This is a genomic window from Neoroseomonas rubea (assembly GCF_016106015.1).
GTDB lineage: Bacteria > Pseudomonadota > Alphaproteobacteria > Acetobacterales > Acetobacteraceae > Neoroseomonas > Neoroseomonas rubea.
On the sequence record NZ_JACADQ010000011.1, the window covers coordinates 1 to 44998 of the forward strand.

The 44998-nt window shown below is 69.6% G+C and carries 45 protein-coding genes; 20 read left to right on the forward strand and 25 right to left on the reverse strand.

Annotation, left to right across the window (positions count from 1 at the left end; genetic code table 11):
• Nucleotides 1-351 precede the first annotated feature (351 nt).
• The 6 genes from HW577_RS02695 to HW577_RS02720 all read left to right on the forward strand — a co-directional run bounded on the left by HW577_RS02695 (nt 352) and on the right by HW577_RS02720 (nt 4418).
• Nucleotides 352-501: a hypothetical protein gene (locus tag HW577_RS02695; RefSeq protein ID WP_198374517.1), complete on the forward strand. Its 150-nt coding sequence runs from the start codon at nt 352-354 to the stop codon at nt 499-501.
• Nucleotides 502-627: 126 nt separating this feature from the next.
• On the forward strand, nt 628-1653 hold the full coding sequence (locus HW577_RS02700) for an amino acid ABC transporter substrate-binding protein (RefSeq protein WP_198374518.1): 1026 nt from the start codon (nt 628-630) through the stop codon (nt 1651-1653).
• A gap of 62 nt (nt 1654-1715) precedes the next feature.
• Nucleotides 1716-1904 (forward strand): hypothetical protein, encoded by a 189-nt coding sequence (locus HW577_RS02705; RefSeq protein ID WP_232474638.1) that lies wholly within the window; start codon nt 1716-1718, stop codon nt 1902-1904.
• Nucleotides 1905-2237: 333 nt separating this feature from the next.
• Nucleotides 2238-2600 (forward strand): hypothetical protein, encoded by a 363-nt coding sequence (locus HW577_RS02710; protein WP_198374519.1) that lies wholly within the window; start codon nt 2238-2240, stop codon nt 2598-2600.
• A 1418-nt stretch (nt 2601-4018) separates the two neighbouring features.
• On the forward strand, nt 4019-4285 hold the full coding sequence (locus HW577_RS02715; protein WP_198374520.1) for a Clp protease/crotonase-like domain-containing protein: 267 nt from the start codon (nt 4019-4021) through the stop codon (nt 4283-4285).
• Nucleotides 4275-4418, forward strand: coding sequence for a hypothetical protein (locus HW577_RS02720; RefSeq protein ID WP_198374521.1), 144 nt, complete (start codon nt 4275-4277; stop codon nt 4416-4418). The genes HW577_RS02715 and HW577_RS02720 overlap by 11 nt, the downstream gene beginning before the upstream one ends.
• A 259-nt stretch (nt 4419-4677) precedes the next feature.
• On the opposite strand, the gene HW577_RS02725 is transcribed toward HW577_RS02720, so the two are convergent.
• The 6 genes from HW577_RS02725 to HW577_RS02750 form a co-directional block, all read right to left on the reverse strand.
• Nucleotides 4678-4962 (reverse strand): hypothetical protein, encoded by a 285-nt coding sequence (locus HW577_RS02725; RefSeq protein ID WP_198374522.1) that lies wholly within the window; start codon nt 4960-4962, stop codon nt 4678-4680.
• 1437 nt (nt 4963-6399) lie between these two features.
• Nucleotides 6400-6843, reverse strand: coding sequence for a CBS domain-containing protein (locus tag HW577_RS02730; RefSeq protein WP_198374523.1), 444 nt, complete (start codon nt 6841-6843; stop codon nt 6400-6402).
• Nucleotides 6844-6862: 19 nt separating this feature from the next.
• Nucleotides 6863-7021 (reverse strand): hypothetical protein, encoded by a 159-nt coding sequence (locus tag HW577_RS02735; RefSeq protein ID WP_198374524.1) that lies wholly within the window; start codon nt 7019-7021, stop codon nt 6863-6865.
• 147 nt (nt 7022-7168) lie between these two features.
• Entirely contained in the window at nt 7169-8149 is a 981-nt protein-coding gene (locus HW577_RS02740; protein ID WP_198374525.1) for a Bug family tripartite tricarboxylate transporter substrate binding protein, read from the reverse strand.
• Nucleotides 8149-9099 (reverse strand): tripartite tricarboxylate transporter substrate binding protein, encoded by a 951-nt coding sequence (locus HW577_RS02745; protein WP_198374526.1) that lies wholly within the window; start codon nt 9097-9099, stop codon nt 8149-8151. The genes HW577_RS02740 and HW577_RS02745 overlap by 1 nt, the downstream gene beginning before the upstream one ends.
• Nucleotides 9100-9157: 58 nt before the next feature.
• Entirely contained in the window at nt 9158-9856 is a 699-nt protein-coding gene (locus tag HW577_RS02750; RefSeq protein ID WP_198374527.1) for a GntR family transcriptional regulator, read from the reverse strand.
• 90 nt (nt 9857-9946) lie between these two features.
• Between HW577_RS02750 and HW577_RS02755 the strand changes: the two genes are divergently transcribed.
• Together HW577_RS02755 and HW577_RS02760 are read left to right on the forward strand one after the other, a co-directional pair.
• The gene (locus HW577_RS02755; RefSeq protein ID WP_198374528.1) at nt 9947-11119 is read left to right on the forward strand and encodes a mandelate racemase/muconate lactonizing enzyme family protein; all 1173 of its coding nucleotides are present in this window, start codon (nt 9947-9949) and stop codon (nt 11117-11119) included.
• Nucleotides 11120-11609: 490 nt separating this feature from the next.
• Complete coding sequence (locus HW577_RS02760) at nt 11610-13412, forward strand: amidohydrolase (protein WP_198374529.1); 1803 nt, start codon at nt 11610-11612, stop codon at nt 13410-13412.
• On the opposite strand, the gene HW577_RS27125 is transcribed toward HW577_RS02760, so the two are convergent.
• Entirely contained in the window at nt 13307-13642 is a 336-nt protein-coding gene (locus tag HW577_RS27125) for an IS3 family transposase (protein WP_408639517.1), read from the reverse strand. The two genes, HW577_RS02760 and HW577_RS27125, sit on opposite strands and share 106 nt — an antisense overlap.
• Nucleotides 13643-13792: 150 nt before the next feature.
• The gene (locus tag HW577_RS02770) at nt 13793-15394 is read right to left on the reverse strand and encodes a hypothetical protein (RefSeq protein WP_198374531.1); all 1602 of its coding nucleotides are present in this window, start codon (nt 15392-15394) and stop codon (nt 13793-13795) included.
• 289 nt (nt 15395-15683) lie between these two features.
• Here HW577_RS02770 and mgtA point away from each other — a divergent pair, with 289 nt between their 5' ends.
• From mgtA to HW577_RS02785, 3 genes are all read left to right on the forward strand, one after another.
• The gene (mgtA, locus tag HW577_RS02775) at nt 15684-18248 is read left to right on the forward strand and encodes a magnesium-translocating P-type ATPase (RefSeq protein ID WP_198374532.1); all 2565 of its coding nucleotides are present in this window, start codon (nt 15684-15686) and stop codon (nt 18246-18248) included.
• A gap of 718 nt (nt 18249-18966) precedes the next feature.
• Nucleotides 18967-19584, forward strand: coding sequence for a hypothetical protein (locus tag HW577_RS02780; RefSeq protein ID WP_198374533.1), 618 nt, complete (start codon nt 18967-18969; stop codon nt 19582-19584).
• Nucleotides 19585-19800: 216 nt separating this feature from the next.
• Nucleotides 19801-20766, forward strand: a complete 966-nt coding sequence (locus HW577_RS02785; RefSeq protein ID WP_198374534.1) for a Bug family tripartite tricarboxylate transporter substrate binding protein — start codon at nt 19801-19803, stop codon at nt 20764-20766.
• A gap of 9 nt (nt 20767-20775) precedes the next feature.
• Here HW577_RS02785 and HW577_RS02790 read toward each other — a convergent pair whose 3' ends face one another.
• The 13 genes from HW577_RS02790 to HW577_RS02850 form a co-directional block, all read right to left on the reverse strand.
• On the reverse strand, nt 20776-21660 hold the full coding sequence (locus HW577_RS02790) for a TauD/TfdA dioxygenase family protein (RefSeq protein WP_198374535.1): 885 nt from the start codon (nt 21658-21660) through the stop codon (nt 20776-20778).
• Between the two features lie 82 nt (nt 21661-21742).
• Nucleotides 21743-23134: an amidase gene (locus tag HW577_RS02795; RefSeq protein WP_198374536.1), complete on the reverse strand. Its 1392-nt coding sequence runs from the start codon at nt 23132-23134 to the stop codon at nt 21743-21745.
• Nucleotides 23131-23325, reverse strand: a complete 195-nt coding sequence (locus HW577_RS02800; protein WP_198374537.1) for a hypothetical protein — start codon at nt 23323-23325, stop codon at nt 23131-23133. The genes HW577_RS02795 and HW577_RS02800 overlap by 4 nt, the downstream gene beginning before the upstream one ends.
• 232 nt (nt 23326-23557) lie before the next feature.
• Nucleotides 23558-24334 (reverse strand): ABC transporter ATP-binding protein, encoded by a 777-nt coding sequence (locus HW577_RS02805; protein WP_198374538.1) that lies wholly within the window; start codon nt 24332-24334, stop codon nt 23558-23560.
• Nucleotides 24331-25116, reverse strand: coding sequence for an MlaE family ABC transporter permease (locus HW577_RS02810; protein ID WP_198374539.1), 786 nt, complete (start codon nt 25114-25116; stop codon nt 24331-24333). Before HW577_RS02810 ends, HW577_RS02805 begins: the two co-directional genes overlap by 4 nt.
• 4 nt (nt 25117-25120) lie before the next feature.
• Entirely contained in the window at nt 25121-26230 is a 1110-nt protein-coding gene (gene alr / locus HW577_RS02815; RefSeq protein WP_198374540.1) for an alanine racemase, read from the reverse strand.
• Nucleotides 26208-27719, reverse strand: a complete 1512-nt coding sequence (locus tag HW577_RS02820) for a replicative DNA helicase (RefSeq protein WP_198374541.1) — start codon at nt 27717-27719, stop codon at nt 26208-26210. The genes alr and HW577_RS02820 overlap by 23 nt, the downstream gene beginning before the upstream one ends.
• Nucleotides 27720-27811: 92 nt before the next feature.
• A complete protein-coding gene (locus tag HW577_RS02825) occupies nt 27812-29017 on the reverse strand; it encodes an SAM-dependent methyltransferase (RefSeq protein ID WP_198374542.1) in 1206 nt (401 codons plus the stop codon).
• A gap of 95 nt (nt 29018-29112) precedes the next feature.
• Complete coding sequence (gene rplI / locus HW577_RS02830; protein ID WP_198374543.1) at nt 29113-29682, reverse strand: 50S ribosomal protein L9; 570 nt, start codon at nt 29680-29682, stop codon at nt 29113-29115.
• The gene (locus HW577_RS02835; protein WP_198374544.1) at nt 29679-30584 is read right to left on the reverse strand and encodes a DUF2232 domain-containing protein; all 906 of its coding nucleotides are present in this window, start codon (nt 30582-30584) and stop codon (nt 29679-29681) included. Before HW577_RS02835 ends, rplI begins: the two co-directional genes overlap by 4 nt.
• Nucleotides 30585-30603: 19 nt before the next feature.
• Complete coding sequence (rpsR, locus tag HW577_RS02840) at nt 30604-30882, reverse strand: 30S ribosomal protein S18 (protein WP_198374545.1); 279 nt, start codon at nt 30880-30882, stop codon at nt 30604-30606.
• A 6-nt stretch (nt 30883-30888) separates the two neighbouring features.
• The gene (rpsF, locus tag HW577_RS02845; RefSeq protein ID WP_198374546.1) at nt 30889-31362 is read right to left on the reverse strand and encodes a 30S ribosomal protein S6; all 474 of its coding nucleotides are present in this window, start codon (nt 31360-31362) and stop codon (nt 30889-30891) included.
• A 249-nt stretch (nt 31363-31611) separates the two neighbouring features.
• The gene (locus HW577_RS02850; RefSeq protein WP_232474639.1) at nt 31612-32067 is read right to left on the reverse strand and encodes a hypothetical protein; all 456 of its coding nucleotides are present in this window, start codon (nt 32065-32067) and stop codon (nt 31612-31614) included.
• A gap of 130 nt (nt 32068-32197) precedes the next feature.
• Here HW577_RS02850 and HW577_RS02855 point away from each other — a divergent pair, with 130 nt between their 5' ends.
• Complete coding sequence (locus HW577_RS02855; RefSeq protein WP_198374548.1) at nt 32198-33172, forward strand: Bug family tripartite tricarboxylate transporter substrate binding protein; 975 nt, start codon at nt 32198-32200, stop codon at nt 33170-33172.
• Here the strand turns inward: HW577_RS02855 and HW577_RS02860 are convergent.
• Nucleotides 33165-33437, reverse strand: coding sequence for a hypothetical protein (locus HW577_RS02860; RefSeq protein WP_198374549.1), 273 nt, complete (start codon nt 33435-33437; stop codon nt 33165-33167). The two genes, HW577_RS02855 and HW577_RS02860, sit on opposite strands and share 8 nt — an antisense overlap.
• A gap of 141 nt (nt 33438-33578) precedes the next feature.
• Here HW577_RS02860 and HW577_RS02865 point away from each other — a divergent pair, with 141 nt between their 5' ends.
• The 6 genes from HW577_RS02865 to HW577_RS02885 all read left to right on the forward strand — a co-directional run bounded on the left by HW577_RS02865 (nt 33579) and on the right by HW577_RS02885 (nt 39340).
• Nucleotides 33579-34217 (forward strand): TetR/AcrR family transcriptional regulator, encoded by a 639-nt coding sequence (locus HW577_RS02865; protein ID WP_198374550.1) that lies wholly within the window; start codon nt 33579-33581, stop codon nt 34215-34217.
• Between the two features lie 68 nt (nt 34218-34285).
• Entirely contained in the window at nt 34286-35245 is a 960-nt protein-coding gene (fabD, locus tag HW577_RS26405) for an ACP S-malonyltransferase (RefSeq protein WP_232474640.1), read from the forward strand.
• Nucleotides 35242-35670: a GNAT family N-acetyltransferase gene (locus tag HW577_RS26410; protein ID WP_332837371.1), complete on the forward strand. Its 429-nt coding sequence runs from the start codon at nt 35242-35244 to the stop codon at nt 35668-35670. The genes fabD and HW577_RS26410 overlap by 4 nt, the downstream gene beginning before the upstream one ends.
• Before the next feature lie 14 nt (nt 35671-35684).
• Nucleotides 35685-36425: a 3-oxoacyl-[acyl-carrier-protein] reductase gene (fabG, locus tag HW577_RS02875; RefSeq protein WP_198374552.1), complete on the forward strand. Its 741-nt coding sequence runs from the start codon at nt 35685-35687 to the stop codon at nt 36423-36425.
• A gap of 434 nt (nt 36426-36859) precedes the next feature.
• Nucleotides 36860-38203, forward strand: coding sequence for an RtcB family protein (locus HW577_RS02880; protein WP_198374553.1), 1344 nt, complete (start codon nt 36860-36862; stop codon nt 38201-38203).
• 84 nt (nt 38204-38287) lie between these two features.
• Complete coding sequence (locus HW577_RS02885) at nt 38288-39340, forward strand: alpha/beta fold hydrolase (protein WP_198374554.1); 1053 nt, start codon at nt 38288-38290, stop codon at nt 39338-39340.
• A gap of 6 nt (nt 39341-39346) precedes the next feature.
• On the opposite strand, the gene HW577_RS02890 is transcribed toward HW577_RS02885, so the two are convergent.
• Complete coding sequence (locus HW577_RS02890; protein ID WP_198374555.1) at nt 39347-40336, reverse strand: Bug family tripartite tricarboxylate transporter substrate binding protein; 990 nt, start codon at nt 40334-40336, stop codon at nt 39347-39349.
• Nucleotides 40337-40443: 107 nt separating this feature from the next.
• On the opposite strand from HW577_RS02890, the gene HW577_RS02895 reads away from it, so the two are divergent.
• Complete coding sequence (locus HW577_RS02895; protein WP_198374556.1) at nt 40444-41406, forward strand: alpha/beta hydrolase; 963 nt, start codon at nt 40444-40446, stop codon at nt 41404-41406.
• Between the two features lie 127 nt (nt 41407-41533).
• Here HW577_RS02895 and HW577_RS02900 read toward each other — a convergent pair whose 3' ends face one another.
• Together HW577_RS02900 and cysQ are read right to left on the reverse strand one after the other, a co-directional pair.
• On the reverse strand, nt 41534-42505 hold the full coding sequence (locus tag HW577_RS02900; protein ID WP_198374557.1) for an L-threonylcarbamoyladenylate synthase: 972 nt from the start codon (nt 42503-42505) through the stop codon (nt 41534-41536).
• Complete coding sequence (cysQ, locus tag HW577_RS02905; protein ID WP_198374558.1) at nt 42502-43269, reverse strand: 3'(2'),5'-bisphosphate nucleotidase CysQ; 768 nt, start codon at nt 43267-43269, stop codon at nt 42502-42504. Before cysQ ends, HW577_RS02900 begins: the two co-directional genes overlap by 4 nt.
• A gap of 115 nt (nt 43270-43384) precedes the next feature.
• Here cysQ and HW577_RS02910 point away from each other — a divergent pair, with 115 nt between their 5' ends.
• Nucleotides 43385-44863 carry a leucyl aminopeptidase gene (locus HW577_RS02910; RefSeq protein WP_198374559.1) on the forward strand — a complete coding sequence of 493 codons (1479 nt, stop codon included), beginning with the start codon at nt 43385-43387 and terminating at the stop codon, nt 44861-44863.
• The last annotated feature ends 135 nt before the right edge of the window (nt 44864-44998 follow it).

The following is a 44998-nucleotide window of genomic DNA, read 5'->3' on the forward strand; positions in this document are numbered from 1 at the left end:
CCGTCTGCTACATGTTCGAGGGCAGCTTCGTCGGCGGCATGCGCTACGTGCTGGAAATGGCGGGACGTGCGGGTGAGCCCGTCTGCCACGAAGTCGCATGCGCCGCGGCCGGGCATCCCGAATGTCGGTTTGAACTGCGATGCGATCCCGTCGCTTGAAGCAGCAACGCCGCTGACCGCGGCGGGGTGACTTCGCCGAAGCCTCGCTCGACACCAGCAGCATCGCCTTCGCGCTCGGCTGCGATGTGTGGTCGAGCAACGAGGCGCGCGTAACGGCGCGCAACGTCAGCGCCCCTGCGTTGGACCTCGCCGCGGCGCCGCTGGCGGTGCAGGTGGTGAAGCAACGCGTGGCTTGAGACGGCGTCGAGGTGGCGCCGAGCGCGGGAAGCAGGCCAACGACGGGTTGGGCAGGATCGCGATGGTGCTGGTGGCCATCGTGCTGCTGCTGCTCGTGGGCGAGGGCAGCGTCGTCGTCGTGCCGCCCAGGATGCCCGGTGGGTGAGTGGTTTTGGTGATTGATCTAGATCAGACCCCGCACGCGGAAACGGTAGCAGACTCTAAGCGATCGCACGCGAGTGGGTGCATCGCCTTCCACTCCGCCGGCGAGAGCAGGTAGGGGAGGAATCGGATGTTGATGCGGACGGCCGTTGCTACGGCAGCCCTTCTGCTTTCCGTGACAGCCGCCTCGGCTCAGTCGGCTCCGCCCGGTCCGACGCTCAGTCAGGTGCGCGAGCGTGGCACGCTCGCCTGTGGCGTTCCGCCCGGCGTGCCCGGCTTCGGGGCTCAGGCGGCCGGCGGCGCCTGGCAGGGCCTCGAGGTCGATATCTGCCGCGCCATCGCCGCCGCGGTGCTGGGCGACGCACAGCGCGCCAGCTTCACCCCTCTCAGCAGCCAGGCCCGCTTCCCCGCCCTCCAACAACGCCAAGTCGATGTGCTGACGCGCGCTGTGACCTGGACGCAGTCGCGGGATACGCAACTCGGCTTCAACTTCGGCCCCGTCACCTTTTACGATGGGCAGGGCTTCCTGACCCGCCGCGCTGACATTCGCCGTGCCCAGGACCTGCAGGGCAGTGCCATCTGCACCTTCGCGGGCTCAACAAGCGAAGCGAACCTCGCCGACTGGGCCCGCGCGAACCGCCTGACCTATACCGTCGTCCTGGTGGACCAGCCGGATGCCATGCGCGCTGCGTACGAGGAAGGCCGCTGCGCCGCCATGTCCACCGACGCCTCGCAGTTGGTCGGCATCTTGACCACGCTGCGTAACCCGGCCGAGCATCAGGTCCTGCCCGATCGCATCAGCAAGGAGCCGCTTGCTCCCGTGGTGCGTCACGGCGACGAGCAGTGGACCGAGATCGTCCGCTGGACAGTCTTCGCCTTGATCGAGGCCGAGGAACTCGGCGTCACGTCGGCCAATGCGGAAGCCATGCTGACCAGCGACAACCCGGCCATCCGCCGTCTGCTTGGCGCCATTGGTGACCATGGTCCGATGATGGGCCTTGACGCTCGCTGGGCCTTCAATGCCCTCCGCCAGGTCGGCAACTACGGCGAGATCTTCGAGCGGAACCTGGGCGCGGGATCACCCATCGGCTTGGCGCGCGGCGTCAACGACCTGTGGACACGCGCCGGTCTCATGTACGCGCCACCGATCCGCTGACACCGACAACGAGCTGCCCGACGCTGCCGGCCGGGGTGCGGACGCTGGCAGTGGAGACCAGCTTGGATGTGCCGAGCCTCGGGCCGGGCGCGACGGCGAACATCGACGTCACGGTGCCGGGCGCGCGGCTTGGAGACTTCGCCGAAGTCTCGCTCGACACCAGCAGCATCGCCTTCGTGCTCGACCGTCATGTTTGGTCGAACCACCGCGTGCGCGTGACGGCGCGGGTCGTGAAGCGCCTGGTGCCTTGATATGCGCAATGACCTGCACTCGGCGTCTTTCGAGGCCGCCAGCCGTGCCCGCGTGCTGCCCTGCCCAGCTGGATCCGCACCCGACGCACGCCCGGAGCCCGCGACTGATCACAAAACAGGCAAATCGAGCAGCGGGCGGAATCGCAGCCCAACACGACGGCAGGCCTGATCAGATTCAGCTAAAGGTGCGTCAGATTCGCTCCATTTCGGTCGGCCGGGCGATGACGCGTGAGGTGCCATCGCTTTGCATCCTTATTGCTGCTCTCGGAATTGCGCCGGGCCCCTTGCCGGGGCGTGGGGCATGTTTGCGCCATTCGAGCTGAAAGATTGCCGATGACGGTCCGGATGCACCTCGCGCTCGACCTCTGCATGACCCATCTCGACGGTCGCCGGCGCAGCCCCGGCTCCTGGGTGAACAGCGTCTATCCCGACCCCGCGGTGTTCGAGGACATCGCCCGCATCGCCGAGCGCGGTTGCATCGACATGCTGTTCTTCGGCGACGGTACCGGCATCCCGAGCACCTGGAAGGGCTCGGAGGATGATGCGGTGCGCTGGGGCATCGGCTGGAGGAGCGACTGTCCAACGATGTTGGATGAATTGTCGCTCGCCAGGCTGCTTCCGGGCACGCGCAGGCATGGCGCTCGACGGGACGGGCGCGTGGAAGCGGCGCAGGCTGCAAGGCCTTCGATACACTGAGGCCGGGCCCGACCTCCGCAAGCGTCGCGACACATGACCCTCGCGCGAGTCATCCCTGACGAGGGATGAAGCAAGCGAACGGCGGTTGCTCGGCAGCCAAGCGGCGGCGCTGTCGCGCGCGATCCCGGCCATGTCGGTGCGCCTGCAGTCCGAGCGGATCGCAGGGCTGGAGGATTGGGGTTCCGCGGCCTGATCGAGGTGTTCGCGCCTGGCGACGGTTCGAATCCGGTCGCACCGGCTCCGCCGGAATTCCCTTTCAATCAAGGCGTTCCTGCCAACGCTGCGCCTGATCCACAGTTGGGTCCACAAGTATCGACGCGGTGGGGTGCTGACTTCCTTAGGCAGGTCGCGCCTGATGCCGGGTCATGCGAGGCGGTTCTCGCACGCCCGCCGCATTGCGTTCCAGGCGGTGGAGCCGGGCGCGCAGCCCACCCCTTGCGTCCTGCTGGCCTGAGGCTGGAAGCGCGTCGCAGAGCCGACGACCGGCTGGAGTGGCAGCGCGCCCCGTCCCGTCACTGTGTCGTGTGGCCTTACCAGTATCGACGCGCGGCGCCGTTCATCCATTCGGGAAACATCCGGTGTAGCGCCGCAATGATCTCGTAGGGCGTCCGCGAAGCGGTCCGCAGATCACCGCCGGCCGCGAGATATGCGGCCTCGATCCGATGCGATGCGGCAGGCTCGGGCGTGCTCTCCGCGCAGATTTGTCGGTACGCCTCCCCGAGACTGACGGCGAACGCCGGGGTCCATTGGGTAGATGTGTAGAAGTTGCATCCGATCATAAAGATATTTTCGGCTGAACCAGGGGCGTGCGCCTTTGATTAAGCGCAAATTACGTGAAATTTTCTTGCGTGCTTATATCGGTCGTAACTCCTTTCTTATGTACAAAATCCTGACCTATCGAATGGATGAGGACCGTATCCCTTTCGCCTATGGCGCCAGACAGGCATATGTTCGGCGCGCCCAGTGGCCGACGCGCTGGTGTCTTCGAGACTTTCGCCCCGATCTTGAGCGGGCGAACGGGGACTGGTTCGACGCGACCGAGGGGGACAACGCCGATGAGATGCGCCTCGATGACGTGATTGCGCGACTTGTGCGCATGTAGGGCGCATCTCAACTCGGTGCTTCCTGTCCGCCTCCTCTTGCCTGGTCGAACGGTCGGGTGGGTTCGCAACTCTTCACTTGAGGCTGCGCCAGCCAGGACGATTCCCGCCTGCAAGGATTGGAGCGTGGCGGTAGAGGCCGTGTGTTTGTGATTGGGCATCCGGGCGCCCAATGCGCGCGATATAGAAGAATAAACTCCGAAATGACCAAAATTCGAAGAATTTTTTTACCAAACTGGATAAACAAGAATTAATCGACTGATTTCGGATGGTCTGATATAGTGCGATCCAACGAAAATAGAGTCGTGGGGATGGCGAATGGATCAGCACGCTCTTTTGGGGGTTATGTCGGCGATACGTCGGGCTCTCAACGAATTCGCCCAGAATTCGGATGATCCAATTCAGTCTTTGCAGCAATTATCCGTCGAGATTGACCGGCTCTTTTCCGTCGTGCTTGTTCGCTTGAGCGATGAAGATCAAGAAATCGCGACCGAATTGCAGGCGATCCTAATGGATCAAATTGCACTTATGCGGCGAGCGCGTTTGGCGAGTAACGGCTCGGTCAGTTTGCCGGGTGGCGTGTGAGTGGTTCGCCTATGCCTCCCGCTATGCCCGCCACGCTGACGCATGTCTCAAGAACCAAGGCGTGAAGGTCGAGCAATTCCAGTTCAGCGTGCAGCACAGCGGCCACTTCCTCGCCAATCTCGGCCAGAATTGACGGAAGTTCCTCCCGCACGAACGCTACGCGCGCCTTTGAGCGCGGAAGCACATCGCACCGCACCTTGGCTGCCGCCGGGCTCTATTGGTTCTCGATCATCCTGCTAGACGTCCGATCTCGGGCCGAACCTGCATGAAATGATCGTCGAAGCCTGTCGAATTCGCTACCTCGTTCTGCGCTCGCGCGTATGTGAAGCGTCAAGCTGGCCGAAGAGGCGGGGCGCTATCCGCGCGTGCGGGTCGGCTACAGCAATATCCGATCAGCCGGGAACGGCTGATCGAATTACGTGCTGTAGCACCACCGCAATTGCTGGGTCGCGCAGCCCGTCCCGCGCATCGACCGGCAGCATGACGCCATCCGGCCCCCGTCGCGGCCTGACTTCAAGCCGCACGCCGCGCAGCCGTGCCACCGTCAGGATCAGCTCCAACCCGCCCGGCCCTTCGGCCTTGGCATGGAACAGCGGGACGTGGCGCGGTTCCTCACGTAGCCAAATTCCGACGATCGACCAGCCGCAGCCTTCGCGCGCGTGCGGCTGCGTGCGCATCGCTTTTCGTGCCCCGGCGCACTCCCGCGTGGGTGCCTGTGCGCGCGTCGTTTCGCCCGCCTCCGTCATGGCGCTCCACCGCCGTTCTCCCGGTGCCATAGGCCATTCAGCCATTCGATTTCGTCCGCCGAGAGTGTCAGCCGACTTGCCTTGAGCAAGCGCGGAGCAGTTCGAGGCGCGCACGCTCGGCGACCGCGACGCCAGGGCGCCAGGCGAGGAACCCCATTTGTTTGTGCGCCGTCCTCGGCGCGAGCGTCGCGAAGGTGAAGGCGGGCGCTCGACGCCTGCGCGCCTCGGCTTCCATGAGCGCCGCGAGGAGAGGCCAGCCGATGCCGGCAGCGTCGAGCGTCCGGCCGATGGCGCGAGCAGCGGCGACAACCTCACCCACAACGGGGAGCCGAGCAGCGCAACCGCCTCGCCGATCCTCCGCGCCTGTGCGGGCGTCATCGGGCCGCCCCGTGATGCCCGCGGACCCCTTCAAGCGGCCCGTCCCGCGGGGGATCAGGGTCGCTTGGCCGGTAGGGCCGCGGCGCTGCCGGCGTCGCATCGTGCGCCGCCATCGCCTCGCGTTCGCCGGCGTCGTGTTCCATCGCGCCGCCCGATGCAGGGGCGAGCCTCGCCAGCGATGCCGCGCGCTCAGCGGCCGTCAGCCCCATGCATCCGCTTCACGGTCGCCGGGTTTGCGCTTTTCGCCGGCAACACTGGCAACAGTCCGTGCCGTCGCGTCCTGACGCGCGCGCCACGCCATAAGCCCCGCGAGCAGGTCCGGCGCGCGGGCGCTCACTCCTCGCCTTCGCGTCCTCACCTTCTGCGCCGCTCAGGATCGCATCGCGGACCGCATAGACGCGGAAGGGATTGAAGGCGCCCGGAACCCGCTCCGACCTCTGCAGGCGCCCATCGATCTTGTCCGCCTTTTGCGGCATGAGAAACCCAGCGCGATCAAGCGTCCGCGCGCCGGCCTTCGCTCTGAAGCAGCGCGAAGCCAAGCGAAGGGCGCGATCATCTTGTTGCTTTCTGCGGGCCACGAGATCGATCGAGAAGCGCGGCCGGGGACTGGTTCGACACGCTACGGCTGGCGCACGAGGTGGATCTCGACGATCCGCAGGCCATCGCAGGGATGAATGCGATGGTCGGGGCGGGGTCGTTCAGTGCGGAGAGGGTGGGGGAGGTGCTGGGGTGAGTGGCGCCTGCCAAGATCGGAGGCATGCCCGCCGCGTCTCGACGCCGGGCACGCTCTCACCTCTCGGCCGGACCTGCGGCGGCCGGCCTGGTGGGCTCCAGACGGTTTCGCCGATCCCAACCGTCGCCATCGAGCTGCCCCTCGTACGGCGTCTCCGGCGGTCCCCGCGCTTTTGGCGCCGTGTCAGCACGTCCATCGGCACCACGATGGCAGCAATATCGAAAGATGACGCCGGCGGCGGCGCTGCCGTTCGTATGTCAGCCCCCGGGGCCGTCCCTCATGACGTATCCCATCAGGTCGCCCACGTTGCGCTCCAAATCCCGAATGATTTCCTTGACGACGTCTCCGATCGAAATGACGCCCACGACCTTGCCCGCATCCAGGACAGGCAGATGGCGAAAGCCGCGCGCCGCCATCATTGCCATGCAGCTTTCCAGTCGGTCGTCCGGCTTGATCGTCACGGGGTTGCCCGTCATCACCTGGCTCACTGGCGTCTGCTTTGCATCAAGCCCGGGCAGCAGCACTTTGATGGCGCAGTCACCCTGGGTCACGATACCGACCAGCACGTCGTCGTCGATGACCAGCACCGACCGGACGCGGTTGTCGCGCATCTGACGCAGGGCTTCGACGACCATGTCGCCGGAACGCAGATGGATTAGGGCCCCACTCTTCTGGGCCAGGGCGCTTTTGACCGTGTTCATCGATTTCCTCTCCTGGGCCCTATTCTTCCCGGCCTTGGTAGTCTGCATGGAAGGAAAGGGCATCGGCAACGTCGACGTCACGGTACCGGGCGGTGACGACATTCCTGCTGGTGCTCCCGCTCTGCAGGCCGCGCTCTTCCTCGTCGCCGGCATCCTCGACCATGACGCGCATCGTCATGGGCGACCCGGTCGTCGCGAATCTCAAGGCGCCCTTCGCCGGTCGGTCGCTGCCGACACCGGTTCGTTGATCCCCACCACGGTAACCCGCCCCGCTGTCGAACACGGCCGAGGCAGCCGCGGTGCCGCGCGAGATTCGGCGGGGCCCTCAGTCCAGCGTCAGGCCGAGATCCGCGATGATCGGCCGCCAGCGCACCAGTTCCTCCCGGATCAGCCGCGCCATTGTGCGGCGATCCTGGAAGGCGCCGATGGTGCCGCCGGCGTTGAAGACCTGCTGCACCTCAGGTGTCTCCACCGCGTGCTTCAGCGACGCCTCCAGCCTGTCGAGCACGGCGGGCGGCGTGCGCGCCGGTGCGACGAAGCCCTGCCAGCCGCCGACCAGCACGGCGGGCAGGCCCTGCTCCACCGCGGTTGGCAGGTCGGGCATGAGCGGATGGCGCTGCGGTCCGAGGAAGGCCAGCGCACGCACGCGCCCCGCATCCATCATTGCCTTACTGACATTCACGCCATCCACCATCAGTTGGATGGAACCGCCCAGCATGTCCTGCAATGCCGGCGCGCTGCCGCGATAGGGCACGTGGACGATATTCAGCCCGGCGCTGCGGACGAAGAGTTCGAAACCGAGATGCGTGATGCTGCCCTGTCCGCCAGAGCCGAAGTTCAACTGCCCGGGTCGCGCCTTCGCATAGGCGACGAATTCCTGGAGGGTGCGCACGGGCAGCGTCGCGGGAACCGTGATGATCAGCCCTCCAAGCGTCACCGTGCCGAGCGGCTCGAAATCCTCCAGCACGTTGAAGGGCAGGTTGCGGTAGAGTAGCGGATTGATCGCGATCACCGAGTTGTTGACGTGGCAGATCGTGTAGCCGTCAGCCGCGCTACGCGCCGTGTGTTCCAGCGCCAGGTTGCCGTTCGCGCCGCCGCGGTTCTCCACCACGATCTGCTGGCCGAGCACATCGGACATCCGGGCCGCCAGCGGCCGGCCGACCTGGTCGGAGCCGCCGCCGGGCGGAAAGCCGATCACCATCCGCACGGGACGGGTGGGGAAGGACTGCGCGCGCACCGCCGAGGGGATGATCGCGGGCGCGAAGGGCAGCGCCGCAGCGGCGGCGAGAATCGAACGACGGTTCATCACGCCGTCACTTTCTGCTGGGCGGTCCGGATGGCATCGCCGGTCTCGGCGATGGCGGCTTCGAGCGCGGCGCCGGCGAGCGCATCCGCGATATAGCCGTCGTCATGCGATTTGGCCTGGTAGTCGGGCGAGAGCACGGCCTCGCGCAGCAGCACGATCAGCGCGTCGCGCAGATCGGGCGGCAGGCCGGCGGGAGCGTTGACGAATGTCATCTGCGTAAGCCGCCCGAAGGGATGCGCGCGCAGGCCGAGTTCGACCACCGTCGGCGCCTGCGGCAGCTGGCGCACCCGCTCCTCCTCGACCACCGCCAGCACGCGCAGCGCGCCGCCGCGGATCTGGCCGAATACGTCGTTGGGCTTGACGATGGCGAGGTCGAGATGGCCGCCGACCAGTTCCGTCGCGACGCGCGACGCGCCTGGATAGCCGACATAGGTGAATTGCCCGCCGATCTGATCCGCGATGCCGGCAAGCCGAAGGTGGCCGATCGTGCCGCGCGGCCCCGCCGCCCCCATCGAGGGGCCCGGCCCTGCGCGCATCGCCTCCAGTACCTGCTCGAAGCGCACGAAGCGGGAGCCGCTGCCGGTGACGATGACCAGCGGGTCCACCGCGACCCGGACCAGTGGCGTGAACTGCTCGAAGCGCAGCGGGATCTCATTCGCGACGATCTGGCCGATCAAGCCGGATGAGCCCATCCCGACCGTGCGGCCATCGGGGCGCGACTGCGCCAGGCGATTCATACCCACCATGGATCCGCCGCCGACCAAGTTCTCCACCACGAGCCTGTGGCCGCGCGGCTCCAGCACCGGCTGCAGGCGACGCGCCAACAAATCGGTCGCCCCGCCCGCGGCAAAGGGCACGATCATCCTGATCTCGGCTGGCAGGCCCTGGGCGAGGCCTGGGCACCCGAAGGCACTGGCCGCCAGAGCGGCCATCAGCGCACGTCGTTGCATGCGTCGTCTCCTTCCTCCCGTTCCGCGCGGCAGGCGGCCGCGCAACTCTCACGTCACGTCACGTCACGGCGTCGGCTTCCGCCATCGCCTGGAGCATGTCATCGCGTGCTCCACGGATGTGCCGGTCGTGCAGGGCGCCGGCTGCCTCGGCATCGCCTTGGGCCAGCGCCTCGATGAGCGCGTCATGCTCGCGCAGCACGACCTGAAGGCGGCCGCGGCGGTAGCCGAAGCGAACGCGCAGCGCGCCGATAAGGTCGCTGTGCAGGTCGAGCAGCCGGATCGCCTCGTCATTGCCGGTCGCGACCTCGACGGTCCGGTGGAATGCGCGGTTGAGGCGCGCCACCAGAGCCGGGTCGCGCCCCGCCGGCGCCCGGCGCATCTCGCCCTGGATGCGCTTGAGCGTCGCGATCCCTGCCGCATCAATCAGCCCGGCGGCCTGGCGCGTCAGGTAGCCCTCCAGCGCCTCGCGGATGGCGAAGATGTTCCGCACGAATCGCTCATTCATGCGCCGCACCGTGGCGCCGCGGTTGGGCGCCATCACCACCAGACCCTCGCCCTGCAATTGCTGCAGCGCCTCGCGCACGGGCATGTGGGACAGGCCGTAGCGGGTCGCGAGGTCCTGGATCTTCAGTCGCGCGCCCGGCGCGATGCGGCCGGCCAGGATGTCGGCGCGCAGCCTTTCATGCACGCGCTGGTAGACGGTGCTGCCGAAGGGCAGGGCGACTTCATCGGCATCGGCGGGACGGATGAGCGACAAAGCGTGATCTCCTGCGGCGGGAGAGTTGCCAACCCCCTCTAAGGAAGTCAACACTCGTTTGTCGATTTGATCATAAATGGGAAGATCGCCATGAAGGTCACAGCCGTCCGCGTCTGGCGGACGCGGTTCCAGGCGATGAAGGAAGGCGCCGCCCACAAGGTGCTGCCCATCGAGGTGATGACGGATGAGGCCATCGCCGGCGCCGGAGAAATCGGCCTCGCCTACGGCCATGGCGGGCGCGGCGCGGCGGAGATCCTCCTGGAACTGGCGACGGCGAAGCTGCTCGGCCGCGACCCGTTCCGCACCGAGCAGATCCAGGACGAGATGCGCCGCGACAGCTTCTGGGGCCATGTCCCGGGCCCCATCCTCGGCGCCGCGATCAGCGCACTGGACGAGGCGCTGTGGGACATCAAGGGCAAGGCGCTCGGCCAGCCCGTGCATGCGCTGCTCGGCGGCGCCTGCCGCGAGAAGCTGCGCGTGTACTGCAATGGCTGGTACCGCGGCCTCGGCGCGCCCGACGCCTATGCCGCGGCCGCGCGCGCCGTGCAGGCGCGCGGCTTCACCGCCCTGAAGTTCGACCCCATGAAGCTCGACGCGCAGGGCCGCGCTTTCCATGTCTCCCGCCAGATCGAGCGCTGGCTGGAAGACCTCGCCGTCGCACGCGTGGAGGCGGTGCGCGACGCGGTCGGTCCCGGCATGGACATCATCATCGAACTGCACGGCAACATGTGGCCGATGGATTCCATCCGCTTCGGCCGCCGCATCGCTCATGCCCGGCCGTTCTGCATGGAGGAGGTCGCCGATGCGGAGGATGCGAGCGCGGCGCGCGAGGTTGGGCTGCAGACCGGCATCGCCATCGCCGGCGGCGAGAGGCTGTCCACGCTCGGCGATTTCCGGCGGCATTTCGAGGTGAAGGCCTTCGCCCTCGCCCAGCCGGACATGGGCATCGCCGGCGGCTTCACCGGCGTGCGGCAGATCGCGGCGTTGGCCGCGGCGCATGGCGTCTATATCCAGCCGCATAATTGTGGCGGTCCGGTCTCGACAGCCGCATGCGTGAACCTCTCCTTCGCGACGCCCAACTGCCTGATCCAGGAAGTCTTCCCGACCTGGCCGGAGGACGACCGGCTCGACATGGTGGAGGAGCCCTTCGAGCGGACCATCGTGGACGGCCATCTCCCGCTTTCGAGCCGGCCCGGCCTGGGTGTCGAGCTGCGCGCCGACTACCTGTCCCGTTGCGAGCTGCTTGGCGAGGCGCGCGCTTGAGGGGGGCGCGCGTGTGTGGCGACTGTTCGAGGCCGAGGGCACTCCCTCCGCCAGTTCCCTGACGAGCCGCGCTCTCCGCCAAGCCGACCGCCGCGCCGAGTGGCAGGTCCCCGGGCTTTTCGCGACCGACCTTCTGAGCGACCGGACGCAGAGTAGGCTGAATATAGTTGTCTGGAATGCAATTCTCTATGGATATCCTGAATTGGCCAATTTGGTAGAACGCGAATAGGACAGTTTAAAGCGCCGATTATACTGCGATCTGCACTTGTCCGGCTTTCAATCTGGCTTGCCTGAAATCCTTGTTTTGAGAGTGAACACTCTGGTGCGGGTCGGGCGCCCCTTTCAGAAACTGTCGCCAGACAGCACATGATAAAGTCTGACATGAGGATGGGCGGGTGGGCGGAACACCAAATGCGAACCCGGCGGCGGAGCTTGAGGGGTTAGTCCGGCGGCGCTTCGTCGTCGGCCGCCGCAGCATGTCGGCTCTGCGATGAGGGTGGCGCTCGCGTTGCTGCAGCACCAGGGGAACAAGCGCCCGGCCTTCACGCGCATGCTTGAAGCTGCGGAACGCGAGGCCCACGAGACGTGCTGGTCCGAGACTAAGCAGGACGCGGACGCGCTGCACGCCATCATCGCCCAGGCGGACGCGAAGCGGGCATGGAAGCAGAACAGGCGAGCGCGACAGTCGTCACGCGCGGCACGGGCGCGCGACACAGGAAGGAAAGCCATGACAGAGACATCAGGCGTGACGCGGCGCGGGGTGATGGGCGGAACGGCCGGGCTGGCTGCGGGGGCAGGACTCGTGCTGCCGGCTGAAGAAGTCCTGGCGCAGGCCGCCGGCGGATCGGCGCGGACGGTGACCTCGGGACCGGCCTCCGTCGCGGCGGCGGAGGCCGCCGTGGCGCGCCACGCAGAAGCCATCCTGCGGATCCGCCGCGAAGTCTGGGAACTCGCTGAGCTCTCCCTAGTCGAAGCGTACTCATTCCGCGTGCACCTGCGGGAACTCGAGGCGGCGGGCTTCCGCACCCTCTCGGTCGGCACGTCGGGCTTTCCCACCGCCTTCGTCAGTGAGTGGACGCAGGGCAGCGGCGGCCCGGTGATCGCCTTCCTGCCCGAATACGATGCGCTGCCGGGGCTCGGCAACGCGGCCGAGGCACTGCAGACGCCGGCCGCGTCAGGCAATACCAACGGCCACGGGTGCGGGCACGACATGCTGGGCGCGGGCTGCACCGGTGCAGCCGTCGCGCTGAAGACGATGATGCAGGCTACCGGCACGCCCGGGACCGTGCGCGTCTTTGGCTGCGCTGCCGAAGAGGTCGAGGGCGCGAAGGTCTATTTCGTTCGCGACGGGCTGTTCCGTGATGTGGACGCCTCGATCGCCTTTCACCCCGCACCCTATGCCATCACCGGCGAGATAAGCACCGCGGCCTTGGCGGCGATCAACGTCCGCTTCAGCGGGCGCACCGCGCATGCCGGCAACACGCCATGGGACGGGCGCTCGGCGCTGAAGGGGGCGGAACTCTTCGGCGCCGGCATGCAGTTCATGCGCGAGCACGTGCGGCCGACCACGCGCATCCACTACATCTACGAGCAAACGGGTGTCGCACCCAACATCGTGCCGGACTTCGCGCAGGTCTGGCTGACCATCCGCGCGGCCGATGCACCGGCCGTGTCGGAGCTCGTAGCCTGGGCGCGCGACGTTGCCGCCGGCGCCGGGTTGATGACGCAGACCCAGGCGGAGTTCCAGGTCTACTACGGCATGACCGAGCTTGTTCCGAACCTGCCGATGATCGGCTTGGCGCAGGCGCATATGCAGGCGCGCCCGCCGGCATGGACCGAGGCGGAGCAGACCTTCGCCCGCGGCTGTCAGCGCGAGATGAGGTTGCCCGAGACCGGCCTTGCCACCGAGGTCCTGCCCCCCCTGCCGCTGACGCGGGTCGGCGGTTCGTCCGATCTGGGCGATGTGTCGAAGGTCACGCCGCTGGGCGTGTTCGGCTGGCCGACTGTGGGGATGGGGACGTCGCTGCATACCTGGGCGGTCACCGCCTGCGGCGGTACGTCAATCGGCGACCGCGCATCGCTTGACACCGCGCGGATCATGGCTGGCATGGGATACGACCTCATGACGAACCCGGCGCTCCGAGAGGCCGCAAAGGCTGATCTCGCCCGTCGGGTTGCGGCAGCGCCCTACGTGCCGCTACTGCCGCCCGAGATGAGGGAGCCGCGCGGCGTTCCTGCTTGGCTACGCAAGACAGGCCTCGACGACTTCGTCGCGACAGAGAACAGGCTTTGAGCCGGACGTGCTCCAGGAGCTCGAGCGCGAATGAGCATCACCACGGCTGCGAGGTCCCGGTACAGCCGGTAGATCCTCTTCGCGTTCACATGCCAGCCCTCCCGCCGCACCAGCACCTGGATCCGGCGATAGCCGTACCGCACGCGCGTCGCCGCGATCTCCTTGATCCGACCGATCAGCGCAGCCTGCGAGCGACGCCTGCCACAGCAGTGGTACGTCGACGGCTCCATCCGGATCACCGCGCAGGCCCGACGGATCGAGACCTTCCACGCACCCCGGACGTCGTCCACCAATTGGCGTCGCCGCGCAGGCCTCAGAGCTTTCTTGCCAGGACGTCCTGCTGACCCGCCCCTGTTGTTGGGCGCGCATGTGCCCTGGCGTCACTCATGTCGTCGGAACAGGCGATGTCCCTCGATCTCGCCGGCCGGTCGGTATCCTTCAAGCGTCTCGGCGAAGAGCGGGTGGCGGGCGAAATAGGCAAGAACGTCGAAATGGCCGCCGCAGGCGGGGATGTTGGCATGGCGCGCCGCCACCAAGACCGGGGGCGGAGCGGCGGCGAAGGCCTCCGCGACGCGTTGGAACAGGTCGAACTCGGCCGCACCCATCTCGTGCGGCTCGCGATAGGGCGCCGAGCCGGCGGGGCAGCGGCGATAGAAGCCCTGCAGCGGCCAGATGCTCATCACCGGCAGGATCTGATGCGCATCGGCATATGTCAGCGCAGGGTAGATGGGGAAAATGTCAGGGCTTAGTACCAGCACCGGCCGGCCGCGCGCGTGCTCGTCGAACCATTCGGCGAGCTGGCCTGGTGGTTCGCCGTGGAAGGCGAGCTGCCGCCAGGGCGTCTCCCCGCCGCGCACCATGTAGAGCAGCACGCCGAAGGCCGCCATGGCTGCGAGCACGGGGGCGGCGCTTGCGGCGCGCGCATTCGCCAGGGCGCCGTCCGCCCATCGCGCACCTGCCGCGAGGAGCGCCGCGCAGCTGAAGATGGTGATCGGCAGCACGTGGTAGGTCCACCCCTTGTGCTGCAGCCAGGCTGAGGCGAAGGCCCCGCCCGCTGCAAGGCCGAGTGCCTGCGCCAGCGCCCCCGCACGAGGCCGCAGCGCGATGGGCAGCGCCAGCAGCAGCAGCGCTTCCGCCGCCCCCATGACGTCCGCCACCAGCACACGCCAGAGGCCCGCGCCGTGGATCTCGCCGTAGAAGCTCCAAGCCATCGGCACGACTTGCGTGAGGTAGGCCGGAAAGACGACGGGCACTGCCGCGACATAGGCCACCCAGACCGCCGCTATGGTCCAGGGCACGGGATCGCGGCGCTGGGCTGCCATGCCGCGCCGCAGGAGCACCAGCGCCTCGACCAGCAGAGGGATCAACAGGAAATGCGGCTTCAGCGCGAAGCCAAGTCCCGCCGCCAGCGCCACGCCGGTCGCCAGGGGCAGCGGCGGGGCGGGCCCCTCGATGCGTCGCGCCGCCAGCAGGCAATAGGGGATGGCAACCATCGCCATCAGCACTTCGCGTTGGCCGAAATCCGACCCGGCCATGACCAGAAGCAGCGGCACGCAGGCGGTGAGCACCGCGGATTCCACGTGTCCTTCCGCACGTCCCCGGCGGAGCGCCTCGGACAGGCGCCACAGCAGTGCGGCGAGCCCGAGCAGGCAGAGCATCACCGCCTGGCCCTGCGAGAGCGGCGTCCACCGGGCGAGTGCTGCCGGCAGCAGGTTCAGCACGAAGATGAGCGGCGGGTTCACGTCGATCAGGTCGACATAAAGTCGCTCCCCGCCGAGCCAGCGGCGCGCGAAGTCGAGCACCGCCGCCACATCGTGGTTGATCGGCGGCAGCAGTATCGTGACGAGGAAGAAAAAGCAGGGCGCCAGCGCCACGGCCCGCCAAACCATGCCGTGCCTCGGTCGCAGAGCCGCGGGCCGGTGCACGTCCGGCAAGGTGGCGGTGGCGGTTCCGAATTCGGCCTGGCGGCGAAAACGCATCATTTGCAAGTTCATCCGTGGTCACGATGGCGCTCGCCTGAGCGCAACCGATGAAAGCGCCCCGGAGCAAGTGCTGGACCGCATTACCGGCGGACCCCCTCCGGGAATCGGGTCAGGAACGCAGCGCGGATTGCAAATACTTCTTGATCGATCGTATCGGCGAGGCAATCGCCGGCGCGTTACAAGTGCTCCACGTAAGAGGATGCTGGCGATACGCACCGTCGCGGGGCGCTAACCTCAATACCAAGGCGTTTGCTGGGCGAGGGACGAAGCAGAACGATCGGGACGACGAATGGATCAGTCTGACCAAGACGCTCCCTACTGGAGCCGGGACCCCGTCGCTCTGAGCCGCGCCCTGGGGTCTGGACCTGGTGGCCTATCGTCGGACCAGGCAGCCGCGAAGCTTCGTCTTGTCGGGCCCAACAGCGTTCAGGACGTATCGCGGTTGAGTGCGCTCAGCCTGCTGCTGCGTCAGTTCGAAAGCCCCCTTGTCCTGATCCTGGGCCTTGCCTCGGCGATCTCGCTCGTTCTGCAGCAATGGGTCGATGCAGGAATCGTCCTGGCAATTGTCTTCGGCAGCACTCTGCTGGGTTTCCTTCAGGAGTACCGCGCATCGGCCGCGGTCGAGGAACTCAAGCGCCAACTGGCGCTGACGTGCCGCGTCATGCGGGACGGTACTGTCCAGACCGTTTCGGTCAGCACCATTGTTCCAGGCGACCATATCCTGCTTTCGGCCGGAAACCTGATCCCGGCGGACGGCGTGGTAATCGACGCAGAGGACTTCCTGGTCAGCGAAGCAAGCATGACGGGCGAGTCCTTTCCTGTCGAGAAGCGCCCCGGTACGGTTGCGCCTGACGCTCCCCCCACCGCTCGCATGAACGCCGTGTTTCTGGGTTCCTCGGTGCGAAGCGGAACGGCACGGGTGCTTGCCGTTGAAACGGGCCGAAGGACGGCCTTCGCTGCGATCGCCGAGCATCTCCGCGCGCGGCCGCCGGAGACAGACTTCGCCCGCGGCGTCCGCCAGTTCGGCTATCTCCTGATACGCGCGATGATCGTCATCGTCCTGTTCGTGCTGACGGCGAACATCCTGCTCGAGCGACCGGTGATAGAGTCCCTTCTCTTCGCCGCGGCGCTGGCAGTCGGCCTGTCGCCTGAACTGCTGCCTGCCATCGTCAGCGTGACACTGTCCGCCGGCGCCCGCGCCATGGGGCGGCGCGGTGTCATCGTCAGGCGTCTGGAAGCGATAGAAAACCTCGGCAGCATGGATGTTCTGTGCACCGACAAGACCGGCACGCTCACCGAAGGAGCAATCGTACTCAAGGATGCCGTCGATGCCGGGAATGAATCTTCAGCAGATGTTCGTCAACTGGCCTACCTGAACGCGGCGCTGGAGACAGGCATCGAGAACCCGCTCGATGCCGCGATCGTCGCCGCCGGCGAGGAGGCGGGATTGGCGATCGGCAGCGTGACCAAGGTCGGGGAAATTCCCTATGACTTCCTGCGTCGCCGCCTCACCATCGTCGTCTCGGAAGGTGATGGGAAAGCCCATCACCTGATGATCACCAAGGGCGCGTTCACGAACGTGCTGGGTTCGTGTTCGTCGCTCGCACGCGGCACGACCGACATTCCGCTCGATGCACAACTTCGCGCGGATCTTGATGCGATCTTTCAGGCCAGGAGCGCCGAGGGCTTCCGGGTCCTTGCCGTGGCCACGCGCAGGATCGAAGCGAAGCCACACTACGGCCGTGACGATGAGGAGGCCATGACGTTCAGGGGATTCCTGATATTCGTCGATCCGCCCAAGGCGGATGCACAGCGTACGCTGCACGAACTCGCCAGGCTGGGCATCCGCGTCAAGGTGATCAGCGGCGACAATCGCTACGTGACCGCCCATCTGGCAGAAGCCGTCGGCCTGCGTTCGAAGTCCATGCTCACCGGGGAGGAACTGGGAAAGTTGAAGGATGAGGCGCTATGGCACCTGGCGCCACGCACCGACCTGTTTGTCGAGATCGATCCCCAGCAGAAGGAGCGGATCGTCCGTGCACTTCAGCGTACCGGCCACTCGGTCGGCTATCTCGGGGACGGCATCAACGACGCCCCCGCGTTGCATGCGGCTGACGTAGGGATTTCGGTCGAGGAGGCTGTTGATGTCGCCCGGGAGAGCGCTGACATCATTCTGCTGAAGCGGGACCTGGACGTCCTGCGCAGCGGCGTCGTGGATGGCAGGCGAACCTTTGCGAACACGCTCAAATACATCTCGATCACCACCAGCGCCAATTTCGGCAACATGATCAGCATGGCGCTGGCGGCGCCGCTTTTGCCCTTCCTTCCCTTGGCGGCCAAGCAGATCCTCCTCAACAACTTCCTGTCTGATCTGCCGTCGATCGCGATTTCCAGCGACAATGTGGATCCGGATCGGGTCGCTCGTCCGCAGCGCTGGAACATCCGGGAAATCCAACGCTTCATGATCATCTTCGGCCTGATCAGTTCGGTATTCGACGTGCTGACATTCAGCCTCCTGATCTGGGTGTTTCACGCCGGCGAAGCGACATTTCAGACAGCATGGTTCGTCATCTCGCTCCTGACGGAACTCGCGGTGGTTCTCGTGCTGCGGACCCACAAACCCGCCCACAGAAGCACCCCGAGTCGCCTGCTGCTGTGGAGTACGCTTTCCGTCGCCTTTGCGACGCTGACGATCCCGTTCCTTGGGTTCGTAAGCGCGGTGTTCGGTTTTGTGCCGCTCTCGGTCACTGAGATCGCAATCATCATCGCGATTGTCGTTGGCTACATTGCGGCGACCGAAGCGACGAAGGTCTGGTTCTATCGCGCGCATCGGCGAGGAAGCGTTGTCCAGTGAGGGTGGCCGTTAGCGCCGGGCCGCCAGAGACGAAAGGCGCCGATCGACTTGCGGACTGTGGCGACGAAGCCACCGGGCGGATCGCGCCATCAGGCCGGAGAGCACCCTTTCGGCCTTACGTCCGCGCATCCCGGGCGGCGCCTGGGCGCTCTGCTTCGTCTCGCTCCACGAGCGTCTCCTCGTTGATCCTCGACGTAATGCTGCCTACCTATCTTGTCGTCGGCCACGGCACCTCGACCCTCGCGGTCGGATCTGTCGAGGGCAAGATTGGCGGCAATGCTGCGGCTGACATCGCCATCCGCGTCACCGCCGCGAGCGGGCCCGAAGCGGGGGCATCATGTATGGCGCGAGCGGCGTATTCTGGCCGGAGCTGCGATGGTTCAAATCCGGGCGCACTCCCTCCGCCACCCAGCGCCGCGAACAACGCCTCACGCCGGATCGCTTGATCCCGACGCGCACCTGCCGACCCGCGGTCGCGCCCATCCGGGCCCATACCCGCCCCGCGAGATCGCGGAACCGCAGCCCCGGCACACGGCCGCCCCCCCTGAAGGGCATGGCTTGACGCCCTGCCGCGACGGTCTCAGGACTTCGTGAGTGACGTCGATCCCGTCACGTTCCCCGCACGCGGGCAGGCGCGGTGGTGGCGCCGTGCCCTGACGGGCGGCGGTAGCACGCGGCGGCGGTCCGCGACGCCCCGATCGCCGGAGCCGACCCTCGCATGCCGACCCTCGATCCCCGAACCCTGCAACTCGCCGACATCGTCATCACCGATGCATCGAACTTCGTCTCGCATTGCGGGATCGTCGCGGGGACGAGCCGCGTGAACACCGCGAACGGCGTCGTCAATCGCCCCGACATGATCTACCACGCGACGACGAAGAAGGGCGTTTCCGCCGACCCGGCCTCGACCTGGGCCTCGGAGCGCGGAAAGTCCTCGGTCTTCCGCTGCAAGGCGCTGCGCTTCCTCAGCCAGGGCGGCAAATCCTCCGGCGCCTGCATCGCCGAAGCGGCGGTCGCGCTGTCCACCCGCTGCACCTACGGCAAGGGCCGCGCCTGGGTGAAAAGCTGGACCGGCAGCAGCGACTACGGCGCCAGCGCCAAGGGCCGGGTCGCCAAGTACCTGCAGCGTCTCGGCGCAGGCGGCCCCTTCGTGACCGAGCTCTATTGCTCGGAATTCGTGGTGCTGGCCTACCAGCTCGCGGCACGGGGGGACGAGACGGCGGGCTACTTCATCGACCTCGACGGCAAGCACACCCTGCCCAAGGACCTGCGCAACTGGATCCTGTCCCGCACCCAGCCGGGGGGCAGCTGGAGCTATCTCGGCGAGCTGGAGTAGCGGCGCGCGGCCGCGGCGCGCGACGGGCCCGACGCGGCGCCCGATCCGCAGGGCCGCCCGATTGCGCTCAGTCCGTGTGATCGGATTTCGTGCCGTGGAATCAAGGCTTTCTGGAACGGCACATCCGATCGGCCGTTTCCGGCTGGTTGGGTATTGCTCTAGCCTTCCTATCCAGAAGCGCGGCGCCAGGACCGTGCGGACAAGGGAGGACCAATCATGACGACGCGCCGGACCCTCATGCTCGCTTCGGGTGGCCTCGCCTTCGCCGCCGCCGCCCGCGCCCAGGGCACATGGCCCGAGAAGCCCGTCCGCCTCATCATCGGCTATCCCGCCGGCGGCCCGACCGACTTCGGCGGGCGGCTGCTGCAGGACCCGCTCGGGCGTCTCTGGGGCCAGCCGCTCGTCATCGAGAACCGCGCGGGCGCGAGCCAGATCATCGCCTCCGAGGCCGTCGCGCGCAGCGCGCCCGACGGCTACACACTGTTCCTCGCCGCCAGCACCCATGCGAGCAACGCCGCGGTCTATGCGCGCCTGCCCTACGACACGCTCGGCGACTTCACGCCCATCGTGAACCTCTACGCCTCGCCGACCGTGCTGTTTGTCGGGCGCAACAGCCCGATCCGCAGCGCGCAGGACCTGGTCGCCGCGGCGAAGCGGGAACCGGGCATGACCTTCGGCACCTCCGGCAACGGCTCCTCCGGCCACTTCGCCACCGAGATGTTCCGCCGCAAGGTCGGCATCGAGGCCACCATCGTCGCCTTCCGCGGCGCAGCGCCGGCGCTGCAGGAAGTGGTCGCGGGGCGCGTCGCGGCGACCTTCAGCACGCTCTCGGGCGCGATCGGGCTGGCGCGGGACGGCAATCTCCGCGCGCTCGCCATCGGCGGTCCGCAGCGGGCGGAGGTGCTGCCCGGCGTGCCGACGCTCGACGAACTCGGCATGGGCATCCCGGACACCAGCCCGTGGTATGGCTTCCTTGGCCCGAAGGGACTGCCGCAGCCGATCGTGGATCGCGTGTCCAACGACGTGCTCGGCCTGCTGCGGGACGTGGCCATCGCGCGCCGCATCGTCGATGCGGGCGGGGTGATCCTCGCCGAGGGCCCGCAGGCCTTCGACGCGCGCATCCGCCGCGAACTCGCCGAGAACGCGGTGATCGCGCGCGAAGCCGGGATCAGGGTGGAGTAGCCGCCACCCTCACGCGGCTGCCTGCTCCAGCGTCGGCGCCGCGTCCTGCAGCGTCACGCGGCGCAGGTCGCGGGGGTAGGTGTTGTCCTCGAAGGGCCGCGCGCGGTGCAGCGTGCAGCGATTGTCCCACATCACCAGGTCATGCTGCTTCCAGGGATGGCGATAGACGAACTCCCGTTGCGTCGCGTGCTCGACCAGGTCGCGGATCATGCACATCCCCTCCGGCACCGGCATGCCTTCCACGCGCCCGATATGGGACGACAGATACAGCGACACGCGCCCCGAGCCCGGATGCCGGCGCACCAGCCGCTGCGGCACGGGGGCGAAGGCCTTCTTCTCCTCCTCCGTATACGCATCGAAACCGAGCTGGGCGCGCGAATAGATCAGCGAATGCCAGCACACCAGGTCCTTCACCTTCGCCTTGGTGCGGTCCGGCAGCGCGTCCCAGGCCGCACGCATGTCGGCGAATTCCGTCTCCCCCCCTTCCGGCGGCACGACGCGCGCATGCAGCATGGAATAGAGCGCCGGCGTCGCCTTGAACGACGAATCGCTGTGCCACAGCCGGTTGCCGAGGTTGAACATCCGCCGCCGGTCATCCGCGGCGAGCAGTTTCCCATCGGTGTCGAGGTTGGAGATGTCGTTCATCTCCTGGTGCTTCAGGCGATGCCTGTGCGCGTCGACCACCGCGCGCGTGGGCTCCAGCGTGCCGAGCGCGCGGCCGAACGCCATCTGCTGGTCGTCGTCGATCGCCTGGCCAGGGAAGACGAGCACCGCGTAGCGGTCCATGGCGCGGTGGATCTCGGCGGCGGTCTCCGCTGCGATCGGCGCGCGGAGGTCGACGCCCGTCGCCTCGGCGACGAAGAGGGGATGCAGAGGCCGGAGCGTGAGCGGCATGGGGACGTCCTTCCTGTCGGCCCGGTCCGCCGCGGCGGCCGGGCTTCGCGGACGAAAGCGTCGCGCCGGCCGGCCGGGCGGGTCAAGCCTCCAGCGGCGGCCGGATGTCCCGCCAGCCCGCCGCCATCTCATAGGCGTGGGAGATGCGCAGCAGCATCGCCTCCTCGAACGACCCGCCGACGAAGGAGAGCGAGAGCGGCATGCCGTTCGCCGCGAGCCCGCAGGGCAGGACGATCGCCGGATGGCCGGTCGCGTTGAAGGGCGATGTGATGGGGTGGGATTTCCGGAAGGGGCCCTCATCCACCTCGCTCAGCAGCGGCGCGGCCGAGGTCGTGCCGGCGCACAGGATGGCGTCGCAGCCGGCAAGCACCGCATCGACCTCCGCCGTCAGCACGCGGCGCAGGCGCTGCGCCTGGACATATTCCGCGCCGGAGACGAACGCGCCCATCATCAGGCGTTCGCGCGTCACGCGGCCATACAGGTCCGGCTTCTCCCGCAGCCAGGGGGCGTGGATGGCGAAGCCCTCCGCCAGCAGGATCGCCTGCGTCACCGCGTCCGTGCGCATCCGCGCGGGCAACGTCACGTCCACCACCGTCGCGCCGAGGCGGCGCAGCACCTCCACCGCGGCGTCGAGGGCGGCCATCGTCTCCGCATCCACGCCGGATTCGATGTCGAAGTCCCGCGCGCGGCCGATGGTCAGGCCGGCGATGCCCTCGCCGAGCGCGGCGACATAGTCCGGCACCGGCGTATCGGCCGAGCCCGGGTCGAGCGGGTCATGCCCCGCCAGCACCTGCATCGCCATGGCGCAATCCTCGACCGTGCGCGTCAGCGGCCCGGCATGGTCGAGGGTGAAGGAGAGCGGAAACACCCCGCGCCGGCTGATCCGCCCATAGGTCGCCTTCAGCCCCACGATGCCGCAATAGGAGGCCGGAAGCCGGATCGACCCGCCCGTGTCGCTGCCCATCGCCATCGCGACCATGCCCGCGGCGACCGCCGCGCCGGACCCGGAGGAGGAGCCGCCCGCGAAGCGCGCCACGTCCCAGGGATTCTTCGCGTTGGGGAAGGGCAGGGCATCGGTCGGCCCGCCGCGGGCGAATTCATGCGTGGAGAGTTTCCCCAGGAGCACCATCCCCGCCGCTTCCAGCCGCGCGGTCGTCTCGGCGTCCTCGCTCGCCATGTTCTGCAGCATCTGGCGGGAATGGCAGGTCGTGCGCAGCCCCGCCGCGTCGTAGATGTCCTTCAGCGCATAGGGGATGCCGTGCAGCGGGCCGCGGCGCTTCCCGGCCTTGATCTCCGCCTCGGCCTGCGCCGCCGCGGCGCGCGCGCGCGGGGCCGTCACCTCGATGAAGGCGTTCAGCCGCGGCTCGAGTGCCGCGATGCGCGCGAGCGCCTGTTCCGTCAGCGCGACGGGCGAGAGCGTGCCGTCCGCGATGCCGCGTGAGGCCTCGGCCAGCGAAGGGACATGCGCGCTCATCGCCGCGCCCCCGGCTGGATCAGGCCGAAGGCGGGTTCCGTGGTGGGTGGGATGGGCTCGTCGAGTGCGGCGCGCAGCGTGCGCCAGGCGAGGAAGGCCTCGAACATCGGCGCGCGCCGGTCGGGCGGCAGCGTCAGGCCCGCGCGGGCGAGGGCGATGTCGAATTCGGTCTCGGGGTCGGGGACGGGCATGCGGCGGCTCCGGCTGGCGGTGGCCGCGTGGCGTCGTTCTCCCGGGGGCAGGATGCGCGTGTCGGCGCGTGGGTCAAGCCGTGAACCGGGAGGGGCGCCGCCCCTCCCGGACCCTCCCCGCCAGAGGCCGAAAGGCCTCTGGACACCAATACCGCGCCACCGGCCGAAGTATTGGTTCCCAAAGGCCTTTCGGCCTTTGGCGGGGGAGCGCGAGGGGGCGGCGCCCCCTCGTCTACCGCCGCAACTCCATCTGGATGGGTCCCTCGCGGTCCCCGCGCGCGAACTGGTCCACCATGGCGTTGCCCGTCTCGCCTAGCGTTGCCGCGGGCCCGGTCCAGACGATGCGTCCCTTGTGCAGCATGGCCGCGTCGTCGCCGATGCGCCGCGCGCTCGCCATGTCATGCGTGATGCTGACCGCCGTCGCGCCCAGCCGCTTCACCACATCCACGATCAGCCCATCGATCACCGCGCCCATGATGGGGTCGAGTCCCGTGGTGGGCTCGTCGAAGAAGATGATGTCGGGCTCCGCCGCGATGGCGCGCGCCAGGCCAACGCGCTTCTGCATCCCGCCCGAGAGTTCCGCCGGCGAGAGATCGCCCACCGAAGCAGCGAGCCCTACCTGTGCGAGCACCTCCGCCGCCTTGTCGCGCGCCTTGGCGCGCGTGATGCGCTTCTGCGCCAGCAGCTTGAAGCATACGTTCTCCCAGACCGGCAGGCTGTCGAACAGCGCGCCGTTCTGGAACAGCATGCCGATGCGGTCGGCCAGCGCCTCCCTCTCCCGCCGCGACATGGCGAGCACGTCCTGGCCATCGACCTCGATGCTGCCGGCGTCCGGCGTGATCAGGCCGAGGATGCACTTGATCGTCACCGACTTGCCGGAGCCCGACCCGCCCAGGATGACCATGCCGTGCCCGGCGCGGATGTCGAGGTCGACGCCGTCCAGCACCTTCTTCTCGCCAAAGGCCTTCGACAGGCCGCGCAGGCGGATCTTCGGGCGCTGCGCGGTCATCGGGCGAAGAACATCTCGGTCAGCACGTAGTCGAGGGCGAGGATGAGGATGGAGGCCGAGACCACCGCGGTGGTCGTCGCCGCACCCACGCCCTGCGCGCCGCCCTTGGACTGGTAGCCGCACCAGCAGCCCATCAGCGTGATGACGAAGCCGAACACCGCGGCCTTCACGAGCCCCGAGACCACGTCCATCACTTCCAGGAAATCGAACGTCGCCTTCAGGTAGCCGGCTGAGCCGAAGCCGAGCTTCGTCGTGCCGATGAGCCACCCGCCCATCACGCCGAGGATGTCTGCGACCACCACGAGGAAGGGCAGGGCGACGACGCCGGCGAGCAGCCGGGGTGCCACCAGGTACTTCATCGGGTTGGTGGACAGCGTCGTCAGCGCATCGATCTGGTCGGTCACGCGCATGGTGCCGATCTCGGCCGCGAAGGCCGCGCCGATGCGCCCCGCCACCATCAGCCCCGCCAGGACGGGGCCGAGTTCACGCGTGATGGACAGCACCACCACGTTCGCGACCGCCCCTTCCGCGTTGAAGCGCGCGAAGCCGGTATAGGATTGCAGCGCGAGCACCATGCCGGTGAAGACCGCGGTCAGCGCGACGACGGGCAGCGAGAAATACGCGATCTCGGCCAGGTGCCGCAGGAAGAGCCGCCCGTAGAAGGGCGGCCGCAGCAGGTGGGAGACGCCCTCGAGCGCGAACAGCGCGACGGCGCCGACCGTCCGGCAGGCGCCCAGCACGGCGCGCCCGATTGCCGCGACGGGGTTCAGCAGCAGGTCCAACCGCTCAGCCCTGCACGTAGTCGCGGGCGTAGCGCGCGCCGAGGGAGGTCAGGATCTCGTAGCCGATGGTGCCCGCCTGCGCCGCCACCTCGTCCGGCGCGCAGCCTTCGCCGCCGATCAGCGTCAGGTGTTGCCCAGGGACGATGTCCGGATGGTCGGTCACGTCGAAGGTCGTCAGGTCCATGGACACCCGTGCCACGAGGGGGATGGGCCGGCCGCGGAAATCCGCCATGGCACGGCCCGAGAGGCTTCTCAGGTAGCCATCCGCGTAGCCCGCCGCAACCGTCGCGATCCTGGAAGGACGCGACGCGGTCCAGGAGGCGCCGTAGCCGACGCTCTCCCCGGCCGCGATCTCCCGCACCTGGAGCACGGGGGCGGCGAGCCGCACCACCTGCCGCATCGGGTTCGGCGCGCCGGGCGTCGGGTTCACGCCATAGAGCGCGCAGCCCGGCCGCGCGAGGTCGGAGGCGAAGCCGGCGCCGAGGAACATGCCCGAGGAATTGGCAAGCGACCGCCGGCAGGCCGGCAGCCCCGCGCAGGCGGCCGCGAACCGCGCAGCCTGCGTGGCGTTGAGCGGATGCTCCGGCTCATCGGCGCAGGCGAGATGCGTCATCACATAGAGCAGGTCGAGCCCTGCCAGCATCCCATGGTCGGCCGACAGCCGCGCCAGTTCCCCCGCATCGAGCCCGAGCCGGGCCATCCCCGTGTCGATGTGCAGGATTGCCCGCCGCGCCACGCCGGCCGCGCGCCCCGCCGCCGCCTGCGCCGCGACCTCGGCCAGCGAATTGAGCACCGGCACCAGCGCCGCGTCGCCATCCGCCCCGGGCGGGAAGCCTTCCAGCACCGCGATCATCGGCCCGGGGCCGAGGATGGCGCGCAGCGCGAGCCCTTCCGTCAGGCAGGCGACGAAGAAATGCCGGCACCCCGCCACGCGCAGCGCCGGCGCCACGGCCCCGACGCCGAGGCCGTAGGCATCCGCCTTCACCACGCCGGCGACCGCGCCGGGCGCGCCGCGGGCGGCAAGGTCGCGCCAGTTCGCGACGATCGCACCGAGGTCGACCGTCAGCAGGGGCTGCCCGTACAGCGGCGCGTCAGCCACGCTGGTGCTCGTCATGCACCGTGTCGAGGTCGCCGAAGCGGGTGAACTCGGCTTCGAAGAACAGCTTGATGGTGCCGGTTGGTCCGTGGCGCTGCTTGGCGACGATCAGCTCCGCCTTGTTGTGCGCCATCTCCATGTCCTTCTGCCACTTGTCGACCGCCTCGTGGAACTTGTCGGGGTTGTCGAATGCCAGTTCCTTGGGCGCGCGCTGCATCAGGTAGTAGTCGTCGCGATAGACGAACATGACGACGTCCGCGTCCTGCTCGATCGAGCCCGATTCACGCAGGTCCGACAGCTGCGGCCGCTTGTCCTCCCGGCTTTCGACCGCGCGCGAGAGCTGGGACAGCGCGATGACGGGCACCGACAATTCCTTCGCGATCGCCTTCAGCCCCTGGGTGATCATCGAGATTTCAAGCACGCGGTTCTCGGGCCGCGTGCCGGCCGCCGGGCGCATCAGCTGCAGGTAGTCGACGATGACGAGGTTGAGCCCGCGCGTGCGCTTCAGCCGCCGGCAGCGCGTCCGCAGCGCGGAGATGGTGATGGCCGGCGTGTCGTCGATGAAGATCGGCACCGCGGCCATCTCGCGGCTGACTTCCACGAAGCGGTCGAAGTCGCGCTGGCCGATCTCGCCGCGGCGGATGCGGTCGCCGGAGATGCGCGCTTCCTCCGACAGCAGTCGCGTCGCCAGCTGGTCGGCGCTCATTTCCAGCGAGAAGATCGCCACGCCGCCGCGCGGGACGGCGTTCGGGTCCTTCTCCCGCGCCTCCCGCAGGATGGATTTCGCCGCCCCGAAGCCGATCTTGGTGGCGAGCGCGGTCTTGCCCATGCCCGGCCGCCCCGCGACGATCAGCAGGTCGGACGGATGCAGCCCGCCCATCTTGGCATCGAGGTCGCGCAGGCCTGTCGAGAGACCCGAGACGCCGCCCGGCGTCGAGAAGGCGCGCGCGGCGTGCTCGACCGCGATGGTCAGCGCGCGGTCGAAGGTGATGGGGCCGCCTTCGCCCGCGACGCCATCCTTCGAAAGGTCGAACAGCGCCTGTTCGGCCGCTTCCACCTGCTGCCCGGCATCGAGTTCGGCATCGGCGCCGAAGGCGCGGTTGACCACCACCTCGCCGAGGTCGATCAGCTGCCGCCGCAGCCAGGCATCGTGGATGACGCGGCCGTATTCGCCGGCATTGATGATGCCGACCATGGCCGAGAGCAGCTGCGCGAGATAGGCAGGCCCGCCCACTTCCTCGAGCAGGCCGGAATGCTCGAATTCCGCGCGCAGCGTGACGACATCGGCAAGCTGCCCCGCTTCGACGCGCCGCTGGATCGCCTGGAAGATGCGGCCATGGATCGGGTCGGCGAAATGCTCGGGGGCGAGGAATTCCGAGACGCGCTCATAGGCCTTGTTGTTGGCCAGCAGCGCGCCGAGCAGCGCCTGTTCCGCCGCCAGGTTCGATGGCGGCAGGCGTTGCGAGAGGCCGAGGATGGACCCGCCCGCGGGATCGATGTCGTTCATGGAGGCACCATAGCCCGCCCGCGCGAGTCACGCCCCCTGTGGATCGGGTGGATAAGGGGGATGGCGCGGGACCGGCGCCCCCGGCCGTGCCGTCAGGCCGCCGCGTGCGCCGCCCGGTGCATGTAGTCCCGCGTCAGCGGCACCGCATCCTGCCGCCGCGCCAGCTGCGCCTGCCAGACCATGTGGCCCATGTGGCGGAACGAGAGCTCCGCGCCGGCCAGGTAGAATTCGAACATGCGGCAGAAGCGTTCATCCGTCAGTGCCGCGATCGCGTCCCGGTTGCCGGCGAAGCGCGCGCGCCAATGGGTGATCGTCTCGGCGTAGTGCTGGCGCAGCACCTCGAGGTCCGTCAGCCACAGCCCGGCCTTCTCGATCGCCGGCAGCACCTCCGACAGCGCCGGCGAATAGCCGCCGGGGAAGATGTACTTCGCGAGCCACGGGTTGGTGCTGCCCGGCCCGTCGGAGCGACCGATGGCATGGACCAGCGCGACCCCGTCCTCCCGCAGCGCGCCGCGGATGGTCGCGAAGAAGCGGCGGTAATGGTCGATGCCGACATGCTCGAACATGCCGATGGAGACCACGCGGTCCATCGGCCGCGTCCAGGCGCGGTAGTCCATCAGCTCGAAGGTCACGCGGTCGGCGAGGCCCGCTTCCTCCGCCCGCTGGCGCGCGACGGCGAGCTGCTCTTCGGACAGGGTGATGCCGGTGACGCGCGCCCCGTGGTCGCGCGCCAGCGTGAGCGCGAGCCCGCCCCAGCCGCAGCCGATGTCGAGCACCTCGAGCCCCGGCCGGTCGAGCAGCAGCTTCGCCGCGACGTGGCGCTTCTTGGCGGCCTGCGCCTCCTCCAGGCTCTCCCGCCCGGTCGGGAAGTAGGCGCAGGAATACTGCCGGTCCCGGTCGAGAAACAGGGCGTAGAGCCGCCCGTTCAGGTCGTAGTGGTGCGCCACGTTGCGCCGCGCGCGACCGGCCGGGTTCAGCTGGTCGATCCGGCGGCGCAGCAGGCGCACCCATTCCATCAGGCGTTCGGCCGGATGGGTTCCGCCGGCCATCATGTTGTGCACGAGAAGGTCGAGCAGGGCGAAGAGCCCGCAGCCTTCGGGCCGGATCTCGTCCGCCATGTATCCCTCGCCGAGGGCCAGGGCCGGATTGAAGGTGAGGCCACGGAGCGCGCGGCGCGTGGCGATGTGCATTCCGGCGCGGGGTTCGCCGCTGCCGAAGATGCGCGTCTGCCCGTCCGGATACCGGACGGTGAGCGTGCCGTGGCGGATCAGCCGCCCGAAGGCGCGGTCGAGGAGCATGCGAGCCTCCCGGTCCTGCCGGGAAAGCATCGCAAATCACGTATGTAGAAGGGAAGGGGAATGTCCCGCGCTGGGCGGGTCATTCCCCATCCGGATCAGCGATCCGCGTCGGCCTGGCCGGCGGCGAGTTCGGCGGCGAGTTCGGCCTCGAGGCTCGCCTCCTCGGCTTCCGCCTCGGCTTCCACGCGCTCGCCGCGGGCCTGCTTCTCGGCTTCCTCGGGCGACCGGGCGACGTTCACGCGCACCGGGATGGCGACCTCCGGGTGCAGCGCCACGCTCACCGTGGACACGCCGACCGTCTTGATCGCCGTGCCCAGCAGCACCTGGTCGCGTGCGACGGTCAGGCCGGCCGCCGAGCAGGCTTCCGCGATGTCGCGGGAGGAGACGGAGCCGTAGAGGCTGCCGCTCTCGCCCGCCTGGCGGATGATGGTCACGGTCAGGCCGGCGACGCGCTCGCCGACGCGCTCGGCTTCCTCGCGGCGCTTGATGTTCTGCGCCTCGAGCTGCGCCCGCTCGCGTTCGAAGCGCGCGAGGTTGTCCTTGCTCGCGCGGATCGCCTTGCCCGAGGGGATCAGGTGGTTGCGCGCATAGCCCGGGCGCACCTTCACCAGGTCGCCCATCTGGCCGAGCTTGTCGACGCGCTGCATCAGGATGAGTTCGATCATGTCGTGCCTCCGGGCGGGCTCGTGCGCCGCCCCCATTGCTCGTAGAAACCGAAGGCCGTCACCGCGATCGCGGCCGGCACGCTGAGGATGACAAGCCCGGTGTAGAACACGCCGAGCATGAAGGCGCGGCCCGGGCGGCCGGCCGAACGGCGATGCACCGCGGCGATGCCCTGCAGGAAGACCGGCAGGAGCAGCACCAGCAGGATCGAGAGCGACACCGCGTCGCCTTCCCCGCCCACCAGCAGCCAGGCGAGCGCGGCCGCGCCCGTCAGCGGCGGGTACCAGCCGGGAAGGCGCACCTCGCTCCATCGCGGCGTCGGCGCCAGGGCGAGGCCCCAGCGCGTCAGCGCGGATTGCGCCGCCGAGCCGTTGACCGAGAGCGAGACCGCCGCCCAGAAGCCCATCGCCGCGGCCATGACGCGCGCGAGGTCGCCGACCGGCAGCGCCGAGGCGTTGCCGCCCATGCGCTGCACGCCCTGCGCGACCGCCTGCCGCAGCACGCCGTCGAGCCCGCCCGGCGCGCCGGAGAAGCCCACGGCCGCGCCAAGGATGACGACCGCCGGCCAGAGGCCGAGGATCGCGAGCGGCAGCCCGGGCTCGATCCGCCCGCCGCGGAAGCCGGTGACGACGATCAGCACCGTCGGCACCGCGAAGGCGGCCAGGAAGACCAGCATGGGCAGGCTGCCCGCGACGGCGGCATGGATCACCGCGGCAATCCCCGCCGCCCCCGCCACCGCCCCGGGGCCGAAGCCCAGGCCGGCGGCGAACAGCGGCAGCGGCGTCAGCCAAAAGGCGGCGAAGCCGAGCGGCAGGCCGCGCATCGCCCACAGCGACAGCACGGCGGCCATGAGGCCCCCCGCCATCGCCGCGAGCCATCGCGGATTGCCGAACACGCCCTGCATCGCCGCCGCCCCGCGGTCCTCAGTCGTTGATGACGTAGGGCAGCAGCGCCAGGAAGCGGGCGCGCTTGATGGCCTGGGCCAGTTCGCGCTGCTTCTTGCCGGACACGGCCGTGATGCGGGACGGCACGATCTTCCCGCGCTCCGACAGGAAGCGGGAGAGAAGGCGGACATCCTTGTAGTCGATCTTCGGCGCCTGCGGCCCGGAGAAGGGGCAGGACTTCTTGCGCCGGTAGAAGGGGCGGCGTGCGCCCACGGCGGGGCGGCGGGCGGCGGGCGTCAGGTCGGTGCTGTCGGACATGCTGGCTTACTCCTCGATCCCGCCGGGGCCATCCATATCGTCGCGCGGACGGGCGCGGAATTCCTCGCGGTCGTCGCCACGTTCACGGCCGCGGCCGGACCCGAAGCGGCCGGCCGGGCGCGGGCCGCGGAAGCCGCGGTCGCGGTCACGGTCGTCGGCGCGCTTCGCCAGCACGGCGGACGGCGCCTCGTCGATCGCCTCGACGCGGACGGTCAGGGTGCGCAGCACGTCCTCGTTCAGGCCGAGCTGGCGCTCGACCTCGGGCAGCGCGGTGCCGGGCGCCTCGATGCCGAGGAGCATGTAGTGCCCCTTGCGGTTCTTCTTGATCTTGTAGGCGAGGCCGCGCAGGCCCCAGTACTCGCGCTTCTTCACCTCGCCACCGCCTTCGGCGATGAGGGTCGCGACCTGCTCGGCGATTGCCTCGACCTGCTGCTGGGTGACGTCGTTGCGCGCGATGAACACGCATTCGTAGAGCGGCATGTGATCTCCCTATGGCTGGCTCAGCCCTGGCCCCGGGACGGGGCGCGCAAACGGGCATAGCCGGGCGCTTGCCTCGCGCCCGGCAGGGGAGGGCGGCGTAAAGCACGCGGCGGGGTGCGGCGCAAGGGCCATGGCTCGGGCGGGTGCAACGCGGTCCGACCGGGTGGCGCTTCACCGCTGCGCCGCCGGTTCGGGATCTACCGCGGCGTTGCGGCGGGTGCCTTCAGCGCGGCGTTGCCGCGGGTGAACTCAGCGCGGCGCTGCCGCGACGCGCTGCATACTCCATTCGCGCGGACAGGTTGGATGAATGTACTGCCCCGTGAAGCTGTCGCCGGCGAAGCGGCCACGGAACGTCCTGTTGCCGCTCTGCATTTGCAGCGTGCCGTCCGCCCCCACCGTGCCGGAGAAGACCGTGTTCGTGCGGATCTCGTAATCGAGCCGCGCGGTCCCGCCGCGCACTTCCATGGTGCGGGTGAGTTCGGGAGCGCCGCAATTGAAGGAACTACCCGGGTTCAGGCGGCCCGAGCCGCGCCAGGTGCCATCGAAGTTGCTGGGCGCGGCAGCCTGCGCGGCGGGTGCCGACCCGTCGCCTGGCCCGCCGGCGCAGCCGGAAAGCAAAAGACCGAGCGCCAGTATCACCCGACAATGCTGCGCCGTCATGGATCCCTCCCTTGCGACGAACAGTCCGCTCGCGAACCAGACCATGAATCTTTCCCTGGATACAGTATCGATCGGCCGGCCCATGCCATGTCGCGCGGCCGCAACCGCCCCGCCCTGATGCGCCGGTTCCGGCTTCATGCTGAACTCCACCCGTAATCCGTCGCAGAGGCCTGCCATGAACCGCCGCTCCGCCCTGTCCCTTCCGCTTGCCGCGCTGGCGCTGCCGCGGGTCGCCGGCGCGCAAGGGACTTGGTCGCCCTCGCGCACCGTCACCCTCGTCGTGCCCTTCGCCGCCGGCGGCCCGAACGACATCGTCGCCCGCCTCGTCGCGCCGCACCTCCAGCAGGCGCTGGGCCAGACGGTGGTGGTGGAGAACCGGCCGGGTGCCACCGGGGCGATCGCCGCCCGGCACGTGGCCGCCCAGCCGGCGGACGGGCATACGCTGATCGTCGCCGCCTCCGGCACCATGACGATCAACCCGGCCGTGATGCAGCGCCCGGGCTACGACCCCGAGAAGGATTTTTCGCCCGTCACCCTCGCCATGACGGTCCCGAACATGCTGGTGGTCCATAAGGATGTCCCCGCCCGGACGGTCGCCGAGACGATCGACTGGCTGAAGCGGGAGAATGGCCGGGTGAACTATTCGTCGGGCGGGGTGGGGTCGACCGAGCAGCTCGGCATGGAACTGTTCCTGCGCGCGACCGGCACGACCGCGACGCATGTGCCCTTCCCCGGCGGGGCGCCGGCCGTCACCGCCATGATCCAGGGCCAGTGCCAGGCGAGCATCCTGAACGCCGCGACGGTCCGCCCGCATGTGGCCTCCGGCGCGCTGCGCGGCATCGCCATCTGCCTGCCGCGCCGCTTCGACGCGCTGCCCGACATCCCGACGATGGAGGAGGCCGGCTTCCCGCAGGTCGTCTCCGCCTCCTGGTCCGCCTTCCTCGCGCCGGCCGGCACGCCAGCACCGGCGATCGCCCGGCTGCATGAGACGATCACGGCGGCACTCCGCCAGCCGGAGGTGACGCAGCGCCTCACCGCCGCAGGCTTCACCATCGATGCCAGCACGCCGGAGGAACTCGGCCGGACCATCTCGACCGAGCTCGCCCGCTGGAAGCGGGTGGTGCAGGAAGCGGGCATCCAGCTCACCTGACGCGGCCCGCATCCTCGCCGCGCGCATGGTCCCAGACGGCCTGCGCGCCCGGGGTGAGGAAGGCATTGCAGATCTGCCGGGTCACCTCGGTCAGCCGAAGGTTCGGCCGGTCGGCCGTGAGCTTCGCGACGAGCCAGACGAGGCCGGTGCCCTGCGTGTCGTCCTGCGTCGCGACCGTGCGGATCTCCTCCGCGAGCGAGATGCAGAAGGCGATGCCGAGGCGGAGGTCGTCCGCCGGCTGGGCTTCGGAAAAAGGGTCGGTCATCGGGGGTGTCTCCGCCCGGCGCAGCGGGATTGCCGCGGTCGGCGAATTTCATTGAAAAGATTCTATGAAATATCGCCAGTAACTTTAAATTGAATTCATTCAATGAATACGCTATGGGAGTCTCGCCGGAGGTCCAGGTCCATGAGCATCCCCCCCAAGCCCCGCCGTACCGCGCCGCGGGACGAAGACACCTCCCGCCGCCGCCAGACCATGACCCGTCTCATGGATGCCGCGGAGCGCCTGATCCGCGAGAAGGGATTCGACGCCACGAGCGTCACCGAGATCGCCGCCGCCGCCGGCGTCGTCCCCTCGCTGATCAACGCGTATTTCCTGGGCAAGTCCGGGCTGCTTTTCGCCGTGACGCAGCGCTACAACCGCAACCAACTGGCTGCGACGCGCGCGGCCGCGGCGACGCCCGGCAGCGCGGCCGACCGGATCGGCGCAATCCTCCTCACCTGGGCGAGGCTCGACCTGGCGGAGCCCCGGCTCTACGCCGCCATCACCGGTCTGTCCTGGACCTGGCCCGCCGAGACGGAGCGCCAGTATCGCGAGGATCTCGAGCCGTTCTGGGATATCGTCATGGACGTGGCGCGGGACGGCATCGCGGCCGGCGAGTTCCGTCCCCTCGAGCGCGCCGAGGTGCGGGAGATCGTCTTCGCCCTGCATCAATGGGGCATGCGCCCCGGCATCTTCCTCGGCGAGTCGCCCGAGACCTGCGCCGCCCGCGTGACCCGGCAGGTCCTGACGGCGTTCGGCGCGCCGCCGCACGGGGCCGGTTGACATCGGCGCATACGCGCCGCATCCCCCCGCGCGCCGAAACGCCGCATCCACACGGAAACGCCCGAGACATGTCCTTCGCCTTCGTCTTCCCCGGCCAGGGCAGCCAGGCCGTCGGCATGGGCCGCGACCTGGCCGATGCCTTCCCCGCCGCGCGCCACGTCTTCCAGGAAGTGGACGACGCGCTCTCCCAGAAGCTCTCGAAGCTGATGTGGGAAGGTCCGCAGGAGGAGCTGACGCTGACGGCCAACACCCAGCCCGCGCTGATGGCCCATTCCCTCGCCGTGGTGCGCGCGCTGGAAGCCGAGGGCGGCTTCCGCCTTGCCGAGCGCGTCGCGCTGGTGGCCGGCCATTCGCTCGGGGAATACAGCGCGCTGACGGCCGCCGGCGCCTTCGACATCCCGACCGCGGCGCGCCTGCTCCGCCTGCGCGGGGAGGCGATGCAGAAGGCGACGCCGCCGGGCACCGGCGCCATGGCCGCGCTGCTCGGCGCCGAGCTCGACCTCGCACGCGCCATCTGCGCCAAGGCCGCGACCGACCCCGAGACGGGGAACACCGACATCGTGGAAGCCGCGAACGACAATGGCGGCGGGCAGGTCGTGATCTCCGGCGCTAAGGCGGCCGTCGAGCGCGCGATCGAGATCGCGAAGGCCGAGGGCGTGAAGCGCGCCATGCTGCTGCCCGTCTCCGCCCCCTTCCATTGCGCGCTGATGGCCCCGGCGGCGGATGCGATGGCCGAGGCGCTGGCCAAGGCCGATCTGCGCGCGCCGTCCGTGCCCGTCGTCGCGAATGTCACCGCCGCCAAGGCGACGGCGCCCGACGAGATCCGCGACCTGCTCGTGAAGCAGGTGACCGGCACGGTGCGCTGGCGCGAATGCATCGCCGCCATGGCCGCCATGGGCTGCGACCGCTTCGTCGAACTCGGCGCGGGCAAGGTGCTGACCGGGCTGATGAAGCGCAACGCGCCGGAGGCGACGGCGCTGGCCATCGGCACGCCGGCCGATGTCGAGACATTCCTGAAGGGCCTGTGAGCCTCACGCCCGACCTGACCGATGCCCCCAGCCCCGCCGAGACCGCGGCGGTGCTGGACCGCCTTGTCGACTTCAACGCGCGGCAGGGCTTCGCGCGGGAACGCCGGCCGCTCGCCATCCTGCTGCGCGACGCGGAAGGCGCGGTGCAGGGCGGGCTTGTCGGCGTCACCTCCTGGTCATGGCTCTATGTCGACAACCTGGTGGTGCCGGACGTCGCGCGCGGCCAGGGGCTGGGCGCGCGGCTGATGGCGATGGCCGAGGCCGAGGCCCGCGCGCGCGGCTGCATCGGCGCGCGGCTCGACACCTATTCCTTCCAGGCGCGCGGCTTCTACGAGCGCCTCGGCTATTCGGTGACCGGCGCGATCGAGGATTGCCCGCCCGGCGAAACGCGGTGGTCCATGGCCAAGCGCCTGGATCGCGCCTGACAGGAGAAACCCCCATGTTCGACCTCACCGGCAAGACCGCCCTCGTCACGGGTGCGACGGGCGGCATCGGCGAAGCCATCGCCACCGCGCTGCACGCGCAGGGTGCGACCGTCGCCATCACCGGGCGGCGGGAGGCGGAACTCGCCCGCGTGGCGGAAGCGCTCGGCGGCGTGCGTGTCATCGTGGCACCCGCCGACCTGTCCGACCCCGCCGCGCCGGCCGCGCTGGTGGAAAAGATCGAGGCCGAGGCCGGCGGGCTCGACATCCTGGTGAACAATGCCGGCTTCACGCGCGACATGCTGGCGCTACGCATGGGCGATGCCGACTGGGCCGCGGTGCTGGAAGTGGACCTGACCGCGCCCTTCCGCCTTGCGCGCGCGGCCCTGCGCGGGATGATGAAGAAGCGCCACGGGCGCATCGTCTCGATCGCGTCGATCGTCGGCGTCACGGGCAATGCGGGGCAGGCGAACTACGCCGCCGCCAAGGCGGGGCTGATCGGGATGAGCAAGTCGCTCGCGCAGGAAGTCGCGACGCGGGGCGTGACGGTGAACGTCGTCGCGCCCGGCTTCGTGAAGACGGCGATGACGGACGCGCTGAACGACGCGCAGAAGACCGCGCTGCTGACGCGCATCCCGACGCAGCGCATGGGCACGCCGGAAGACATCGCCGCGGCGGTGGTCTACCTCGCCTCCAACGAGGCGGCCTGGGTCACGGGGCAGACGCTGCACGTGAATGGCGGGATGGCGATGATCTGAGGAGAGGTTTTTTCAGCCTCAATCGCCGGCGCGGCCATCCGGCCGCTTGGCTTTCGCGCCACGCACTGGCGCGCCGGCGGCCACTGGCAGTCTGGGCGCGGTCGCGCATTCGCGCTCCCGGATCGAGGCTGTGCCTCGATCCGCCTGCCTTGCAGCGCGTGACGTCGATTCCGCTTGCATCGCCGCAACGGCTTCGCGTATCCGCCGCGCCTCCGATGGAACTCCTTCCACCGGCTGATCGTGTGTCACCCATGCCGTCGAACGCGCCCCGCGCCGTCGCCTGCGAACCGACCGGGATGAACCCCGGACGCGTCGCGGCCCTGCGCCCGGCCCGCTTGAACGGACCTCGGCAAGCCAGACCCTTCGCCTGACACGCGCGGCGCCCACGGGCGCCATTCCTTCCCCGACTGACACCACATACCGGAGCATATCCGATGCGTCCCTCCGATCCGCTGGAGGCGCGTGCGCGCGACCTGGCCCTCGCGGCCGGCGTCGATCCCGATGCCCGCGTCCCCAACCCGGCCAAGCCGGGCAAGACCATGCCGGCCTGGACCGGCTTCCGCGACCAGGCGCGCGCCGCGCACCAGGTGGCGGAGCAGGCGCGCCTCGGCGCCGTGCTGGGCGACCAGCCCGCGGCCTATCGCGACGCGCCGTTCGCCGTCTTCGGGCGGCATGAGGACGGCACGCTCGCGCAGATGCGCAACTGCATGCGCGTGGGCAACGTCGTCGCCGGCACGCTCTGCGCCGATGGCCATCTCGGCTACGCGCAGCCGGTCGGCGGCGTCATCGCCTATGAAGGCCAGGTCAGCATCAGCGGCGTCGGCTTCGACATCGCCTGCGGCAACATGGCGGCGCGGCTCGATGTTCCCTACGCGGCGGTGCGCGACCGCGCGGCGCAGATCCTGGGCGACATCCGCCGCGCCATCTCCTTCGGCGTGGGCCGCGCGAACGAGGAGCGCGTCGAGCACAAGCTGTTCGACGACGGCGAGGCATGGCGCGCCTCCGGCATGGAAAGCTACCGCCAGAAGGCCGCCGCGCAGCTCGGCACGGTCGGCTCGGGCAACCACTATGTGGACCTGTTCGAGGATGAGGAGGGCCTCGTCTGGATCGGCGTGCATTTCGGCAGCCGCGGCCTGGGGCACACCAGCGCCACGCGCTACCTGAAGGCCGCCGGCGGGCAGGACGGGATGCACGTGCCGCCCACGGTGGTGGAGGAGACGAGCGAGCTCGGCCAGCGCTACCTCGCGGCGATGGAGCTCGCCGGCCGCTACGCCTATGCCGGCCGCGAATGGGTGGTGGAGCGCGTGCGTGCCATCATCGGTGGCGCCATCACCGAGACCGTGCACAACCACCACAACTATGCGTGGAAGGAGACCCATGGCGGGCGCGACCTCTGGGTCGTGCGCAAGGGCGCGACGCCGGCGTTCCCCGGCCAGCGCGGCTTCGTCGGCGGGTCCATGGGCGACGACGCGGTGATCCTCGAAGGGGTGGACAGCGAGGCCTCGCGCGTCTCGCTCTACTCCACCGTCCATGGCGCCGGCCGCGTCTTCGGGCGGCGGGAGGCGCTGCGCCGCTTCACCCGCGCGGAGATGGACGACTGGCTGCGCGCGCGCGGCGTGACGGTCTCGGGCGGGGACCTGGACGAAAGCCCGATGGCCTATCGCCGCCTCCCCGAGGTGCTGTCGCATCACGGCGACACGGTGCGCATCCTCCATCGCCTTCGCCCCTTCGCGGTGGCGATGGCGGGGCCGGGGGAATTCGACCCCTTCAAGGACTGACCAGGGGCGGGCCGGCGCGGCGACGTGGCGGCCCGCCCCCCTCCGGGTCTAGCCTTGCTGCCAACGACACCGGAGGGAACGTCCATGCGCCTCATCCGCCGCGCGTTGCTGCTGCTGCCGCTGCTGCTCGCCACGCCCGCCGGGGCCCAGCAGGCCGCCTTCCCGGGCCAGCGGGAGGGCACATGGACCGCCCCCGGCTTCCGCTTCCACACCGGGGAGACGATGGATCTCCGCCAGGGCTACGTCACGCTGGGCGACCCGGCGAACCCCGCCGTGCTGATCCTGCACGGCACGGGCGGCACCGCGGGCGGCATGCTGGGGGCCAATTTCGGCGGGCAGTTGTTCGGCCCCGGCCAGCCGCTCGACGCGGCGCGCTTCTTCATCGTCATCCCGGATTCGATCGGCACGGGCAATTCATCGAAGCCGTCGGACGGGCTGCGCGCCGCCTTCCCGCGCTACAATTACGACGACATGGTCGCCGCGCAGCACCGGCTTGTCACGGAAGGGCTCGGCATCCGCCGGCTGCGCCTCGTGCTCGGCAATTCGATGGGCGGCATGATGGCCTGGAGTTGGGCCACGAATTTCCCCGACATGATGGACGCGATCGTGCCCATGGCGTCGCAGCCCACCGCCATGTCCTCGCGCAACTGGATGATGCGCCGGCTGATGATCGAGACGGTGCGCCAGGACCCCGCCTATATGGGCGGCAACTACACCGCGCAGCCGCCGTCGCTGCGCATCGCCAACGTCATGTACAGCGCCGGCACCAATGGCGGCACGCTCAACCTGCAGCGCATCGCGCCGACGCGGGAAGCCGCGGACCGGCTGGTGGACCAGCGCCTCGCCGCGCCGCCGCCGCGCGACGCGAACGACTTCCTCTGGCAATGGGATGCGAGCCGCGACTACGACCCCGAGCCGCGGCTCGATCGCATCCGCGCGCGCGTGCTCGCCATCAACTCCGCCGACGACGAGCGCAACCCGCCCGAGACCGGCCTGACGGAACGCGCCATCGCGCGCGTCCCGAACGCGCGCCTGCTGCTGATCCCGGCGAGCGCCGAGACGCTCGGCCACGGCACCACCGGCAATGCGCGCTTCTGGCGGGAGGACCTCGCGCGCTTCCTCGCCGCCCTGCCGTAGCGTGGCCTATTCGGCGCGGATGCCGAGCTGCTCGATCACCGGGCGGAAGGTTGCCCAGTCGCGCCGCAGCCGCGCCATGAAGGCGTCCGGCCCATGCACCTCATCGACCGCCATGCCGATATTGGCGAAGCGGTCCTTCAATTCGGGCCCGGCGCCGAAGCCCGCGCGGATCTCGTTGTAGAGCCTGTCGATGATCGGCCGCGGCGTGCCCGCCTGCACCATCACCGAGGCCCAGGAATCCACATGGTAGTCGGCAAGCCCGCCGCCCGCCGAGGCGATCGGCGGCACGCCGGGCACCAGCGGCGAGGGGCTCCCGGTGGTCACGCCGAGCGCGCGCAACTGCCCCGCCGCCACGAGCCGCCCTGCCGCGGCCGGCGTGTCGAAGCCGAAATCCACCTGCCCGCCGAGCAGCGCGGCGAGCGCCGGCCCGCTGCCCTGGAAGGGTACGTGCAGCGCCTCGAGCCCGGCCTTCGCCAGGAACAGCGCGGTGACCAGGTGCTGCGCGCCCGCGACACCTGAGGAATTGTGCGTGTAGTGCCCGGGCCGGGCCTTCAGCATGTCGATAAGGCCCTTGAGGTCGCGCACCGGCGAATCCGCCTTCACCAGCGCCATGAAGGGCGCGGCGCCGAACAGCGCGACGGGGGCGAGTTCCCGCTCCACGTCATAGGGCGGGCGGCTGACCAGCGGCCCGAAGGTGATCGGCCCGAGCGAGCCCGACAGCAGCGTGTAGCCGTCCGGCGTGCCCTTCGCGACGATGTTGGTGCCGATCTGCCCGCCCGCGCCCGGCCGGTTGTCCGGCACCACCGGCTGGCCGAGCCGTTCGGACAGCATCTGCGCGACGAGCCGCCCGGCGACGTCGGTCTGCTGGCCCGGCGGCCAGGGGATGACCATGCGCAGCGGGCGGTTCGGCCAGGCGCCCTGCGCCTGCTGCGCGTGGGCGGCGTTCGCGGCGAGGCCCGCGAGCGGCAGGGCGGCCAAGGTGCGGCGACGGATCATCAGGACGTGCTCCCAGACTGGTTCTTGGCGGTGATCATGCCGCGCCCGCGCGCTGCCGTCACCCGCCCGCGCTTGAGGCCGCCGCCCTCCGCCGCCATCCTCGCGCCATGGACAGACCGCCGATCACCCTCGCCCGCTGGGGCTCCTTCCATGTCGGCGGGCGGGAGGTGCGCGTCGAAGGCCAGCCGCCGCGGGAGGTGCTGTTCACCCCCGGCAGCGCGCCCGCGCTGCTCGACCCGAACGGCACCTACCTGGTGGGCGGGATGTATGCGCAGGCGATGGAACCCGCGCCGAAGCGCGGTGCCGCCCCGCTCATGCTCTGGCACGGCGGCGGCCTGACCGGCGCCTGCTGGGAGACGACGCCGGACGGGCGCGAAGGCTGGCAGCATTTTTTCCTGCGCCAGGGCTGGGAGGTCGTGGTCAGCGACGCGGTGGAGCGCGGCCGCTCCGGCTGGATGCGCATCCCCGAGGAGACGGGCGGCGTGCCCGTCACGCTTACGCTGGAAAACCCCTGGGAGCGCTTCCGCATCGGCCCCGGCACGCCGCAGGACGGCCGCGTCTTCGAGGGCCAGAAATTCCCCGCCGACATGGCATCCTGGCGCGCCTTCATCAGCGGCTGCGTGCCGCGCTTCACGACGACGGATGCGCTGACGCTCGCAGCCTATGGCGCGCTGCTCGACCGGGTCGGGCCGTCGGTGGTGGTGGCGCACAGCCAGGGCGGATTCTTCGCCTGGCGGGCGGCGCAGGAATGGCCGGGCAGGGTGCGCGCGCTGGTGCTGTTGGAACCGGCCAGCACGGGGCTGGCCGAGAAGGTCGCGGCGCTCGCGGGCATTCCCGTGCTGATGATCTATGGCGACTACATCGAGGATGATGCGCGCTGGCCGGCGATCCGCGCGCGGGGGCTCGCCTTTGCCGATGCGGTGCGCGCGGCGGCCGGGCACGTCGATGTCGTGGACCTGCCCGCGCGCGGCATCCGCGGCAACAGCCACATGATCATGATGGACCGCAATTCCGATCAGGTGGCGGGGCTGGTGCAGGATTGGCTGGCGGCACGCGGCTTGTGGGCTTGAGACGCGGGGGCGCTGCCCCCGCACCCCCGCCAAAGGCCGAAAGGCCTTTGGAAACCGAAGGGTTCCAAGGGCCTTTCGGCCCTTGGCGGGGAGAGCCCGAGAGGGGCGGCGCCCCTCTCGGATCGCATCACCGCGGCGCCGCCGCCCGCGCCAGACGGTCGTTGATCGCCGCCCCCAGCCCGTCCATCGGCACCTGCATCACCGCGATGCGCACCAGCCCCAGACGCGCACCTTCCGCATCTAGCCAGCGCAGCCCCGCGAACAGCCGCGTCGCCGCCTCGCGCAGGTCGCGCGTCTCCGACATCTGCCACAGCGCGCCCGCCCCCGGCAGCGGCCGGCCGAAGGCAAGCAGCGCCTCCTCCGGCGCGACGCTCTCCGCATCGAGCCGAACGGGGAGCGACGGCGCGTAATGCGACAGCATCATCCCCGGGCTGCGCAGCGACCGCGTGCGTTCGGCCGCGGCGAGCGGGATGGGCCGCGCGACGGGGCCGATCAGCGCCTCGATCTCCTCCACCGGCACGCCGCCCGGGCGCAGCAGCGCCGCACCTCCGGCGGCGAGGTCGAGCACCGTGCTTTCCACCCCCACCGCACACGGCCCGCCATCCAGCACCGCCGCGATGCGCCCGCTGAGACCATCGAGCACATGTTCCGCCGTCGTCGGACTCACCTGGCCCGAGCGGTTCGCCGAAGGCCCCGCGACCGGCATGTCCGCCGCGCGGATCAGGGCGAGGGCCAGCGGATGCGCCGGCACGCGCACCGCGATCGTGTCGAGCCCCGCGCCGGCGAGCAGGTCGATCCGGCATTCCGCCCGGCGCGGCAGCACCATCGTCAGCGGCCCCGGCCAGAATCGCGCGGCGAGCAGGCGCGCGCGCTCATCCGGCAGGGCCTCGGCGAAGGCAGCGTTGGCCTCCGCGAAATGGCAGATCAGCGGGTTGAAATGCGGCCTTCCCTTCGCCTCGAACACGGCGGCCACCGCGCGCCCGTTCCGCGCATCGGCACCGAGGCCGTAGACCGTCTCGGTCGGGAAGGCGACGAGCTCGCCCGCGCGCAGCAGCGCCGCCGCGCGCGCGACCTCCGCCGGCCCCAGGCGCAGCGTCATGCGCCCTCGCAGACGAAGCCCGGGTTCGCCCAGCCGCGCTTGCCGTAGGTGAGCGCGCCGCCGTCCTCGAGCAGCCGGATCGTCCCGCCCGCCGCTTCCACCACCGCATGTGGCGCGGCCGTGTCCCATTCCATGGTACGGCCGAAGCGCGGATAGAGATCCGCCGTGCCTTCCGCGACGCGGCAGAATTTCTCCGCAGAGCCGATGTTGACGATGCGCGCGACCTGGCGGCCTTGCAGGAAGCGGCCCATGCGCGGGTCGTCCTGGTAGTGGTGGCTGCCCATCACGGTCAGCCCCTCGGCGGGCGTGCGGCGTGCGGCGATGGCGCGTTCCGTCCCGTCGCGATCGCGCTTGAAGGCGCCGGCGCCGATGCGGCCCCAGAACATCTCGCCGGTGGCGGGCAGCGCGACGGCGCCGAGCACCGGCCGCCCATCCGCCACCAGCCCGACATTGACGGCGAAGTTGTCGCGGCCCGCCGCGAATTCGCGCGTGCCGTCCAGCGGGTCCACCAGCCAGAAGCGGCGGCCGGGATCGGTCGGCGCGGTGCCGGCCTCGATCTCCTCCTCCGCGATGACGGGAATATGCGGGGCGGCGGCGCGCAGCCCCTCGACGATCAGCGCTTCGGCGATGCGGTCGGCCTCGGTGACGGGGCTGTGGTCGGATTTGCGCTCCACCGCGAAGCCGGCGGCGCGCACCGCGGCGATCGCGGCGGCGGCCTCGGCGGCCAGCCGTCGGGCGAGGGCGAGCAGGGCATCATCGTCCATGGACCGGGTGTGGCCGCCCGGCGCCGCCTCGGCAAGCCCCGCCACCCTGGCCGTGCGCCGCCCCCGCCCCTAATGTCACGCATCGATCATCCGAGTCCTCGCCCGCGGAGTTCCCATGCCCGACATCGCCTTCGTGAAGCCTGCCCTGCCGCGCGCCGGGGCCCTCGTGCTGCTGCTGGCCGAGGAGGCGCCGCTCGCCGGCCTGGCCGAGCAGGCGGACAAGGCCGCGAACGGGGCCATCGCGCGCGGCCTGGAAGCGGCGAAGTTCAAGGGGCGCAAGGGCCAGTCCACGACGCTCTGGGCGCCAGGCGGCGGCGTCTCCAAGGTGGTCGCGATCGGCCTCGGCAAGCAGAACGAGATCGCGGAAGCCGGGCTCGAGGCCACCGGCGGCACCATCGCCGGCGCCATGGCGCAGGAGCGCGAGGCGACCGTCGCCGCCGATGGCCTGACGGCCGCGCAGGCCGCCGGGGTCGCCTTCGGCATCGCGCTGAAATCCTACCGCTTCGACCGCTACCGCACGACGGAGAAGGAGGAGGACAAGCCGAAGCTCGAGCGCGTGGCGATGGGTGTCGCCGAACCCGCCAAGGCCAAGGCCGCCTACGCCCCGCTGCAGGCGATCGCCGATGGCGTGTTCCTCACCCGCGACCTCGTCTCCGAACCGCCCAATGTGCTGACCCCTGCCGAATGCGCTGAACGCTGCAAGGCGCTGACCAAGCTCGGCGTCGAGGTCGAGGTGCTCGGCCCGCGGGAGATGAAGCGCCTGGGCTTCGGCGCGCTGCTCGGCGTGGCGCAGGGCAGCGCCAACGAACCGCGCATGGTGGTGATGAAGTGGATGGGCGCGCCGAAGGGCAAGAAGCCCGCCGGCCGCCCGCTCGCCTTCATCGGCAAGGGCGTCACCTTCGATACGGGGGGCATCTCCATCAAGCCCGCGGGCGGCATGGAGGACATGAAGTGGGACATGGCCGGCGCCGGCACCGTCATCGGGCTGATGGCCGCCCTTGCCGGGCGCAAGGCGAAGGCGGACGTGATCGGGATCGTGGGGCTGGTCGAGAACATGCCCTCCGGCACCGCGCAGCGGCCGGGCGATGTGGTCAAGACCGCCTCGGGCCAGACGGTGGAGGTGATCAACACCGACGCGGAAGGGCGCCTCGTCCTCGCCGACGTCATCCACTACTGCATCGAGAAGTTCGACCCGCGCTTCATGATCGACCTCGCCACGCTGACGGGCGCGATCATCATCGCCCTCGGCCACGAGCATGCGGGGCTGTTCGCGAATGACGACACGCTGGCGCAGCGCATCGAGGCCGCCGGCCGCGCGGTGGGCGAGCCTTGCTGGCGCATGCCGCTCGGCGATGCCTATGACAAGCAGATCAAGTCCGACATCGCGGACATGAAGAATGTCGGCGGCCGGCCGGGCGGGTCCATCACGGCGGCGCAGTTCATCCAGCGTTTCGTGCAGGGCAAGCCCTGGGCGCATCTGGACATCGCCGGCACGGCCTGGAGCAGCAAGGACGCCCCGACCGTGCCGAAGGGGGCCACGGCCTATGGCGTGCGGATGCTCGACCGGCTGGTTGCCGAACACTACGAGGGCTAGCGCCGCGTGATCGCCCTCCGCTTCCGTCGCGGCGCGCCGGGGGCGGGGCGGCCCGTCATCCTGCCGCTGGCGCAGGACCAGGCGCCGCCGGCCGCGCTGGCCGATGCCGTGCGCGCGGCGCGCTTCGATGCCGCG

Excerpts from the sequence above, each read along its gene's own strand:
- HW577_RS02700 (WP_198374518.1), top strand. The coding sequence starts at position 628 with ATGTTGATGCGGACGGCCGTTGCTACGGCAGCCCTTCTGCTTTCCGTG.
- HW577_RS02710 (WP_198374519.1), top strand. The coding sequence starts at position 2,238 with ATGACGGTCCGGATGCACCTCGCGCTCGACCTCTGCATGACCCATCTC.
- HW577_RS02715 (WP_198374520.1), top strand. The coding sequence starts at position 4,019 with ATGGATCAGCACGCTCTTTTGGGGGTTATGTCGGCGATACGTCGGGCT.
- HW577_RS02725 (WP_198374522.1), bottom strand. The coding sequence starts at position 4,962 with ATGCGCACGCAGCCGCACGCGCGCGAAGGCTGCGGCTGGTCGATCGTC.
- HW577_RS02730 (WP_198374523.1), bottom strand. The coding sequence starts at position 6,843 with ATGAACACGGTCAAAAGCGCCCTGGCCCAGAAGAGTGGGGCCCTAATC.
- HW577_RS02735 (WP_198374524.1), bottom strand. The coding sequence starts at position 7,021 with ATGACGATGCGCGTCATGGTCGAGGATGCCGGCGACGAGGAAGAGCGC.
- HW577_RS02740 (WP_198374525.1), bottom strand. The coding sequence starts at position 8,149 with ATGAACCGTCGTTCGATTCTCGCCGCCGCTGCGGCGCTGCCCTTCGCG.
- HW577_RS02745 (WP_198374526.1), bottom strand. The coding sequence starts at position 9,099 with ATGCAACGACGTGCGCTGATGGCCGCTCTGGCGGCCAGTGCCTTCGGG.
- HW577_RS02755 (WP_198374528.1), top strand. The coding sequence starts at position 9,947 with ATGAAGGTCACAGCCGTCCGCGTCTGGCGGACGCGGTTCCAGGCGATG.
- HW577_RS02760 (WP_198374529.1), top strand. The coding sequence starts at position 11,610 with ATGAGGGTGGCGCTCGCGTTGCTGCAGCACCAGGGGAACAAGCGCCCG.
- HW577_RS27125 (WP_408639517.1), bottom strand. The coding sequence starts at position 13,642 with ATGGAGCCGTCGACGTACCACTGCTGTGGCAGGCGTCGCTCGCAGGCT.
- HW577_RS02770 (WP_198374531.1), bottom strand. The coding sequence starts at position 15,394 with ATGATGCGTTTTCGCCGCCAGGCCGAATTCGGAACCGCCACCGCCACC.
- mgtA (WP_198374532.1), top strand. The coding sequence starts at position 15,684 with ATGGATCAGTCTGACCAAGACGCTCCCTACTGGAGCCGGGACCCCGTC.
- HW577_RS02780 (WP_198374533.1), top strand. The coding sequence starts at position 18,967 with ATGCCGACCCTCGATCCCCGAACCCTGCAACTCGCCGACATCGTCATC.
- HW577_RS02785 (WP_198374534.1), top strand. The coding sequence starts at position 19,801 with ATGACGACGCGCCGGACCCTCATGCTCGCTTCGGGTGGCCTCGCCTTC.
- HW577_RS02790 (WP_198374535.1), bottom strand. The coding sequence starts at position 21,660 with ATGCCGCTCACGCTCCGGCCTCTGCATCCCCTCTTCGTCGCCGAGGCG.
- HW577_RS02795 (WP_198374536.1), bottom strand. The coding sequence starts at position 23,134 with ATGAGCGCGCATGTCCCTTCGCTGGCCGAGGCCTCACGCGGCATCGCG.
- HW577_RS02800 (WP_198374537.1), bottom strand. The coding sequence starts at position 23,325 with ATGCCCGTCCCCGACCCCGAGACCGAATTCGACATCGCCCTCGCCCGC.
- HW577_RS02805 (WP_198374538.1), bottom strand. The coding sequence starts at position 24,334 with ATGACCGCGCAGCGCCCGAAGATCCGCCTGCGCGGCCTGTCGAAGGCC.
- alr (WP_198374540.1), bottom strand. The coding sequence starts at position 26,230 with ATGACGAGCACCAGCGTGGCTGACGCGCCGCTGTACGGGCAGCCCCTG.
- HW577_RS02820 (WP_198374541.1), bottom strand. The coding sequence starts at position 27,719 with ATGAACGACATCGATCCCGCGGGCGGGTCCATCCTCGGCCTCTCGCAA.
- HW577_RS02825 (WP_198374542.1), bottom strand. The coding sequence starts at position 29,017 with ATGCTCCTCGACCGCGCCTTCGGGCGGCTGATCCGCCACGGCACGCTC.
- rplI (WP_198374543.1), bottom strand. The coding sequence starts at position 29,682 with ATGATCGAACTCATCCTGATGCAGCGCGTCGACAAGCTCGGCCAGATG.
- HW577_RS02835 (WP_198374544.1), bottom strand. The coding sequence starts at position 30,584 with ATGCAGGGCGTGTTCGGCAATCCGCGATGGCTCGCGGCGATGGCGGGG.
- rpsR (WP_198374545.1), bottom strand. The coding sequence starts at position 30,882 with ATGTCCGACAGCACCGACCTGACGCCCGCCGCCCGCCGCCCCGCCGTG.
- rpsF (WP_198374546.1), bottom strand. The coding sequence starts at position 31,362 with ATGCCGCTCTACGAATGCGTGTTCATCGCGCGCAACGACGTCACCCAG.
- HW577_RS02850 (WP_232474639.1), bottom strand. The coding sequence starts at position 32,067 with ATGGTCTGGTTCGCGAGCGGACTGTTCGTCGCAAGGGAGGGATCCATG.
- HW577_RS02855 (WP_198374548.1), top strand. The coding sequence starts at position 32,198 with ATGAACCGCCGCTCCGCCCTGTCCCTTCCGCTTGCCGCGCTGGCGCTG.
- HW577_RS02860 (WP_198374549.1), bottom strand. The coding sequence starts at position 33,437 with ATGACCGACCCTTTTTCCGAAGCCCAGCCGGCGGACGACCTCCGCCTC.
- HW577_RS02865 (WP_198374550.1), top strand. The coding sequence starts at position 33,579 with ATGAGCATCCCCCCCAAGCCCCGCCGTACCGCGCCGCGGGACGAAGAC.
- fabD (WP_232474640.1), top strand. The coding sequence starts at position 34,286 with ATGTCCTTCGCCTTCGTCTTCCCCGGCCAGGGCAGCCAGGCCGTCGGC.
- fabG (WP_198374552.1), top strand. The coding sequence starts at position 35,685 with ATGTTCGACCTCACCGGCAAGACCGCCCTCGTCACGGGTGCGACGGGC.
- HW577_RS02880 (WP_198374553.1), top strand. The coding sequence starts at position 36,860 with ATGCGTCCCTCCGATCCGCTGGAGGCGCGTGCGCGCGACCTGGCCCTC.
- HW577_RS02885 (WP_198374554.1), top strand. The coding sequence starts at position 38,288 with ATGCGCCTCATCCGCCGCGCGTTGCTGCTGCTGCCGCTGCTGCTCGCC.
- HW577_RS02890 (WP_198374555.1), bottom strand. The coding sequence starts at position 40,336 with ATGATCCGTCGCCGCACCTTGGCCGCCCTGCCGCTCGCGGGCCTCGCC.
- HW577_RS02895 (WP_198374556.1), top strand. The coding sequence starts at position 40,444 with ATGGACAGACCGCCGATCACCCTCGCCCGCTGGGGCTCCTTCCATGTC.
- HW577_RS02900 (WP_198374557.1), bottom strand. The coding sequence starts at position 42,505 with ATGACGCTGCGCCTGGGGCCGGCGGAGGTCGCGCGCGCGGCGGCGCTG.
- cysQ (WP_198374558.1), bottom strand. The coding sequence starts at position 43,269 with ATGGACGATGATGCCCTGCTCGCCCTCGCCCGACGGCTGGCCGCCGAG.
- HW577_RS02910 (WP_198374559.1), top strand. The coding sequence starts at position 43,385 with ATGCCCGACATCGCCTTCGTGAAGCCTGCCCTGCCGCGCGCCGGGGCC.